The organism is Acinetobacter sp. S40 (genome assembly GCF_016624705.1).
Lineage (GTDB): Bacteria > Pseudomonadota > Gammaproteobacteria > Pseudomonadales > Moraxellaceae > Acinetobacter.
The window spans coordinates 1-57,671 of the sequence record NZ_JACVTU010000006.1 but is presented as its reverse complement, the minus strand read 5'-3'; the positions used below and the strand labels follow the sequence as shown (position 1 = coordinate 57,671).

At 39.8% G+C, this 57,671-nt stretch carries 49 protein-coding genes, 1 tRNA gene and 1 riboswitch (1 of these 51 running past the window's edge); of the genes, 24 read left to right on the top strand and 26 right to left on the bottom strand.

The features are described 5' to 3' along the window. From IAE19_RS09495 to IAE19_RS09485, 3 genes are all read right to left on the bottom strand, one after another. Positions 1 to 1,000 carry the 5' portion of a FecCD family ABC transporter permease gene (locus IAE19_RS09495; protein WP_200460702.1) on the bottom strand. The gene continues 47 nt to the left of window position 1, outside the view, so 1,000 of the gene's 1,047 nt are visible here — the first part of the coding sequence; it begins with the start codon at positions 998 to 1,000; the stop codon falls past the left edge of the window. Continuing rightward, positions 997 to 2,004: an ABC transporter substrate-binding protein gene (locus IAE19_RS09490; protein ID WP_227612230.1), complete on the bottom strand. Its 1,008-nt coding sequence runs from the start codon at positions 2,002 to 2,004 to the stop codon at positions 997 to 999. Before IAE19_RS09490 ends, IAE19_RS09495 begins: the two co-directional genes overlap by 4 nt. Before the next feature lie 70 nt (positions 2,005 to 2,074). Continuing rightward, positions 2,075 to 4,177, bottom strand: a complete 2,103-nt coding sequence (locus IAE19_RS09485) for a TonB-dependent siderophore receptor (protein ID WP_200460701.1) — start codon at positions 4,175 to 4,177, stop codon at positions 2,075 to 2,077. A gap of 75 nt (positions 4,178 to 4,252) precedes the next feature. On the opposite strand from IAE19_RS09485, the gene IAE19_RS09480 reads away from it, so the two are divergent. After that, positions 4,253 to 5,401: a DUF1624 domain-containing protein gene (locus IAE19_RS09480; RefSeq protein WP_200460700.1), complete on the top strand. Its 1,149-nt coding sequence runs from the start codon at positions 4,253 to 4,255 to the stop codon at positions 5,399 to 5,401. A gap of 49 nt (positions 5,402 to 5,450) precedes the next feature. Here the strand turns inward: IAE19_RS09480 and IAE19_RS09475 are convergent, their stop codons facing one another. The 4 genes from IAE19_RS09475 to betI form a co-directional block, all read right to left on the bottom strand. Further along, positions 5,451 to 5,936, bottom strand: coding sequence for a hypothetical protein (locus IAE19_RS09475; protein ID WP_200460699.1), 486 nt, complete (start codon positions 5,934 to 5,936; stop codon positions 5,451 to 5,453). Between the two features lie 692 nt (positions 5,937 to 6,628). Further along, entirely contained in the window at positions 6,629 to 8,284 is a 1,656-nt protein-coding gene (betA, locus tag IAE19_RS09470) for a choline dehydrogenase (protein ID WP_200460698.1), read from the bottom strand. 88 nt (positions 8,285 to 8,372) lie between these two features. Further along, on the bottom strand, positions 8,373 to 9,845 hold the full coding sequence (gene betB / locus IAE19_RS09465; protein WP_200460697.1) for a betaine-aldehyde dehydrogenase: 1,473 nt from the start codon (positions 9,843 to 9,845) through the stop codon (positions 8,373 to 8,375). Beyond that, positions 9,838 to 10,464, bottom strand: coding sequence for a transcriptional regulator BetI (gene betI, locus IAE19_RS09460; RefSeq protein WP_200460696.1), 627 nt, complete (start codon positions 10,462 to 10,464; stop codon positions 9,838 to 9,840). Before betI ends, betB begins: the two co-directional genes overlap by 8 nt. Positions 10,465 to 10,891: 427 nt before the next feature. Here betI and IAE19_RS09455 point away from each other — a divergent pair, with 427 nt between their 5' ends. The 3 genes from IAE19_RS09455 (at position 10,892) to IAE19_RS09445 (ending at position 14,339) form a co-directional block, all read left to right on the top strand. Then, entirely contained in the window at positions 10,892 to 12,952 is a 2,061-nt protein-coding gene (locus IAE19_RS09455) for a choline transporter (RefSeq protein WP_200460695.1), read from the top strand. A 12-nt stretch (positions 12,953 to 12,964) separates the two neighbouring features. Beyond that, positions 12,965 to 13,582, top strand: coding sequence for a MarC family protein (locus IAE19_RS09450; protein WP_200460694.1), 618 nt, complete (start codon positions 12,965 to 12,967; stop codon positions 13,580 to 13,582). Between the two features lie 235 nt (positions 13,583 to 13,817). Continuing rightward, positions 13,818 to 14,339, top strand: a complete 522-nt coding sequence (locus IAE19_RS09445) for an acyl-CoA thioesterase (RefSeq protein ID WP_200460693.1) — start codon at positions 13,818 to 13,820, stop codon at positions 14,337 to 14,339. 101 nt (positions 14,340 to 14,440) lie between these two features. Here IAE19_RS09445 and gltA read toward each other — a convergent pair whose 3' ends face one another. Further along, the gene (gltA, locus tag IAE19_RS09440) at positions 14,441 to 15,715 is read right to left on the bottom strand and encodes a citrate synthase (protein WP_200460692.1); all 1,275 of its coding nucleotides are present in this window, start codon (positions 15,713 to 15,715) and stop codon (positions 14,441 to 14,443) included. A gap of 1,044 nt (positions 15,716 to 16,759) precedes the next feature. Here gltA and sdhC point away from each other — a divergent pair. The 13 genes from sdhC to pgaD all read left to right on the top strand — a co-directional run bounded on the left by sdhC (position 16,760) and on the right by pgaD (position 34,886). Beyond that, the gene (sdhC, locus tag IAE19_RS09435; RefSeq protein ID WP_200460691.1) at positions 16,760 to 17,161 is read left to right on the top strand and encodes a succinate dehydrogenase, cytochrome b556 subunit; all 402 of its coding nucleotides are present in this window, start codon (positions 16,760 to 16,762) and stop codon (positions 17,159 to 17,161) included. Further along, positions 17,161 to 17,526 carry a succinate dehydrogenase, hydrophobic membrane anchor protein gene (gene sdhD, locus IAE19_RS09430; RefSeq protein ID WP_200460690.1) on the top strand — a complete coding sequence of 122 codons (366 nt, stop codon included), beginning with the start codon at positions 17,161 to 17,163 and terminating at the stop codon, positions 17,524 to 17,526. Before sdhC ends, sdhD begins: the two co-directional genes overlap by 1 nt. 12 nt (positions 17,527 to 17,538) lie before the next feature. Beyond that, positions 17,539 to 19,437, top strand: a complete 1,899-nt coding sequence (sdhA, locus tag IAE19_RS09425) for a succinate dehydrogenase flavoprotein subunit (protein ID WP_200460689.1) — start codon at positions 17,539 to 17,541, stop codon at positions 19,435 to 19,437. 14 nt (positions 19,438 to 19,451) lie between these two features. Further along, complete coding sequence (locus tag IAE19_RS09420; RefSeq protein WP_200460688.1) at positions 19,452 to 20,162, top strand: succinate dehydrogenase iron-sulfur subunit; 711 nt, start codon at positions 19,452 to 19,454, stop codon at positions 20,160 to 20,162. Positions 20,163 to 20,873: 711 nt separating this feature from the next. Next, on the top strand, positions 20,874 to 23,714 hold the full coding sequence (locus IAE19_RS09415; RefSeq protein ID WP_200460687.1) for a 2-oxoglutarate dehydrogenase E1 component: 2,841 nt from the start codon (positions 20,874 to 20,876) through the stop codon (positions 23,712 to 23,714). Continuing rightward, a complete protein-coding gene (gene odhB / locus IAE19_RS09410) occupies positions 23,714 to 24,922 on the top strand; it encodes a 2-oxoglutarate dehydrogenase complex dihydrolipoyllysine-residue succinyltransferase (protein ID WP_200460686.1) in 1,209 nt (402 codons plus the stop codon). Before IAE19_RS09415 ends, odhB begins: the two co-directional genes overlap by 1 nt. A 60-nt stretch (positions 24,923 to 24,982) precedes the next feature. Next, the gene (lpdA, locus tag IAE19_RS09405) at positions 24,983 to 26,416 is read left to right on the top strand and encodes a dihydrolipoyl dehydrogenase (RefSeq protein WP_200460685.1); all 1,434 of its coding nucleotides are present in this window, start codon (positions 24,983 to 24,985) and stop codon (positions 26,414 to 26,416) included. 160 nt (positions 26,417 to 26,576) lie between these two features. Next, on the top strand, positions 26,577 to 27,743 hold the full coding sequence (sucC, locus tag IAE19_RS09400; RefSeq protein ID WP_200460684.1) for an ADP-forming succinate--CoA ligase subunit beta: 1,167 nt from the start codon (positions 26,577 to 26,579) through the stop codon (positions 27,741 to 27,743). Between the two features lie 13 nt (positions 27,744 to 27,756). Next, complete coding sequence (sucD, locus tag IAE19_RS09395) at positions 27,757 to 28,647, top strand: succinate--CoA ligase subunit alpha (protein WP_200460683.1); 891 nt, start codon at positions 27,757 to 27,759, stop codon at positions 28,645 to 28,647. A gap of 213 nt (positions 28,648 to 28,860) precedes the next feature. Beyond that, positions 28,861 to 31,314, top strand: a complete 2,454-nt coding sequence (pgaA, locus tag IAE19_RS09390; protein ID WP_200460682.1) for a poly-beta-1,6 N-acetyl-D-glucosamine export porin PgaA — start codon at positions 28,861 to 28,863, stop codon at positions 31,312 to 31,314. Beyond that, positions 31,314 to 33,143 carry a poly-beta-1,6-N-acetyl-D-glucosamine N-deacetylase PgaB gene (gene pgaB, locus IAE19_RS09385; protein ID WP_200460681.1) on the top strand — a complete coding sequence of 610 codons (1,830 nt, stop codon included), beginning with the start codon at positions 31,314 to 31,316 and terminating at the stop codon, positions 33,141 to 33,143. Before pgaA ends, pgaB begins: the two co-directional genes overlap by 1 nt. Further along, positions 33,143 to 34,411: a poly-beta-1,6-N-acetyl-D-glucosamine synthase gene (gene pgaC / locus IAE19_RS09380; protein WP_200460680.1), complete on the top strand. Its 1,269-nt coding sequence runs from the start codon at positions 33,143 to 33,145 to the stop codon at positions 34,409 to 34,411. Before pgaB ends, pgaC begins: the two co-directional genes overlap by 1 nt. Then, positions 34,401 to 34,886 carry a poly-beta-1,6-N-acetyl-D-glucosamine biosynthesis protein PgaD gene (gene pgaD, locus IAE19_RS09375; protein WP_200460679.1) on the top strand — a complete coding sequence of 162 codons (486 nt, stop codon included), beginning with the start codon at positions 34,401 to 34,403 and terminating at the stop codon, positions 34,884 to 34,886. Before pgaC ends, pgaD begins: the two co-directional genes overlap by 11 nt. A gap of 110 nt (positions 34,887 to 34,996) precedes the next feature. Here pgaD and IAE19_RS09370 read toward each other — a convergent pair whose 3' ends face one another. The 3 genes from IAE19_RS09370 to trpS all read right to left on the bottom strand — a co-directional run bounded on the left by IAE19_RS09370 (position 34,997) and on the right by trpS (position 38,942). Next, positions 34,997 to 36,706 (bottom strand): flotillin family protein, encoded by a 1,710-nt coding sequence (locus IAE19_RS09370; RefSeq protein ID WP_200460678.1) that lies wholly within the window; start codon positions 36,704 to 36,706, stop codon positions 34,997 to 34,999. A gap of 11 nt (positions 36,707 to 36,717) precedes the next feature. Next, positions 36,718 to 37,371: a YqiJ family protein gene (locus tag IAE19_RS09365; RefSeq protein WP_200460677.1), complete on the bottom strand. Its 654-nt coding sequence runs from the start codon at positions 37,369 to 37,371 to the stop codon at positions 36,718 to 36,720. 557 nt (positions 37,372 to 37,928) lie between these two features. After that, entirely contained in the window at positions 37,929 to 38,942 is a 1,014-nt protein-coding gene (gene trpS / locus IAE19_RS09360) for a tryptophan--tRNA ligase (protein ID WP_200460676.1), read from the bottom strand. 126 nt (positions 38,943 to 39,068) lie between these two features. Between trpS and IAE19_RS09355 the strand changes: the two genes are divergently transcribed. Further along, on the top strand, positions 39,069 to 39,995 hold the full coding sequence (locus IAE19_RS09355) for a DUF808 domain-containing protein (protein ID WP_200460675.1): 927 nt from the start codon (positions 39,069 to 39,071) through the stop codon (positions 39,993 to 39,995). A 34-nt stretch (positions 39,996 to 40,029) separates the two neighbouring features. Further along, positions 40,030 to 40,926 carry a neutral zinc metallopeptidase gene (locus IAE19_RS09350; RefSeq protein ID WP_200460795.1) on the top strand — a complete coding sequence of 299 codons (897 nt, stop codon included), beginning with the start codon at positions 40,030 to 40,032 and terminating at the stop codon, positions 40,924 to 40,926. 37 nt (positions 40,927 to 40,963) lie between these two features. Here IAE19_RS09350 and IAE19_RS09345 read toward each other — a convergent pair whose 3' ends face one another. The 6 genes from IAE19_RS09345 to rpoD form a co-directional block, all read right to left on the bottom strand. Further along, a complete protein-coding gene (locus IAE19_RS09345) occupies positions 40,964 to 42,349 on the bottom strand; it encodes an APC family permease (RefSeq protein WP_200460674.1) in 1,386 nt (461 codons plus the stop codon). Between the two features lie 277 nt (positions 42,350 to 42,626). Further along, positions 42,627 to 43,811 carry an iron-containing alcohol dehydrogenase gene (locus IAE19_RS09340; protein ID WP_200460673.1) on the bottom strand — a complete coding sequence of 395 codons (1,185 nt, stop codon included), beginning with the start codon at positions 43,809 to 43,811 and terminating at the stop codon, positions 42,627 to 42,629. Position 43,812: 1 nt separating this feature from the next. Beyond that, complete coding sequence (locus tag IAE19_RS09335) at positions 43,813 to 44,346, bottom strand: hypothetical protein (RefSeq protein ID WP_200460672.1); 534 nt, start codon at positions 44,344 to 44,346, stop codon at positions 43,813 to 43,815. A 78-nt stretch (positions 44,347 to 44,424) separates the two neighbouring features. Then, positions 44,425 to 45,075: a lipoyl(octanoyl) transferase LipB gene (lipB, locus tag IAE19_RS09330; RefSeq protein WP_200460671.1), complete on the bottom strand. Its 651-nt coding sequence runs from the start codon at positions 45,073 to 45,075 to the stop codon at positions 44,425 to 44,427. Between the two features lie 337 nt (positions 45,076 to 45,412). Continuing rightward, the gene (locus IAE19_RS09325; RefSeq protein WP_200460670.1) at positions 45,413 to 45,700 is read right to left on the bottom strand and encodes a YbeD family protein; all 288 of its coding nucleotides are present in this window, start codon (positions 45,698 to 45,700) and stop codon (positions 45,413 to 45,415) included. A 105-nt stretch (positions 45,701 to 45,805) separates the two neighbouring features. After that, positions 45,806 to 47,695 carry an RNA polymerase sigma factor RpoD gene (rpoD, locus tag IAE19_RS09320; protein ID WP_200460669.1) on the bottom strand — a complete coding sequence of 630 codons (1,890 nt, stop codon included), beginning with the start codon at positions 47,693 to 47,695 and terminating at the stop codon, positions 45,806 to 45,808. Positions 47,696 to 48,053: 358 nt separating this feature from the next. Here rpoD and IAE19_RS09315 point away from each other — a divergent pair, with 358 nt between their 5' ends. After that, entirely contained in the window at positions 48,054 to 48,260 is a 207-nt protein-coding gene (locus IAE19_RS09315) for a PA3496 family putative envelope integrity protein (RefSeq protein WP_004990657.1), read from the top strand. A 72-nt stretch (positions 48,261 to 48,332) separates the two neighbouring features. Continuing rightward, positions 48,333 to 48,857 (top strand): YecA family protein, encoded by a 525-nt coding sequence (locus IAE19_RS09310; protein ID WP_200460668.1) that lies wholly within the window; start codon positions 48,333 to 48,335, stop codon positions 48,855 to 48,857. 61 nt (positions 48,858 to 48,918) lie between these two features. Here the strand turns inward: IAE19_RS09310 and tmpT are convergent, their stop codons facing one another. Together tmpT and IAE19_RS09300 are read right to left on the bottom strand one after the other, a co-directional pair. Further along, complete coding sequence (gene tmpT / locus IAE19_RS09305; protein ID WP_200460667.1) at positions 48,919 to 49,572, bottom strand: thiopurine S-methyltransferase; 654 nt, start codon at positions 49,570 to 49,572, stop codon at positions 48,919 to 48,921. A gap of 2 nt (positions 49,573 to 49,574) precedes the next feature. Further along, positions 49,575 to 50,186: a DedA family protein gene (locus IAE19_RS09300; RefSeq protein WP_200460666.1), complete on the bottom strand. Its 612-nt coding sequence runs from the start codon at positions 50,184 to 50,186 to the stop codon at positions 49,575 to 49,577. A 175-nt stretch (positions 50,187 to 50,361) separates the two neighbouring features. On the opposite strand from IAE19_RS09300, the gene IAE19_RS09295 reads away from it, so the two are divergent. Further along, the gene (locus IAE19_RS09295) at positions 50,362 to 51,402 is read left to right on the top strand and encodes an LLM class flavin-dependent oxidoreductase (RefSeq protein ID WP_200460665.1); all 1,041 of its coding nucleotides are present in this window, start codon (positions 50,362 to 50,364) and stop codon (positions 51,400 to 51,402) included. Positions 51,403 to 51,439: 37 nt separating this feature from the next. Beyond that, positions 51,440 to 52,006 carry a GNAT family N-acetyltransferase gene (locus IAE19_RS09290; RefSeq protein ID WP_200460664.1) on the top strand — a complete coding sequence of 189 codons (567 nt, stop codon included), beginning with the start codon at positions 51,440 to 51,442 and terminating at the stop codon, positions 52,004 to 52,006. 54 nt (positions 52,007 to 52,060) lie between these two features. On the opposite strand, the gene IAE19_RS09285 is transcribed toward IAE19_RS09290, so the two are convergent. Continuing rightward, positions 52,061 to 52,993 (bottom strand): rhodanese-related sulfurtransferase, encoded by a 933-nt coding sequence (locus IAE19_RS09285; protein ID WP_200460663.1) that lies wholly within the window; start codon positions 52,991 to 52,993, stop codon positions 52,061 to 52,063. A gap of 304 nt (positions 52,994 to 53,297) precedes the next feature. Between IAE19_RS09285 and IAE19_RS09280 the strand changes: the two genes are divergently transcribed. Continuing rightward, the gene (locus tag IAE19_RS09280) at positions 53,298 to 53,783 is read left to right on the top strand and encodes a DUF1289 domain-containing protein (RefSeq protein ID WP_200460662.1); all 486 of its coding nucleotides are present in this window, start codon (positions 53,298 to 53,300) and stop codon (positions 53,781 to 53,783) included. A gap of 26 nt (positions 53,784 to 53,809) precedes the next feature. Here IAE19_RS09280 and ribB read toward each other — a convergent pair whose 3' ends face one another. The 6 genes from ribB to IAE19_RS09250 form a co-directional block, all read right to left on the bottom strand. After that, the gene (ribB, locus tag IAE19_RS09275; RefSeq protein ID WP_200460661.1) at positions 53,810 to 54,469 is read right to left on the bottom strand and encodes a 3,4-dihydroxy-2-butanone-4-phosphate synthase; all 660 of its coding nucleotides are present in this window, start codon (positions 54,467 to 54,469) and stop codon (positions 53,810 to 53,812) included. 96 nt (positions 54,470 to 54,565) lie between these two features. Next, a riboswitch (FMN riboswitch) is annotated at positions 54,566 to 54,708 on the bottom strand. A gap of 123 nt (positions 54,709 to 54,831) precedes the next feature. Next, positions 54,832 to 55,212 carry an aspartate 1-decarboxylase gene (gene panD / locus IAE19_RS09270; protein ID WP_200460660.1) on the bottom strand — a complete coding sequence of 127 codons (381 nt, stop codon included), beginning with the start codon at positions 55,210 to 55,212 and terminating at the stop codon, positions 54,832 to 54,834. Between the two features lie 136 nt (positions 55,213 to 55,348). After that, positions 55,349 to 55,930, bottom strand: coding sequence for an aminoacyl-tRNA hydrolase (gene pth / locus IAE19_RS09265; protein ID WP_200460659.1), 582 nt, complete (start codon positions 55,928 to 55,930; stop codon positions 55,349 to 55,351). Between the two features lie 20 nt (positions 55,931 to 55,950). Beyond that, on the bottom strand, positions 55,951 to 56,247 hold the full coding sequence (rplY, locus tag IAE19_RS09260) for a 50S ribosomal protein L25 (protein ID WP_200460658.1): 297 nt from the start codon (positions 56,245 to 56,247) through the stop codon (positions 55,951 to 55,953). A gap of 98 nt (positions 56,248 to 56,345) precedes the next feature. After that, the gene (locus IAE19_RS09255; RefSeq protein ID WP_004990629.1) at positions 56,346 to 57,299 is read right to left on the bottom strand and encodes a ribose-phosphate pyrophosphokinase; all 954 of its coding nucleotides are present in this window, start codon (positions 57,297 to 57,299) and stop codon (positions 56,346 to 56,348) included. Positions 57,300 to 57,454: 155 nt separating this feature from the next. Beyond that, a tRNA-Gln gene (locus IAE19_RS09250) sits at positions 57,455 to 57,529 on the bottom strand. Between the last annotated feature and the right edge of the window lie 142 nt (positions 57,530 to 57,671).

Sequence of the window (57,671 nt, the reverse complement as noted above, 5' to 3'; positions counted from 1 at the left end):
GTGCACCAAGCAGCATGGTAAAAATTCCAATCGGGATTTCAAAACTTAATAAAACACGTGAAAAATTATCAATCAATAATAAAAAACAACCGCCTAAGACCATATTACAAGGAATGGTTGCGCGATGATCAGGCCCGACCAGCATCCTCACAATATGTGGCATAAATAAACCATATAAACTAATAATACCCGCCGCTGCAACAGAAGCAGAGGTACATAAAGTAACCAGTCCAATAAGCAGGATCTGTTCCCATTTGGGATTAATGCCGACCGCTTGAGCTTCTTCTGTACCGAGTGCTAGCAGATTGAGTCGCCAGCGCATTAAGAATAAGCCTAATAATCCAACAGAGATGGGGAAAATCGCATATTGTACTTTATCCCAATTGGCCTGATGTAGATTGCCCATGGTCCATTGCACGATTGCCTGTAACTTAAATGGATCACTGATATATTGAATGATGGTCAACCCTGACAAAAAAAGCCCTGAAACAATCATGCCAGCCAGAATAATCATGACTAAAGAGGTTTGTTGTTCTTGCTTTTGGTAGGCAAATAAATAAGTTAGAAGTACAGCGGCAATGCCAAAAATAAATGCCAGTAAATTGGGGGAATTTAAGTTAAATGACAAGGCCAATGCAGCGCCAAATGCCGCTCCAGAAGAAATACCGAGTACGTACGAATCCACTAACGGATTACGGAATAAAGCTTGCAAACCATTCCCCGCAGTGGCCAGTGCAGCGCCGACCATAAAGGTTAATAAAATACGGGGTAATCGGACATTCCAGAGAATATTTTGCATAAGTGCGTATTGTTCAGGAGCAATATAGTTGCCGCCGCTCAGACTTTGCCAGAACCATAATAAATAATCCTGATAGCCTAGAATATGACTAGGTCCAATTAACAAGGAACAAAAAAGACAAAGGAGAGGTAAAAAAATAAAACTACTATAACGAATAGCAGGACTAAACTGAGTAATAGATTCAACGCGTATGATATTCATGGAGCGAGAAGTGCCTGTGCAGCTGTTGAACCATACAACATGTTCAACACGTCATATTGGGTTGTTTTCATTGTGTAAGGTTGGGGCTCATCATAAATATGTTGATGTAAATAAAGCGCTGTAAGTACGATTTTAATGGTATGTGGATTATAGATAAAAGCCGGGCTCAAATTAAAAACTTTACGATTTTTTACTGCTTGAAGAAGTTTTAACTCTGGACGTTGATAAATCAGTTGGGGGTCAGTATTCCAAAGCACAATATTATCAGGATTCCATTCAATCAAGGTTTCAGGGTTTACATTTGGTTGATTGGTTTCAGTCCGAACAATATTTTTGGCGCCTGCCAATTCGATAAAATCATTGGTAATGGACTGGGTACCAGAAGTAGAAAAAATACGTCCGCCTGACCATGCATAATAAATACTTTGTTGATGCGATTCTTTTGCGGTATTGCGCTGGATTTCAGTAATTTTTTGATCTGAATAGTGCAGTATCTTGTTTGCACGTGCGGTTGCGTTGGTTAAAACGGCAATTTCGGATAGTTCTTCTTTGACCTGTGCATAAGTCGAAGATTCCATAATATAAACGGCAATACCTAACTTGCGTAGCAGGGCAATGGTTTGTTTTTCTCCTCCACCCATGATGACTAAATCGGGTTGTAACATTAAAAGACTCTCAATATTTGTTGCATTACTACCTTGTGAAGGACTTTGAATCTGCTTGGTTTTTATACGTGAATCTAAAATAGAATATGCGCGATACAGCATGGGTTGCTGATAAATTTCTGCAGGAATACCTACGATTTTATCTCCCTGATTCAACATATATAGACCATCACATCCCGATTCAAATAGACAGACTACGCGTTGAGCAGGATGATTTAATTTAACGGTATATCCAGACGAATCAACAACATTAAAGGCTGTTGTTGATTCATTCGCTTGGGATTTTTCAGGGCTAAGTTGTATTTTTTGTTTGAGATCCTGAGGCCGTTGACAGGCCATCAATGCCATTCCTGAAAGCAGCAGAAGTGCGTATTTGAAAACTTTTGGGAATGAATATGACCACATTAAATCAGAATGTCCATTGTACAGAAAGCGATGCATTTAAAGGATCACCAGGCTGTATCCACATATCATTATAACTTTCAACGTAATAAGTTTTATCCAACAAATTATTTAGGTTGAGTTGATAACGTAACTGTGAATTCGGTTGGTAATAAGCATTTAAATTGACCAAAGTATAATCTGGTAATTCAAATCCCGAACTTTGTGTACCATTACGCGTACCGACATATTGGACATTGCCCCCTATACCTGCTTTGCTTGTTGCTTGTTGTACAACTACATAATCCAGAGCCAGATTACCACTATGACGAGGAATATTATTCAGCGCAGTTCCCTTGGCAATAGTGGTGTCTTTATTAATTTGTGCATCAGTGTACGTATAATTTACTAGCACATGCAGTTGATCGGTGAGTTGGCTTTGCAGATCCACTTCGACGCCTCGACTTAAGGCTTCGCCAGCGGCATATTGATAGTTGGCGTCCGTGGGGTTAGTCGTGAGCACATTGCGTTTTTTCATGTGAAATGCAGCAAGACTGAACAACGTTTTTTGATTGAGCTGGTATTTACTACCGATTTCATAACTTTCTCCTTTTTCAGGCGCAAATACTTGTCCGTTTGCATCTGTACCACTGTTCATGGCAAAAGAGTGTCCATAGTTTGCATAAAAAGAAACCTGGTCGTTCCATTTATAATTGATACCTGCACGAGGGGAAGCCTGATGAAAGATTTTATCGGTAGACGTATTGGCTTTGTAATTCTCTAAAGACTGTTTGACCTGATCGAAACGTGTCCCAACTAAAATGCTCCATTGGTCATTGAAGAACATTTGATCCTGAAGGTTTAATGCAAGATAGTCCTGTTGTTCACGGGTATTGGTTTGCAGCCCCATATTGGGTAAATATACGCCATATTCAGGATGATAGACATTGATTTGATTAATACAATATCTCGTGCCTGAATAATTATAATCACAGCGCAATTGATATTGGTCAGAGGTCAATTGACCCGCTTCGGTGCTAATTAAAATTTCATGACGTGCCCAGTCGGTATTTACTTGTCCTAAAAGCTCAGCCTGTGCCAGCAGATCTTTAGTGAAATAATCACGATAACGACGTTGTCGATTTAGGGTTTCACCATCTGACTCAAATGATTTGGGTTCAGTTGAAAGGCCCTTCATCAAACCTTGTTTATAACTCACAGCACTATTGATTTTCCAGTTATCATTAAATTCATGCGCCAGACGTAGTTGATAAAACTGATCCTTTACTTTCATGTCGCCATCGTCGGGTTCACCTGTAAAGGTTTTCGGATCCATAAGAATCTGACCTTTATAGGCACTGATACCACGATCAAATGTGCCTTTTTGCTGAGTAATTTCACTGTCAAAATCAAGTTGAGTCTGGTCTGAGATTTTCCAGCTTAATTGTGGTGAGAAAAACCAGCGCTCACTGCTCACTTGATCGCGAAAGCTTTGATTATCTTCATGGGCCATCGCCAATCGGTAAGCCAATTGATCATTAATTGGTGCAGTATATTCAAAACTGCCACGATATTGTTGTTCAGTATTGGCGCGTAAGTTGAGCTGTCCTTGTGCCTGCCATTGTGGTTTTTTTGTGGTGATATTAAGCAGGCCGCCCATTTCACCACGACCATATAGTGCAGCAGCGGGACCTTTTAAGAAATCTAGAGATTCAATATTGACCATATCGCGTGGCGCACTTAGGCCTCGATTCAGACTTAATCCATTACGAATACTTGCTGCTCCAAGATTAGGATCTGTTGCAAAACCACGAAAAGAGTAATTATCCCAAAAGCCGCCACCATAATTATTTTGAGCAAATACACCACTGACCAGATGAATCGCATCTTCAATGCGCTGAGAATCTTGTTGTTTTAAAACGTCCTGAGAGAGATAACTGCGGCTAAACGGGATATCCAAACTATCATGTGCAAATTTGGTTGCGGCAGAGGTGATTTTTTCATCCTCTTGATTTTGATCGGCCTGAAGCGTGATGGTGGAAAGAACATTATTTGCAGAATCGGCCCAACTTAGACCAGAAATAAAAGAAAAGCCAATAAATGACGACAGCAAACGATATTTATGCTGCATAAACCCCTCGATAAACAAGACAAAAAACAATTTTTGAAATAATATAACATTTCATAAATTGAAGATATAGAGTGTATGTCGAAAGCAAGAATTATTCCACGTCTCCAGTCTATCGATGCATTGCGCGGTTTGGTCATTATCATCATGTTATTGGATCATGTTCGAGAAACATTTTACTTACACAAACAAGTAAGTGATCCAATGAACGTCGCAGAAACCGAACCTGCACTTTTTTGGAGCAGGGTTTTGGCACATTTATGTGCACCTGTATTTGTTTTACTCACTGGAATGTCTGCTTTTTTATTTCAGTTGAAAACGCAAAGTATTAAACAAACACGTCTTTTTTTATTGAAGCGTGGCTTATTTTTAATCTTACTGGAATTGACCTTGGTTAATTTTGCATGGACAGCGGCCTTTCCTCCAGACGTAATTTATTTACAGGTAATTTGGGCAATTGGCCTGAGTATGGTGGTCTTGTCAATGTGTATTGGGATACCTAAAAAGATTCTACTGAGTATCGGGCTATTTATTATTATGGGGCATAACTTACTCGACAATATCAGTTTTAAGGATATTCCAATACTTGAACACGCTTGGTTAATTTTGCATGAACGCGGTTGGATCGAACTTGAATTATTGCGTGTGAGAACTTCATATCCAGTGTTACCGTGGATTGGCGTTATTTTGATCGGATATTGTTTAGGTCAATTTTTTGAACCAAAATTTAGTTCTCAGCAACGTGATCGTTATTTGCTATGTATTGGCTTTTTTAGCATTTTATTATTTGTGGTGCTAAGGTGGATCAATGTCTATGGTGATCAAACATGGCAACGTTATGATTCAGCCATGCTCAGTGTTATGAGTTTTTTTAATCTCACCAAATATCCACCTTCACTGCTATTTATCTTATGGAATGTTGGAATAGGACTTATTCTTCTCATCGTTTTTGAGCGATTAATTCAGACACGCTTTTTGAAGACCTTGGTCGTATTCGGTTCAGTCCCCATGTTTTTTTACTTGCTTCATTTATATGTTTTAAAACTCTTATATGTTGTGTGCGTCATGTTTTGGGGTACAACCCAAGCGGGTTATTTTGCAGTATCAAGTGTTAGCGAATTATGGTTGATCACGCTGTTGTTGACTCTCGTGCTTTACCCTGTTGTAAAAGCATTTTCAACGTATAAACATGCGAATAAACAAATCACATGGTTAAAATATTTTTAGCAATTCTACATTCTAAGATTCTATGACAGTTTTGTTTGATATCAATCTGTCATAGACCCCGATATGATTGCCAGCTTCCATTTTCAGGAAGTGAATCGTAATAACCTTTAAGCATACTCAATTCATAATATTGGACGTATGCCAACGCAATCAAGGCAATTAATAATGTCATTTTGAGTAAATAAGACTTACTCGGATGTTGAGAAATAGACGGTAGTCCGAACAATGTCAGGCAAATTGATGGAAGGAGAACGATCGCTTTAAGATGAGTCAAAAACATAAGTCCGTAGGTATACACCAGACCCATCACCAAAAGGATCAGACCAAAACCCGCAAGATTTCGACTGCGTTCAGACTCACGCAAGGCGAATATACTTTGTAAGAAAAGTACCAGCACCGCAAAAAAATAAAACGGTGTACCACCGATCATGACATTATAAGTTGCGTTTAAAGCACAATAGATCCCAATCATTGCAATGATTAAGAGGTACAATCCAGAATATAATTTGTGCGAAACGCCGCTTATTTTCGACATAGCCAATTTATTCCTCCATCTACCCAGAGTAGGTGTAATTAGCTTAATCATTTCATGTTCTGCATTCTATTTTATGCATGTAAATTGTGTATAAGGCATGTTCGGTTTTTAGTCATAAATGCTATTGGATGTTTAAACGAGATGACCATCTAAATACTTAATAGACATGATTAGGATGTTTAAGTTTTGACGAGGAGTGTCTTTTTCTTCTAAATAAATGAGTAATGGCGAATGATGAGAAAGAAAATTTTCCACTCGGTTTAAGAAAAAACTGAAATGCGGAAATGAAAAATGGAGTAGATAAAAATATTACGCGCTGAAAAGTGTCAGCGTACAACGACCTAAAATGGAATGTAGCGGCATCTAAAGTTTAGAGGGAGGGATAATTAATCTATTAAATATCAAATAAATTAATTTTTAGATGACCGCTACGTTCCAGTAGATGCGTATTTTAGAAGAGATGAACCTCAATAATCGAATTTTAATTTGAAATGACTTTTTTTTTAAGATAAATACAAATTATATATAAAAAATCCTTATTTTATTCATAATCTTGTGAAACTTGAAAAGTGTTGTTTGTCAATGTGTAGCACATTAAATGGTCAAATTTGAAAAAAAAAGCACTGCTCAGATAAATTTTTACATCGAACATGAATCATATTTATTCATGTTCGATGACCTATCAGAACCTATCAGGCACGATAGAAGGGGGCTTTTGAGCGGGTTAAAGGAGTTTTTCCTCGAATTTGGTCGGCAATTTTTTCTGCCATCATAATGGTAGTTGCGTTCAAATTGCCAGTAATAATGAGCGGCATAATAGAAGCATCTACTACGCGTAAGTCCTGCATACCATGTACACGACCTTGATCATCGACCACTGCCATATCATCTTCGCCCATTTTACAGCTACAGGATGGATGATAGGCCGTTTCAGCATGATTTCGCACAAAATCGTCAAGTTGAGCATCCGTTTTTAACTCTTTTCCAGGACTTATTTCTTCGCCACGATATGGATCGAGTGCTGGTTGATGCATAATTTCGCGAGTAATACGAATGGCTGCACGAAACTCCTGCCAATCCTGTTCGGTAGACATGTAGTTAAATCGAATACTTGGATGTTCGAATGGGTCTTTAGATTTCAGTTTGATACGACCACGTGAAGGAGAGCGCATAGAACCTACATGTGCCTGAAACCCATGTTCTTTTACAGCGTTGCTACCATTGTAGTTGATTGCCACTGGCAAGAAATGGTATTGAATATTTGGCCACTCAAATTCATCTGAAGAGCGGATAAAACCGCCTGCCTCAAACTGATTACTTGCACCAATGCCTTTGCCTAAAAATAACCATTCCGCACCAATTGCTGGCTGGTTATACCATTTCAATGCAGGGTAGAGTGAAACAGGCTGTTTGCATTTATATTGCAAATACATTTCCAAATGATCTTGTAAGTTTTCACCAACCCCCGGCAAATCATGGACGACATGAATATCTAATGCTTTTAAAAAAGTACTTTGGCCGACACCAGAACGTTGTAAAATTTGAGGTGAGGCAATTGCCCCAGCACATAAAAGCACTTCTTTATGAGCAAAAATTTTTTTCAGATCGTTTTTATTTGTACCCTGAATATATTCTACCCCAATGGCCTGTTTGCCATTAAACAGGATTTTGTTAGTCATCGCGTGGGTTACGATAGTTAAATTCGGGCGATCTTTGGCTATATCCAGATAACCTCGTGCGGTACTAGAACGACGCCCATTTTTGGTTACGGTTCTGTCCATCGGCCCAAAGCCTTCCTGCTGATAACCATTTAAATCTTCGGTATGCGGATAACCTGCTTGTACGCCTGCTTCGATCATTGCATGGAACAACACATTATTGCCATTTTTAGGGGTGGCTACACTAACAGGGCCATGGTCACCATGATAATCATTGCCACCAATATCTCGGGTTTCTGCTTTTTTATAATAGGGTAAACAATCGGCATAACTCCAGTTGTCGAGACCTTTTAGTTTGGACCAGCCTTCAAGATCCATAGCATTGCCACGGATATAGCACATACCATTAATCAGTGAAGAACCTCCCAGACCTTTACCCCGACCACATTCCATACGGCGGTTATTCATGTAAGGTTCTGGATCAGTTAAATAAGCCCAATTGTAACGTCGACCCTGCAACGGATAGGCAAGTGCTGCGGGCATTTGAGTACGAAAGTCCAACCGGTAATCTGGCCCACCTGCTTCCAAAAGTAAGACTGAAATATTTGCATCTTCAGTTAAACGCGCAGCCAGTACATTACCCGCTGAACCTGCACCAATAATAATATAATCGTAAGATTGAGTCGTCATTACTATTCCTGAATATTATATGCGTCACGCTGCCTGAGCAGCAGCGACATCAGATGTTTTGAGGAAAATAAAAGAGAATAAAGCTAAGTTAGAAAATGCTTTGATAATCACCCAGTTCAACTTGAACAGATTTGGCCCGGGTGTAATGATTTAGAGTGGAAAGCCCGTTTTCCCGTCCAACACCTGACTGTTTATAGCCGCCAACAGGCATTTCAGCAGGAGATTCCCCCCATGTATTGATCCAGCAGATTCCTGCTTCAAGCTGGTGAATAATGTGATGTGCTTGCGAGATATTTTGTGTGACTACTCCTGCAGCCAAACCAAACGAGGTGTTATTAGCACGTTGAATGGCTTCCTCAACACTTTCATAACTTAAAATGCTCATGACGGGTCCAAAAATTTCTTCTTGTACGATCTTCATGTCATCACTACAGTCGGTAAATACCGTAGGTAAAACATAAGCTCCTTGGGCTAATGAATCTGTCATTGCACGTTTGCCACCAATGAGTAACTTAGCTCCTTGCTGTTGGCCTGATTCGATATACGATAAAACCTTATCCATATGCGAAAAACTGGTCAGCGGGCCAAAATTCGTCTCTGGAGATAATGGATCACCCATACGAATACGTTGGACGCGTTCAAGTACAGCCTTTTCAAAATCTGACTTTAGGGATTGGGGGATAAATACGCGCGTCCCATTAGTGCAAACTTGACCTGAACTAAAAAAGTTTGCCATAACGGCAATATCAGCGGCACGATCAAGATTGGCATCTTCACAAATAATGAGTGGAGATTTCCCGCCAAGTTCCATGGTGACTTCTTTTAGGGTAGAACCTGCGGCGCTAGCCATGACTTTTTTTCCTGTTTGTACACCGCCAGTAAAAGAAATTTTTTCAATAACAGGATGTTCAGTGAGCCATTGTCCGATTTCTCCACCCGCACCTTGCACCACATTAAATACGCCATCAGGCAGACCTGCTTCAGTATAAATTTCAGCAAGTTTAAGTGCCGTCAGCGGTGTTACTTCACTCGGTTTAAAGATCATAGAATTGCCAGCAGCAAGAGCCGGGGCAGATTTCCATAGCGCAATCTGGATGGGGTAGTTCCATGCGCCAATACCTGCGACGACTCCTAATGGTTCGCGGCGGGTATAGAAAAAACTGCTTTCACGTAATGGAACTTGTTCACCTTGAATCGCAGTAGCCAGCCCTGCGTAATATTCAAGGACATCTGCACCTGTCACGATATCGACAGTTGAGGTTTCACTATAGGCTTTGCCTGTGTCGAGGGTTTCTAAATAGGCTAGCTCATCATTGCGTTCACGTAAAATATCAACTGCACGACGCAAGATGCGTGAACGCTGCATAGCTGTTTTTTCTGCCCATATCTTTTGGCCTTCAGCAGCACTTTTGACCGCAGCATCAATATCTACCTGAGAGGCTTGTTGAATCGTGGCAATGACTTCACCTGTTGCAGGGTTGATGCTATCAAATGTTTTGCCACTGGTCGCATCTACATATTGTCCATGAATATACAAACGATGAAGCTGTACGTCATTCATTCTGTCTCTCCTGCCTTATTGGTTTGATCAGTTTTAGCTGTGTATCGACATAGTCATAAGCAATAGAACGTGCCAGCGTACTGTCAAAGTGAGTATCGCCGCTCAAACTGCCTCGTAACCATAAGCCGTCAATCAATGCTGCAAGACCGCGAGCTGCGATGCTGGCTTGTTCTTTTGGCATCAGCTCTAGGAAATGAAATTTCAGGTTCGAATATAACCGTTGATCATTAATCCGCTGCAATCGACCCAGTTCTGGCATGTGCATACTTGCCGACCAAAAATCCAGCCAGATGCGCATTGCTCTTTGATTGACCTGACTAATGTCAAAGTTTGAATCAATAATTGCTTTTATCATGTTCTGCGGATGTGAATCGGTTACTTCTGCTTTGTATTGGTTGGTTTTACGCCGCAATACATTTAACATTTCCAACATACAGGCATTAATTAAACCCTGTTTGTCGCCAAAGTAATGACTCACAATACCCACTGAAAGGTGGGCTTTTTTTGCAATTTGAGCGATTGTGGTATTGGATAATCCCACTTCAAAAATCACATCATAGGCGGCGTTTATAATTTCTTCACGGCGCACATGCTCGGGTTTAACTTGGCGTTTGTTCATGTATGTCCTTAAAAATATAAGGTTTCGCTTCAATAAATCATTTACAGAACATGATAGCATTTTTTTATGATAACGTTTATTGATTGAACGTTCAATCAATAAACATTATCATCACTCCATAAAATTGTTTTAATTGTATGATTGAACAATCATGCGTGAGGTTCTTAATGTGTATCGTCTGTGATCTTCGACGTATGAGGTTTGTGATGGTTTATTAAGAAAAAACCTTTGCATTTTCTATACATGGAATATCTGGATTTATAAGTGTAGATCACGAATGATGAGCCAAATAGAGAGTGATGTCGTGACTTAAAAATCTATTACAAGTTTATATCCTTTTCTGATTTAAGCTTGAATAGATTTCTTTTATTGGCTGTTTTACCGCATTGAGAGTTTTTTTATTTTCTAATATTTACTTGAGGATTGTATGGCAGCAGATAATCCAAGAGCAGTTGATGATCAAACCATTCATCAAAAAGATCGTTTAAATCGTGTGGTCTTTTATGTTTCTGCCCTTATTATTTTAATATTTTCACTCACCACGATTTTATTTAATGACTTTGCCAATCGCGCATTAAATGAAATGCTGGGTTGGGTCAGCGCAACATTTAGCTGGTACTATTTGCTGGCAGCCACTTTTTATATGGTGTTTGTGATTTTTATTGCGTGCTCACGTTATGGCAATATCAAACTTGGCCCAAAACATTCCAAACCCGAGTTTAGCTTATTAAGTTGGTCAGCCATGCTGTTCTCTGCGGGTATTGGTATTGACTTAATGTTTTTCTCGGTGGCTGAACCTTTATCGCATTACATGCATCCGCCAGTGGGAGCAGGGCAGACGTATGAAGCTGCACGACAGGGCATGGTCTGGACGCTATTTCATTATGGCTTAACAGGTTGGTGTATGTATGCCTTGATTGGTATGGCATTGGGCTATTTTAGCTATCGCTATAACTTACCACTCACAATTCGTTCGGCTTTATATCCAATTTTTGGTAAAAAAATTAATGGTCCAATTGGGCATAGTGTGGATACGGCCGCGGTTATTGGGACGATTTTTGGTATCGCAACGACTTGTGGTATCGGTGTGGTACAACTGAATTATGGACTACACGTTTTATTCGATTTACCTGAAAATTTATGGATACAAACAGCACTGATTTTAGTTGCGGTCATTATTACCATTATTTCGGTCACTTCAGGTGTCAATAAAGGTTTAAGAATTCTCTCTGAAATTAATATTTATGTCTCTGTTGGCCTCATGCTGTTTATCTTGTTTTTGGGCAATACCGAATTTTTACTCAATGCCTTAGTACAAAATATCGGTGATTATTTGAGCCGTTTCCCAAGCCTTGCATTGGAAAGTTTTGCATTTAACCAGCCTAAAGCGTGGATGAATAGTTGGACACTGTTTTTCTGGGCATGGTGGGTAGCATGGTCGCCATTTGTGGGATTATTTCTGGCACGTATTTCTCGTGGTCGTACCATTCGAGAATTTGTGTCTGGAACACTCATTATTCCTTTATTATTTACTTTAACTTGGCTTTCTATTTTTGGTAATAGCGCATTACACAATGTGATTTTCGATGGCAATATCGCACTTGCTGAAACAGTTCTAGCCAATCCTGCACATGGTTTTTATGACTTATTGGCTCAATATCCATGGTTTCCCTTTATTGCGGGTGTCGCCACGATTACTGGATTATTGTTTTATGTAACCTCGGCGGATTCTGGTGCATTAGTATTGGGTAATTTTACCACTCAATTTACCAATGTTGATCATGATGCGCCGCGTTGGCTTAGTGTATTTTGGGCGATTGCAATTGGTCTGTTGACTTTGGCGATGTTGATGACCAATGGTATTACTGCGCTACAAAATGCCACTATAATTATGGGTCTGCCTTTTAGTTTTGTGATGTTTCTAGTCATGGCAGGCTTATATAAATCATTACGTTTAGAGGATTATCGGCAAGCTAGCGCTAGTTTGAATGCTGCCCCTGTAGTTGGAAATGTAGACATTTTAAATTGGAAGAAACGCTTATCTCGAGTGATGCACCATCCGGGAACATTTGAAACTAAACGCATGTTGAATGAAATCTGTCGTCCTGCCGTTTTTGCTGTTGCGGAAGAATTGCAAAAACGTGCGGTAAAGGTAGATGTTGCTGAAATTCCACTGGAAGACGATGCAGAGCTGTATCATCTGGATATCACCCTTCATTTAGAAGAAGAGCAAAATTTTATCTATCAAATTTGGCCGGTCCGTTATATTGCACCAAACTTTAGTGAGCGCGGTAAGCGTGGTAAACAATTTTATTATCGTCTGGAAACTTATTTATACGAAGGTTCGCAGGGGAATGATCTTGTAGGTTATACCAAAGAGCAGGTGATTAACGATATTCTGGACCGTTATGAACGGCACATGACTTTTTTACATATTAATCGGATTAGTCCCGGTAATCGTCCACTTTTTCCAGATCCTAAAGCCTAGGAGAGCAGCTGAATGTTAACGCCCTATATTCATTCCTTTGCCTTATTTTTTTCCTTGCTCAATCCTTTTTTGATGAGCATTTATATGATTGGCATGATCCGAAACTCGGAAGCCAAAGTGTTTAATAAAGCTTTAATTCAAGGTTGTCTGATTGCCTTTGTCGTATTCGTGCTATTTGCGTGGGGAGGCGAAACCATCTTTAGTAAATATCTGAATGTGCGTTTTGAAGCTTTTCAAATATTTGGTGGACTGATCTTTTTGGTGATTGGTTATCGCTACGTGTTTCAGGGCGCTGACACTATTGGTGAAATGCGCGGTGCGCCAGAACATTTGGCGGGCACCATCGCTATGCCTTTTATGATTGGACCAGGAACGATTAGTGCAGCTGTTGTCACAGGGATTGGTCTACCGATTGGCGGCGCGGCAGTTATTATTGCCTTCACATTGGCAATTACATGTAGCTTATTAATTTTGATGAAATTTGCACATGATCACTTGCGTTATAAACATGCCAAATATATTGATCGGTATGTTGATATTGTAGGGCGTTTATCTGCCTTATTGATCGGTACTATTGCGGTGGATATGATTATTACAGGTATTGTAGGTGTAATGAATGATATTCATTAAATAGCTGACTAATAAAAAACTGAGTCCTCTATTTTAATCTGGCTCAGTTTTTTAACTAATAAATAGACCACATATATTTTAAGAAATAATATGTTTTACTTTTTCTTTTATTTAGATCAATACATCTTTTAATACTTTTTAAATAATATATTGATTTGCCGATATAGACATTTTTTTCTTGCAAGAAAAGGATCATAATGGAAGCTTATGTTATTGTTTCATAGAGTCAGCAAGAATGTCTCCATTAGATCAAATTACTCAAGCTTCAGATGATCAGTCTGAACTTGCGATGTCAGTACTCATGACCCCTGATATGGCAAATTTTTCAGGAAACGTACATGGTGGAACAATTCTAAAACTGCTTGATCAAGTTGCCTATGCTTGTGCAAGTCGTTATTCAGGAAGTTACGTAGTAACTTTGTCTGTCGATAAAGTCACTTTTAAAGAGCCGATTTATGTCGGTGAGTTAGTCACATTTATGGCAAGTGTCAATCATGTAGGTCGAACTTCAATGGAAATTGGTATTCGAGTTGAGTCACAGGATATCCGTAAGAGAAGTATTCGCCATACCAATAGTTGCTATTTCACTATGGTGGCAGTTGATGAAGAAGGTAAGCCACAACAAGTTCCAGCTTTAAAACTGGAGAGTGACGTGAAGCGTTGCCGTTTTGAAGCGGCAGAACAACGTAAAATACATCGTTTACAACAGAATACTCAACCATCATGCAGTATGTATCGCAGTAATTCGCATAGCTAATTCGCGGTTATATTGATGCAGATGTTTCGATCCTGATTCTATCAGGTATAAAAAAGACCGCACTAGGCGGTCTTTTTTTGTGGCTAACTTTCGTTGGAAAATTAACGCTTGATGTCGCGTTGAGTTTCGCCAGTATAAAGCTGACGAGGACGACCGATTTTGTAAGCAGAACTGTGCATTTCTAACCAGTGGCTGATCCAGCCTACAGTACGTGCAAGTGCAAAGATTACTGTAAACATTGTCGTAGGAATACCAATCGCTTTAAGAATGATACCTGAGTAGAAGTCTACGTTCGGGTACAAATTACGGTCGATGAAGTACTGATCAGAAAGTGCAATGCGTTCAAGTTCCATTGCAAGTGCAAGTTGTGGATCATTAATACCCAATGCAGCAAGTACTTCATCACAAGTTTGTTTCATGACTTTAGCACGTGGATCAAAGTTCTTATAAACACGATGACCGAAGCCCATGAGTTTAACTTCTTTACGTTTCACTTTTTCCATGAATTCAGCAACGTTTTCAACGCTACCAATTTCATCAAGCATCTTCAATACAGCTTCGTTAGCACCACCGTGAGCAGGTCCCCAAAGTGCAGAGATACCTGCAGAGATACATGCATAAGGATTTGCACCAGTTGAACCCGCTAAACGTACAGTGGATGTAGACGCATTTTGTTCGTGGTCAGCATGTAAAGTAAAGATACGATCCATTGCTTTAGCAAGCACTGGATTAACTTTGTAATCTTTATCAGCAGGAGTAGCAAACATCATGTATAGGAAGTTCTCAGCATAACTTAAATCGTTACGTGGATACATAAATGGTTGACCTACAGTGTACTTGTAGCTCCATGCTGCAAGAGTAGGAATTTTAGCAATTAAGCGAACCGCTGTAATTTCGCGATGATTAACATCTTCGATATCAAGCTGATTGTGATAGAACGCAGATAAAGCACCAACAACCCCAACCATTATTGCCATTGGGTGTGCATCACGGCGGAAACCATTATAGAAGCGACTAACTTGATCGTGAACCATCGTATGGGCACGAACTTTTTTGTCAAACTCTTCTTTTTGTTCTTGATTTGGAAGCTCGCCATTGAGAAGAAGGTAGCAAGTTTCTAAATAATCTGTTTGCGTTGCAAGTTGATCAATCGGATAACCACGGTGTAACAAAATACCTTTGTTACCATCGATGAACGTGATCTTTGATTCACAAGAAGCAGTCGCCATAAAACCAGGATCAAAAGTAAAGTGACCTGAGGCCAATACATCTTTAACGTCGATTACATCTGGGCCCAATGTGCCGCTGTAAATTGGTAATTCAATTTCTTTGCCATCAAGCTGTAATACGGCTTTTTTGCCAGTTGCTTCAGACATTCAATAGATCTCCTGTCCTGGTGAATGTTAATCTGACTCGAAGTACTAATCTTTTAATGCGCGAATCAGACGGGGTCAAAAATTGCTATAAGATTAGAGGCTACTGTGATTTTGTCAATCATACTTATGGATGAAAAACGCTTGATCCATAGGGAGATATTCCATGTGCATCACTCAGAAAAAACTGAATAAAATCACAGTCTCGACGGGCTATAATAAGTCAAATTTATGACGAGGTGCAGAAAAAAATCAGTCCTTGGGAGTAAATTGTAAGCAAATTTATTATGTGCTAGTCGCATTTTTAATCTGAAATAAAATGCCAGTTTTTCCTTAAAATGAATGAAATCCGATAACTTAGCATCGTAAATTGAGTGTATTTATTTGCGCAAATATAAAAATTAAAAAAAAGAAAATAAGTAAAAATTGAAGTTTGATTGATTAAAAAATAGCTTGTTGATTTGGTGATTTTGTCTAAAAAGTCATCAGTGTGACGTCTTAAAACCGTTTTTTAACTGCTATTTTAAAGGTGTAATCGCGATGAAGTAACGTCTATCACGTAAGTTATACACATATTAAGTTACTCTTTCTCATACGTTTGTGACGCAAAATGTATAACAACTAGATTTTATATTTTTCAAAGAAATATAGTGAGATTGAATATAAAGTCTGTTGAACTATAGAAAAACTGTAAAAAATCATATGGTGAGATTTTTGCTAAAAAATAATTTTCATCTTTAGTCTAATTAGTTTTTATCTTATTTGAGAAAAGATCAAAAAATAGAATATTGTTGTTAATTTATAAAAAATAAGGACATAGATAAGCTATAGAATGAATTGAATAGAGCAAAAGCTTAATTATATTTGTGAATGATTCTTATTTAATGATTTTTTTAGGAAAAAGCCAAATGTGATCGTTTGTATTTTGATATATGACGATTTATAATTCGGTGTCGTTTATTAAGTTTAGGCATTTGCTTGCCTGACAATGCCAGCTTTCCTTCGAATTAATTCCAACAAACTCCGGCTGGAGTTTTTACCTACAGGATGCCCGCTGTGAAAAGCAACAGACCTGTCAATTTGTCCATGGGTCAGGTGTTAGCGGTAAACTTACGCTCACCCGTGGCTATTGCATCAATCTTACACCGTCTCTCTGGTGTGATCGTATTCTTATTAATTCCCGTTCTTTTATGGATCTTAGATAAATCTTTATCTTCACCAGAAGGATTTGAATACGTTAAAAATGTCGTTTTCGGAAACTTTTTCGTACGTTTCATCGTATGGGTATTTGTAGCGGGTTTGATTTTCCACTTTGTTAATGGAATCAAACATTTACTTGCCGACCTTGGTTTTGCTGAAGAACTACAAAGTGGTCGTACTGCAGCTACAATTTCATTGATCTTGTCTGTGATTGGTATTCTCGCAGCATTCGTATGGATTATGTTCTAATGAAAAGTGCTACAGGTTTAACAGGTTCAGGTTCTCGCGATTGGTTTATCCAGCGTGTTAGCGCGGTCGTGTTAGCGGTCTATACCGTAGTTATTTTGGGCTGGATCCTGCTTCATAGTGGTTTTAACTATGAGCAATGGTCTGGTTTTATGATGACTTTGCCAATGAAGATTTTATCTTTACTTTCAATTTTATCATTGGCTGCACACGCGTGGATTGGGATGTGGCAAGTATTTACTGACTATGTAACTACTCGTCAAATGGGTCCTTCAGCTTCAGGTTTACGTCTGGTACTTACATCAGCTGTGATTATTGCAGTGTTTGTATTTGTGATCTGGGGAATCCAGATTTTCTGGGCGAATTGATAGGAAGACATCATGGGCGCGATAACCCCTAAAGAAGATTATTCAAATATCCAAAACCTTACTTTCGATGCTGTCATCGTAGGTGGTGGTGGTTCTGGTATGCGTGCTGCTTATCAGCTTGCTCAAGCAGGTTTAAAAGTTGCGGTGCTGACCAAAGTATTCCCGACACGTTCGCATACAGTTGCCGCTCAGGGTGGTATTGGTGCGTCGTTGGGGAACATGCAGGAAGATAACTGGCATTTCCACTTTTATGACACAGTAAAAGGTTCTGACTGGTTAGGTGACCAAGACGCGATTGAGTTCATGACGCGTGAGGCACCCAAAGTGGTTTATGAACTTGAACACTTGGGTATGCCATTTGACCGTAATGCCGATGGTACAATTTACCAGCGTCCATTTGGTGGTCACTCTGCTAACTATGGTGATAAGCCAGTTCCACGTGCTTGTGCTGCTGCAGACCGTACAGGGCATGCACTTTTACATACGCTTTATCAAAGCAACGTAAAAATGGGTACTCAATTCTTCGTTGAATGGATCGCTTTGGATTTGATTCGTAATGAAGAAGGTGATGTACTTGGGGTAACTGCTTACGATCAGGAAACTGGTAATATTGCGGTATTCCAGGCTAAAGCCACATTGTTTGCTACAGGTGGTGCAGGTCGTGTATATCGTGCTTCAACCAATGCTTACATCAATACTGGTGATGGTTTGGGTATGGCAGCACGTGCAGGTATTCCTTTACAGGATATGGAATTCTGGCAATTCCACCCAACAGGTGTAGCGGGTGCTGGCGTACTTTTAACTGAAGGTTGTCGTGGTGAAGGTGCAATCCTTCGTAACAAAGACGGCGAACCGTTCATGGAACGCTATGCTCCAACGTTGAAAGACTTGGCGCCACGTGATTTCGTTTCACGTTCTATGGATCAGGAAATCAAAGAAGGTCGTGGTTGTGGCCCTAAAGCAGATTATATCTTGCTAGATATGACTCATTTGGGTGTAGAAACTATCATGAAGCGTTTACCATCTGTATTTGAGATTGGTAAAAAGTTCGCGAACGTTGATATTACTAAAGAGCCAATTCCAGTTGTGCCTACTATTCATTATCAAATGGGTGGTATACCGACGAATATTCACGGTCAGGTTGTGGTTCCAGTTGCAACTGAAAATCTGCATTTGGAAACCAACTACAATAATGACACTAAAGAATATACCTTTGAGACCAACTGTCCAGACTTTGTAAAACCTGTAAAAGGCTTTTACGCAATTGGTGAGTGTTCTTGTGTATCTGTACATGGTGCAAACCGTTTGGGCACAAACTCCTTGCTTGACCTTGTGGTATTTGGTAAAGCAGCGGGTGAACATATTATTGATTATGTCACTAAACATCATGGTGATGATTACGCGCCACTTCCAACAGATGTACTGGAAAATACGCTCAAACGTATCCGTCATTTAGATGATTCAACTTCTGGTGAAAATGCTCAGGAAGTCGCAGATGCAATTCGTGATATCGTTCAGGATCACGCCGCAGTATTCCGTACTCAGGAATTACTCGACGAAGGTGTGAAGCAAATTCTTGCGATTGAACCACGTGTTCGTAATATTTACCTGAAAGACAAATCTAAAGTATTTAACACTGCGCGTGTTGAGGCTTTGGAAGTTGAAAACTTGTATGAAGTAGCGAAAGCAACGCTGATCTCAGCTGCTGCACGTAAAGAGTGTCGTGGTGCGCATACTGTCGTGGATTATGAGTTGCCACCTGATCATCCGAATTACCCATATGGTCGTCGTGATGATGAATGGATGAAGCATACACTTTGGTATTCAGTAGACAACCGTCTTGAATATAAGCCTGTACGTTATATTCCATTGACTGTTGACGCGATTCCACCTGCACCACGTACATTCTAATCAGGAGAATAAAGATGAGTAGAGGTACTCGTACATTCGAAATCTACCGCTATGATCCTGATAAGGATAAAGCGCCGTACATGCAAACCTATAAGCTAGAGCTAACCGACAAGCACCGTATGTTGCTTGACGCTTTGCTTGCGCTAAAAGTGCAGGATGAAACACTTACTTTCCGTCGTTCTTGTCGTGAAGGGATTTGTGGTTCTGATGGTGTAAACATCAATGGTAAAAATGGTTTAGCTTGTTTGTGGAACTTGAACGATTTACCAGAAAAAATCGTGATTCGCCCTCTACCAGGTTTACCTGTGATTAAAGATTTGGTTGTGGATATGAACCAATTCTATGATCAATACGACAAAATTCAGCCGTTCTTGATTAATAATCAACCTGCACCACCAAAAGAGCGTTTACAGTCTCCTGAAGAGCGTGAACACTTGGATGGTTTGTATGAGTGTATTCTTTGTGCATGTTGTTCAACATCATGCCCATCGTTCTGGTGGAACCCTGATAAATTCTTGGGACCATCTGCATTGTTAAATGCTTATCGATTCATTATTGATTCGCGTGATACTGCAACTGCTGACCGTTTGGCGCGTCTTGACGATCCATTTAGTTTGTTTCGTTGTAAAGGTATTATGAACTGTGTATCTGTTTGTCCAAAAGGGTTAAACCCAACCAAGGCAATTGGTCACATCCGTAATATGTTGCTTGATCAAGCAGGTTAATGTGATTTAAAAAAGCGCACATATTCTATGTGCGCTTTTTTATTATTTGAAGTTTTAGGTTTGAGTCTTGACGAAAATGAGTTTGTAGTTTTTTAAACTAAGGGCTGTCTTATCTATTTATTTTGAATGATTTTTTAAAAGACTAGTTAAAAAATCTGGCTTACGTGGCTAAAAAATTAACAGAGTCTCGCGTTTTAAAAAAAAGTGATAGGACTTTGGTCTAAATGCTTGTAATTTTGAGCACAAGGCACCATATATTAGTAGAGAAAATGCTCTATGTATTTCGCCAATTTATAGGAGGTATGTGTCAAAAAAATCAATTGATTGTTGAGAACATGATACGATTTGACACAAATCTTTATATGAAAAAAGAGCATAATATTATCGATGCTCTTGCAGGCACGATCTGAGTATTGTGCTTAATTTTTATATAAAAAGTCATTTTAGAAAAGCTAAATCATGATTTATTTTTTCCAAGATGATTTGCAAAAATTGCTCGGTGTAGCCGAGTATAAACTTGAGTGATGATGCCAAAGAGGGCGTTATGATTCATTGATTACATTGGATTGTATCTAATGTAGTAATAACGTCCCGACTGGACAGATTGCCAATTGGGTGTTTAACGCCATTTTTACAATTTTGGTGTTATCAATCATGGGTGTGCTTAAAAAGCAACCCGTAATGTTTTTGCAATAGGAAATGGGTCCACAAATGCAAGAAGTTGCTGACGCATTGCGTCTTGACACTGAACTTTCCGCTGATAGTGCAGCGTATATTGAAGAGCTTTACGAGCAGTACCTATCCTCCCCAACCTCCGTCGATGAGGACTGGCGCCAGTATTTCGATAAATTCCCTAAAGGTGACCAACCTCATGGTTCAGTGCGTGAGCAGTTCCTTTTACTTGGTCGTAATTCAAGTCGCGTTCAACCCGTAGTTCAAAGTACCGTAAGTACTGAACATGAACGTCGTCAAATTGGTGTTTTACAACTAATTGCTGCATATCGTAACCGTGGCCACCAAAAGGCTAAACTTGATCCGCTTGGTCTTGCAAAACGCGAAGACGTGCCTGACCTTGATCTTGCTGCACATGGTCTCACCAAATCGGATCTTGATACTGTTTTTAATACAGGCAATTTAGCGATTGGTAAAACAGAGGCGACGCTGGGTGAAATGGTTGAAGCCATGGAAGCAGCTTATTGCGGTTCAATTGGTGCAGAATATATGCACATTGTTGATACCAAAGAAAAGCGCTGGATTCAACAACGCCTTGAAGGTGCACGTGGTCATTTTAATTTTAGCAAAGATCAGAAAAAAGGCTTTTTAGAGCGTTTAACTGCCGCTGAAGGTTTAGAAAAATATTTAGGCAATAAATATGTTGGGGCTAAACGTTTTGGTCTGGAAGGTGGTGAATCTTTTATTCCAATGATGAATGAAATCATTCAGCGTGCTGGTTCAGTAAGTTGTAAAGAAGTCGTAATTGGTATGCCACACCGTGGTCGTCTCAATTTACTTGTGAATATTCTGGGCAAAAACCCAGCTGAACTTTTTGGTGAATTTGAAGGCAAAGCCTTGCACAAAAAAGGTTCAGGTGATGTGAAATATCACCAAGGTTTCTCCTCTAACGTGATGACTCCTGGTGGCGAAGTTCATTTGGCTTTGGCATTTAACCCATCGCATCTGGAAATTGTTGGGCCTGTGGTTGAGGGTTCGGTTCGAGCTCGTCAAGTTCGTCGTCGTGATATTGGTGGTGATGATGTGCTTCCAGTGATTGTTCACGGTGATGCTGCATTTGCAGGTCAGGGCGTGAATCAGGAAACGCTTCAGATGTCACAAACCCGTGGTTATACAGTGGGTGGTACGGTTCATATCATCATTAATAATCAGGTGGGTTTTACCACTTCTGATCCGCGTGATGCACGTTCTACAGAATACTGTACTGATGTAGCCAAAATGGTACAGTCTCCAATCTTCCACGTGAACGGTGATGATCCTGAAGCAGTAACTTTTATTGCACAATTGGCGCATGACTTCCGTCATACTTTCCGTAAGGACGTGGTAATTGATTTGTTCTGTTATCGTCGTCGCGGTCATAATGAAGCAGATGAGCCATCTGCGACTCAGCCATTGATGTATCAAGTGATCACAAAAAAAGCGACAACCCGTACCTTGTATGCAGATCAGCTTGTGCAGGAAAAAGTGCTGGATCGCGCTGAAGCAGATCAAATGGTTGAAGATTATCGCTCAGACCTTGAAGCAGGTAAGCATGTTGCCAATGCCTTGGTGCTTGAACCAAACACCAAAATGTTTGTGGACTGGAAGCCTTATTTAGGCCATGACTATACGGATGTGTGGGATACTACATTTGACCTAAATCGTTTAAAAGAATTAGGCGAAGGTATGCGCAAATTGCCAGAAGGCTTTGTGATGCAGCGTCAGGTGTCTAAAGTGATTGATGACCGTCTGAAAATGCAGACTGGTGAGATGCCATTAAACTGGGGTGCTGCTGAAACACTAGCCTATGCAACTCTAATTGATGAAGGTTATCTAGTTCGTATTACAGGTGAAGACGTGGGGCGTGGTACATTCTCACACCGCCATGCAAAGCTGCATAATCAAACTGATGGTTCAACCTATATCCCACTTTGCAATGTCAAAGAAAATCAGCCACGTTTTGCTATTTATGATTCGCTTCTTTCTGAAGAAGCAGTTCTTGCATTTGAATATGGTTATGCAACGACTATTCCGCATGGTTTGATTATTTGGGAAGCTCAATTTGGTGACTTTGCGAACTGTGCGCAAGTCGTGATTGACCAATTTATTGCTTCTGGTGAAACGAAGTGGGAGCGTGTTTGTGGCTTAACGATGTTATTGCCGCATGGATTTGAAGGACAAGGTCCGGAACATTCATCTGCACGTTTAGAGCGTTTCTTGCAATTATGTGCTGAAGAAAATATGCAAGTGCTGACACCAACAACACCAGCTCAGATTTTCCATGCATTACGTCGTCAGGCAGTTCGTCCAATTCGTAAGCCAATGATTGTAATGTCACCAAAATCGTTGCTTCGTCACAAATTGGCAACGTCGACTCTTGATGAGTTAGCAACTGGTACATTCCAAACAGTAATCGATGAAGTGGATCAAATTAATAAATCCGATGTCACACGTATTGTGTTGTGTGGTGGTAAGGTTTATTACGATTTGCTGGAAAAACGTCGTGAACTTGAATTGAAAAATATTGCAATTGTTCGTGTTGAACAGTTGTATCCTTACCCAGAACAACGTTTAGCTGAAATTTTGGCTGCATATCCAAACGCCAAAGAACTGGTTTGGTGTCAGGAAGAGCCGAAAAATCAGGGCGCATGGTTATTCATTGCACCACGTTTATACGATGATGTATTGAAATCTGGTAAACAAATCCGTATTAGCTACGCAGGTCGTGATGCTTCTGCTGCACCTGCTTGTGGCTCACCTTATTTGCATGCAAAACAACAGGCTCAGCTCATTAATGATGCACTTGCAATCCAGGCTGACCAATCAGGAGAGACTAAATAATGGCAACCGAAATCAAAGCACCGGTATTCCCAGAGTCAGTTGCGGATGGGACGATTGCGACCTGGCACAAAAAAGTAGGGGAAGCGGTATCACGTGATGAAGTGATCTGTGATATTGAAACTGACAAAGTTGTCTTGGAAGTTGTTGCTCCTGCTGATGGTCAAATTACAGCAATTATCAAAAATGAAGGCGACACGGTTCTTTCTAATGAAGTGATTGCACAGTTTGCAGAAGGTGCAGTTTCTGGTGCTGCTTCAACTCAAGCAGTTCAAAGCGAAGAGAAAGTAGAACAAGCTGCAGCTAAAACTGAAGCGGGTGCAGCTCCTGTAGTTGAACGTGCTCAACCAGTTGCAGATCAAGCCCCAGCAGTTCGTAAAGCCTTAACTGAATCAGGTGTAAACCCTGCGGATGTACAAGGTACAGGTCGCGGTGGCCGTATTACTAAAGAAGATGTAGCGAACCATCAAACTAAACCTGCGGCGCAACCATTAAGTGTTGCTGTGGGTGAGCGTATCGAAAAACGTGTTCCAATGACACGTCTTCGTAAACGTGTTGCTGAACGTTTACTTTCTGCAACTCAAGAAACAGCGATGTTAACTACGTTCAACGAAGTGAACATGAAGCCTGTGATGGAAATGCGTAAGCAATACAAAGATGCGTTTGAAAAACGTCATGGTGCGCGTCTTGGTTTCATGTCATTCTTCGTGAAAGCGGCAACAGAGGCACTTAAGCGTTATCCTGCGGTCAATGCATCGATCGATGGCGATGATATTGTGTACCATGGTTACTATGATGTGGGTGTTGCAGTATCTTCTGAGCGTGGTCTTGTTGTTCCAGTATTGCGTGATACTGATCGTATGAACTATGCAGAAGTTGAAAATGGTATTGGTGCTTATGCTGCAAAAGCACGTGATGGTAAACTTTCAATTGAAGAAATGACAGGCGGTACTTTCACTATTACTAATGGTGGTACTTTTGGTTCATTACTTTCTACTCCAATTATTAACCCACCACAAACTGCAATCTTGGGTATGCACAAGATCCAAGAACGTCCAATGGCAGTGAATGGTCAGGTTCAAATCTTGCCAATGATGTATCTTGCATTGTCTTATGACCATCGCTTAATCGATGGTAAAGAAGCGGTAGGTTTCTTGGTAACGATCAAAGAATTGTTGGAAGAACCAGCAAAACTTATTCTTGACCTTTAATTTCTTGCGAATCATAAAACTCAGATAGAGCGATCCTCTATCTGAGACTTGGAGATAACAATGTCTCAACAGTTTGATCTTGTTGTAATTGGCGGTGGCCCAGGTGGCTATGAAGCAGCAATTCGTGCTGCGCAACTTGGTTTCAAAGTTGCTTGTATTGAAAAACGTATTCATAAAGGTAAGCCATCTTTAGGTGGTACTTGTTTAAACGTAGGCTGCATTCCTTCTAAAGCTTTACTTGATTCTTCACATCACTATGAAGATACCCTTCATCATTTAGATGATCATGGTATTACAACGGGTGAAGTGAATATTGACATTGCAAAAATGTTGGCTCGTAAAGATAAAGTCGTTGATAACCTAACGGGTGGTGTTGCTCAATTACTTAAAGGTAATGGTATTGAGTGGTTACAAGGTTCGGGTAAATTACTTGCTGGTAAAAAAGTTGAATTCACACCTTTTGAAGGTGAAGCTCAAATTTTAGAACCTAAATATGTGATCCTTGCATCTGGTTCTGTGCCTGTGAATATTCCAGTTGCACCTGTTGATGAAGACTTAATTGTTGACTCAACTGGCGCACTTGAATTTGCCGAAGTACCTAAGCGTTTAGGTGTAATTGGCGCGGGTGTAATCGGTCTTGAACTTGGTTCTGTATGGCGTCGTTTGGGTTCAGAAGTTGTCGTGTTTGAAGCACTTGATAGTTTCTTGCCAATGGCGGACAAAGCCTTATCAAAAGAATTTCAAAAAATTCTAACTAAACAAGGTTTAGACATTCGTATTGGTGCCAAAGTTTCTGGTGCTGAAGTGAATGGACGCGAAGTGACTGTTAAATATTCACAGGGCGGCGAAGACAAAGAACAGACTTTTGATAAATTGATCGTTTGTGTGGGTCGTAAGCCTTATGCCGAAGGTCTATTAGCAGAAGATTCTGGAATTAAACTGACAGATCGTGGATTTGTTGAAGTTAACGATCAATGCTTAACTTCTGTTGATGGCGTTTATGCGATTGGTGACTTGGTTCGCGGTCCAATGCTTGCACATAAAGCAATGGAAGAAGGCGTGATGGCTGTTGAACGTATTCACGGTCACGCAGCTCAAGTGAACTATGACACGATCATTAGTGTGATTTATACACACCCTGAAGCAGCTTGGGTCGGTTTGACTGAAGAAGCAGCGAAGGAAAAAGGTCATGAAGTTAAAACTGGTCAATTCCCATTTGCGGTAAATGGTCGTGCTTTAGCGGCAGGTGAAGCATCAGGTTTCGTGAAGTTTGTTGCTGATGCAAAAACAGATCGTTTACTTGGTATGCATGTCATTGGTCCTAGCGCTTCAGATATCGTCCATCAAGGGATGATTGCGCTTGAGTTTGTATCTTCTGTTGAAGATCTACAGTTAATGACTTTTGGTCATCCAACTTATTCTGAAGTTGTGCACGAGGCCGCTCTCGCTGTCGATGGTCGTGCCATCCACGCGATTCAACGTAAACGTAAGTAATTTTTTTAAAAGAGCGGTTAATCCGCTCTTTTCTCATTATTCATAGTCATCGAATTGATGCTGTGAATAAAAAAAAGAACATAACAACCAATATTACTGTGAAGGATGTTTAATTATTGGTTCGTTATTAATAAGGGCAGAAGTAAAAATAGGTAATTAAATGAACTTACATGAGTATCAAGCCAAAGCGTTGTTGAAAAAATACGGAGTACCAGTCCAAGAAGGGATTCTTGCAACGAACGCTGCGGAAGCAGTTGCAGCATTTGAACAGCTTGGCGGTAAATTTGCCGTAATAAAAGCACAAGTGCATGCTGGTGGTCGTGGTAAAGCAGGCGGCGTAAAAGTCGTTAAATCAAAAGAAGAAGCGGCTGAAGTTGCTAATGAGTTGATTGGTAAGAACCTTGTAACTTATCAAACTGATGCAAATGGTCAGCCTGTTAACAGCGTATTGGTTTGTGAAGATGTTTACCCTGTTGAGCGTGAGTTATATTTGGGTGCGGTTGTAGACCGTTCTACTCGTCGTGTAACGTTCATGTCTTCAACCGAGGGTGGTGTGGAAATCGAGAAAGTTGCCGAAGAAACACCTGAAAAAATTATTAAAACGACGGTTGATCCTCTAGTTGGATTACAACCATTTCAGGCGCGCGAAGTTGCGTTTGCGCTTGGTCTAAAAGACAAACAAGTTAATCAATTTGTGAAGTTAATGACGGGTGCTTATCAGGCATTTGTAGAGAACGATTTTGCATTATTTGAAATCAATCCCCTTTCAATTCGTGAAAATGGTGAAATTTTAGCAGTAGATGCCAAAATTGGGATCGACTCAAATGCCTTGTATCGTTTACCTGAAATCGCTGCGTCTCGTGATAAATCACAAGAAAATGAACGTGAATTAAAAGCGTCAGAATTTGAGCTCAACTATGTTGCACTTGAGGGTAACATTGGTTGTATGGTAAATGGTGCTGGTCTTGCGATGGCAACCATGGACATTATCAAATTATATGGCGGTCAACCTGCAAACTTCCTTGACGTAGGGGGTGGTGCAACCAAAGAACGCGTAATTGAAGCTTTTAAATTGATTCTTGCTGATACTTCTGTACAAGGTGTTTTAATTAACATCTTCGGTGGTATTGTACGTTGTGACATGATTGCTGAAGCAATTATTGCAGCCGTTCAAGAGGTAAATGTAACTGTTCCTGTCGTTGTTCGTTTGGAAGGGAACAACGCTGAACTGGGCGCAAAAATCCTTGATGAATCTGGTTTGAAATTAACTTCTGCTAATGGTTTATCTGATGCGGCAGAAAAAATTGTTGCTGCGGTAAAAGGCTAAGGGAGTATCAATCATGAGCGTATTAATTAATAAAGACACTAAAGTATTGGTACAGGGTTTCACTGGTAAAAATGGTACGTTTCACTCTGCTCAGGCGCTTGAGTATGGGACAAAAGTAGTCGGTGGTGTAACTCCAGGTAAAGGTGGCACAATTCATCTTGATTTACCTGTTTTCAATACCATGAAAGATGCAGTCCGTGAAACTGGTGCAGATGCTTCTGTGATTTATGTACCTGCTCCATTTGTTTTGGACTCTATTATTGAAGCGGTTGATTCTGGTGTTGGTTTAATTGTTGTGATCACTGAAGGTGTTCCAACTTTAGATATGCTAAAAGCAAAACGCTATTTGGAGACTAATGGTAATGGTACACGTTTGGTGGGTCCTAACTGCCCAGGCGTGATCACACCAGGTGAATGTAAAATAGGGATTATGCCAGGTCATATTCATCAGCCAGGTCGTATCGGGATTATCTCACGTTCAGGTACATTGACATATGAAGCGGTTGCACAAACGACTAAGCTTGGTTTAGGTCAGTCTACTTGTATCGGTATTGGTGGTGACCCAATTCCAGGTATGAACCAGATCGATGCACTTAAATTGTTCCAAGATGATCCAGATACAGATGCGATTATCATGATTGGTGAAATTGGTGGTACAGCAGAAGAAGAAGCTGCTGAATATATCCAGTCTAATGTGACTAAGCCTGTTGTTGGTTATATTGCGGGTGTGACTGCACCAAAAGGTAAACGTATGGGCCATGCCGGTGCGATTATTTCTGGTGGTAAAGGTACTGCCGAAGAAAAGTTTGCAGCTTTTGAAAAAGCTGGAATGGCTTATACACGTAGTCCTGCTGAACTTGGTTCGACTATGCTACAAGTGCTGAAAGAGAAAGGTTTGGTTTAAATCTAATTTAAATCTTAATCCGAAAAGCCTCCTAAAATCAGGAGGCTTTTTTATTGTTAAGGATAATTAAAAATTAAAAAGGATAATTTTCTCATTTAACATAAAGAAACATAAAAATAAGCATAAATCTAGTGCATTTGACCGAAAAAATAATAATATGTGATGCAGTTGGCAAAATGCTTTTTTATTTAATAGGGTTTAATAATAAAGTTTATGAGAAAAAAAATAAATCTTCGTTATATCGGAATTCTGAGCTTATGTTCAGTATCAGTCGGATATGCAGCTACTTCAGAGGATCAACAACGTGAAGCCATTATTGCTGAAATTAAACAGGGTCAAATTAATACTGGTATCGCTCAATTAGAGAATTTAAGAGCACGTTATCCAGCTGATCAAAAACTTTTAGCCGATTACATCATTGTTCTTTATCAAAACAATCGCTTTGGACTTAAACAGCTTACTTTGCTTAATAACTTAAATCGTCAATCTTATCCCCAATACGGTGAACTGGTTGTAGTGAAAGCTTTACGTGATTTGAAGCAACTGGATCTTGCTGAACGCTATGCGAGCCAATTTAACCACTATCATCCGTCGAGCGACATGCAGTTGTTATTAGGGATTGTTCAGACTGAATCTAAAAAGAAGCTTCAAGCAATTCAAACTTTCAAAACAATCCAGTTAACGGGCTTAAGCCCAGAGCAATTGGCTCAACTTTCGTATGCCTACCGTGTATTGGATATGCCAGTAGAAGCATTGAATGCAGCAAATTTGGCAATGACTACAACACAGCCTGATGGCCCTATTCAGGAGCAGTATATTTATGCACTAATAATGAATAGCGATTTTCGAACAGCAGAACAGTATATTCAGCAACATCAGCTTGAGCAAAAGATTCCCAATATTGGCTATACCGTAAAAACCCGTGAATTTTCCCAAAAAATTAAAAATGCAATTCAATACTACAAAGTTAAAAATTATCAGGGAGAGGCAACAGAGTCATATCTAATACTGGATCAGGTACTTGTTCAAATGCAAGCTTTTGAGCCTGAATTGCCAACGGATCCTGCATTACGTCATTTATTTTATTATGACTATATTTATGCATTGAGTTTTCGTAATCGATATTCTGATGCGATTCAAACGCTGGTGAAACTGAACCAACCCTATGAGCAGATGCCACCCTATGTTCGTCAAGCTCTTGCCGATGCATTTTTAAAAAACAGACAGCCAAAACAGGCAGAATATTTATATAAAAGCGTATTAAAAGAAAAAAATTATGCGGATTATAGTGTTTATTCGGGTTTGTATTATGCCTTGATTGAACAGGAAAAGTTTGATGAGGCCAATAAACTGGTACAGGAGATGGATCAGCTCTTACCTACTTTTCGGTATAGCGCAGCTAAAGGAGTGGATAAAACTACGCATGAAGATCGTGCCGAATATTTAGCCCTTGTTGGTTTAAATTATGCATATCGTAATGAACATGCCAAAGCTGAACGCTATTTTCAGGATTTGGTGACGAAAGCACCGAATAATATTGGATACCAAAACAATCTTGCTACTGTACAACGTTGGCGAGAAAAACCACAGATTTCATCGGAAACTTTGGCTCATTTTAATGGGATTGAACCAGTTTCAATCAGTACATTAGTCAATCAAATGCAAAATAATCAGGCGCTTGGTCGCGTGGTGGAGTGGCGTGAACAAAATAAACTGCTAAACGTCATTGCCGCCGATGATAGCGGTGTGCAACAAAGCAAAAAGGAGCTGGAAGATCGAAACCATATCTCAATTCAGCATGAAAGTATATTTTCCAAAAGCCGTGCCGATCAACCTGAAGTCTTGCAAAATCTGACAGGTTCATCTGAGCGAGAGCATCAAACTCGCATAAATATGCCCTGGTTTGCCAATGATTATCGGGCATATATCGCGCTTGCACAGCGAAAAGCAGAATTTAAGGGTGAAAATCTAACTGATGAACGTTATGGCATCGGGCTCGAATGGGCTAATAATCGTCGCTCAGTGAATTTGCAACTGTCTCAGCGTTCGCATTCAAATGATGTGGGCATTCAAGTGGATTGGTCACAATGGTTAAATGACCATTGGCAATTTGCGTTGGGATTCAATAGTCAGGCCATTATTCCATTACAGGCATTAAAGCAAGGATATGAGGGCAAAGCCTTCAAAGGACAGTTGTCTTGGCAAGCCAATGAATCTAGAAAAGCAGGGCTGGCATATCAATTTACTGATATCGAGGATGACAATCATCGGCATGAAATTGTTGGGTATTTTACTCAGCAAATTTATCAGGCACCTCATCATATTACCCGACTTACGCTTAGAAATGAGTATGACAAGAATTCAAATATTCAGGTGAGTTATTTCAATCCACGTTATAGCAATAGTGCAGAAATCATTTTGAGCCATGACTGGATGACTTGGCGTAATTATGAACGTCATTTTAGTCAGCATTTCGAAGTAGGTACGGGGGCATTTTCTCAGGCAAATTATTCGACCAAAGCTTTATTTAATATTTTGTATCGACATGATTGGCAACTATCCCGAACGTGGTCGATGAACTACGGAATCGGTTGGTCAAATCATCCTTACGATGAGGAAAATGAACGAAAAACATACGCCCAATTTGGTTTTGAGGGACGATTCTAATGTACAAAAAATTAAAAAGCATGATGATTTTCAGTATATTTTTGAGCCTTTCCACAGCGATGTATGCGCAAGATATAAAAGAAGATGCGCAAGTGCATACTCAGGGACAATTTGTAACCTTAACATTTCATGATGTGCGTGATGACGTTGCAAATAGAGGCGATCGTGATTCCTATGCCATTAGCACTAAAAATCTAGCTCAATTTCTTTCATGGTTGAAACAATCTGACTGGACGGTGATTAGACTCGAAGATATCTGGCAAGCACGTCAGAACAATACCTCGTTGCCTGATAAAGCCGTGTTGCTGACATTTGATGATGGTGCTTTGAGTAGCTACAGCCGTGTTTATCCATTACTCAAACAATATCAGATGCCCGCAGTATTTGCGATTGTTACTAGTTGGATCAATGGTAATTCTCAGGATGCTTATGAGGCTTATGGTCAAGATAATTTGATGAATTGGCAGCAAATGCGAGAGATGCAACACTCAGATTTAGTCGAGTTTGTTTCACATTCAGACAATCTACATAAAGGAGTACTGGCAAATCCGCAGCAAAATATGGAACCGGCAGCGATTACTCGTCAGTTTTTGCCAGCATCAAAAGTCTATGAAAATGATACGTCCTACCATCAGCGTATTTTTGATGATTTAAAGATATCTAAGTCTGTGCTGGATCGACAGTTGGGCATTGATACTAAAGCAATATTTTGGCCGTATGGTGCAGTGACCAAAGAAACAGAACAACTTGCCAAACAAGCAGGCTTACCATTGTCTTTTAGTTTGGGAAATGTTTCTGAGCAGGCAAATGTCGTACAAACCTACCAACGTGCCATAGTCATGGGCAATCCTGTTCCTGAAGAACTGCATGCACAAATGCTGGATTTTTTAAAAGATATTAAACAGCCGTCTAAAACTCGAAAAAGCATCATCTCGATGGATCCTTCTGAGTTAGTCAATCTGGACGGGGCACTGATCAATGAAAAATTGGGACAACTGCTTGATCAATTATCCAATTTAAAAACTAATGCCATCATTTTAAAAGTTGTTACAGATAAAGATCAGGATGGAAAGATAGAAAATGCTTTTTTTCCGACCACGGTGCTGCCGCATCATTCAGACGTACTCAATCGAATTATTTGGCAGGCAAGAACGCGAATTGGGCAGCAGGTCTATGCAGAACTGCCTCTTGATCTGGAACTCAAACAGCATATTCCGCTGGTACGTTTAACTGAGGATTTATTTAAAAATAATAGTTCACTGGATGGAGTTGTTTTAAATGCACAAAACCAAATGGATTGTGCGCTACAAAACCAGCAATGGGATCAAAAATGCCAACAAAATATTCAGCAAATTTTTAAGATTAAAGAGCAAATCAAAAATAAAGCTTATGATCGCGTCAATATTAGTACTAATTTTCGTACTGTACTCAAGGTAAAACCTGAGGTTTCGCAGTTTAATGGCCTTAAACCTTTGTTAGAACAAAGTTTAATGTATAGCGATTTAGTGTATGTCGAAATCGACCCGCTAAGTTCACCGGGGACATTCAGAGCTTTTGAAAAGTCGAGTAAACAGTTAAGTAATGTGCAGAAACAACAATTAATGGTCGGGTTTAATATTTCAGCGAAACAGGTAAAGGATTGGAAAATATATACACAAGCCTACCAACAGCTCAAAATATTGGGCATACAAAAACTTGGTGTTGCAAATTATGAATTGGATCAGGGACGTGAGATTCATAACCATCTTTATGCTGATCTCAGTCTGAATGATTCTGCGCTGAATTATAAAGATCCATATGTTATTGATTTTAAAGCGGAGCAGAAATAATGTTTGAATTGAGTCAGCTTCGCTTCAGTGATGTCATTTTTGGCTTTGCCTTTTTATATCCCTTGTTTATGGCTTGGGCATGGATTGCAGGTGGCTTATGGTTTTATTTTAAGCGTGAGTTTAATCAGCCAGATCATCCTGAGCCGAGTCAGGACGGTTGTAGCATTATTATTCCGTGTTTTAATGAAGAAAAACAAGTCCGCCAGACCATCAGATATGCATTACAAAGTCAGTATCCAAAATTTGAAGTAATTGCTGTCAATGATGGTAGTTCTGATCGTACCGCCGAAATATTAAATGAACTGGAAAAAAAGTATCCTCAATTACGTGTAGTTCATTTGGCTGAAAATCAAGGCAAGGCTCATGCTTTAAGAGCAGGAGCTATGGTGAGTCAGTATGAATATCTCGTTTGTATTGATGGGGATGCATTACTTCATCCTTATACCGTCCTCTGGATGATGCATCATCTTACTATTTTTCCACGTGTTGGTGCGGTAACAGGCAACCCTCGAATCATTAACCGTTCTAGCGTATTGGGCAAAATACAAGTTGGAGAGTTTTCTTCCATTATTGGACTCATCAAACGGGCACAAAGAACATACGGACGTTTGTTTACTGTTTCAGGCGCAATTGTAGGTTTTCGAAAAGTTGCACTAAATCGAATTGGTTATTGGCGTGATGACATGATTACTGAAGATATCGATGTTTCATGGCGCTTGCAATTTGATCACTGGGATTTACATTATGTGCCGCAGGCACTCTGTTATATCTATATGCCTGAAACATTTCAAGGTTTATGGAAACAACGTCTGCGTTGGGCACAAGGTGGTATCGAAGTTATTTTTGCATATATTCCCAAAATATTTAAATGGCATCTGCGCCGTATGTGGCCAATTGCATTTGAAGCTTTGATCAGTGTGGTTTGGGCCTATGTGATGTTTAGTATCTTCATCTTATACTTTTATGGATTATTTTTTAGCTTACCAGGAGAATGGGCGATTCAGTCACTTTGGCCGCAGTGGTATGGGGTAATTTTAGGGATCACGTGTTTAATCCAATTTTTAGTGAGTTTGATGATTGATCGACAATATGATCGCCGACATTTTCGTAATTATTTCTGGGTGATCTGGTATCCACTGTTTTTCTGGATATTGTCGATGTTATCCACGGTGATCGCTTTACCTAAAACTATCTTTAAAACTCAAAAGCGGGCGCGTTGGGTAAGCCCAGACCGAGGCTTCGGGGCAGAGAAAGAATATGAAAAATAATCCTATAAAATCAGATATTCATTCTGAACAGCATTCGCTTGATATTCCAGAATATATTGATCGACCAGAATATGTAAAAAATAAATGGGCTGGCTTTTCACTACAAATTTTGGGCTGGAGTCTCTGGATGTGGCTGATTATGCCGCTCTTTACTATTTTATTATGGTGGTTTGAAGGACAAAATATTTATAAGCAGTTGTTTTTATCATTAAACAATAATGGTCGATACAGTTTATATATGTTAGTCAGCTGTATTATGGTTTTAATCATGATTTTATTCGTTTGGGCTTCGTATAACTGGGTACGTTTTTATAATATTCAACGACGAAATATGCCAGAACCGGCAACAGAAGCCCAAATTGCTGAAAGTTTTAACTTGAATGTACGAGATATTATGACCATGAAAAAGAGTAAAAATATGACGTTACATTTTGATAATCATGGAAATCTGGTTAATTATGAAACGAGTATATAAACATTGCTGTGGTTCATCGTTTAAGATAAATACTATTCAGTCTGGTATATATAAGAATATGATTGAAAATGCGATATTTGAATCGCATTTTCATCTTCAAAACTTAAAGGCTATTGATTAGATTTTGACTTTAGACTTTCAGTTAAGCCATTAATATCACCACCTTGTAACCCTAGCTCATTCATTAAACTATCAATCAAAGGGGCCTGAGAGCGATAGCGTAATGCACTATTGACAACCTGATCAGACAATGAGGTTTGGCTATTTTCCTGCGTTTCAGATGCATGAGAATTGCCTGTAAAACCACTTAAACCGTTTACTTGTAAAATCTTGATGTCATCAATATTTTCCATTGGCTTCACACTTTCACGAATAATTTCAGGCAAATATTTCAGCAAGGCAAGACGAATTTGCATTTCTACTTGCTCAGTTGAAAGGACGTTGGAAGCTTCATTAACCGCACGTGTTCCTTCTGCATCAACCTGATATTGTTTTTCCTGAGCCTGTGCAAGTAACATTTTGGCATCTGACTCACCTTTGGCTTTTAGGCGTAATTTTTCAGCATCTGCTTCAGCTGCAATCCTTACGGCTTCCGCATCATCTACTGCTGCTTGTTTCGATGCTTCGGCTGCAACAGTAATGGCAATTGCGTCTTTCTCCGCTGCTTGTTTAGCTGCCACCAGTTCTACGGCTTTTTCACGTTCTGCGCGCTGAGTCTCACGCACGGTTAAAACTTCTTCTTCGGCTTTTACTGCGGCTGCTCGCGCTTGATCTGCCAGAGCTTTAGCCTCCGATTCAGCACGGGACTTTTCAGCAATCGCAATGGCACGATCCTGCTCAGCCAATTCAATGGTCTTTTTCTGTTCAACCTGAGCTTTTTGAATTAACTGAGATTTTAAAATATTTTCGTTTTCTACATCACGAGCCGAGGCAATACGTTTAATTTCAACTTCACGTTCAGCAGCAATACGCGCTTCTTCTGCTTCGCGTTTTTTTGCAGCTTCTTGAGATGCAATTTCTGCAAGCTGTTCGGCACGGCGAATGGAAATTTCCCGTTCTTGTTGCAGTTTGGCATATTCTTCTTCGCGTAAAATTTGTAAACGTGCTTGCTCAGTTTCAAGATTTTTGGCTTTAATTGCGAGATCTGCGTCCTGTTCAATGTCATTGCGTTTTTTACGACGGTCTTCAATGGTTTCTGTAAGCTTGGTCAAGCCTTCGGCATCAAAGGCATTTTGTGGATTAAAAAACTTAAAACTGGTCTGATCCAGTCCAGTGAGGGAAACTGTTTCAAGTTCCAGACCATTTTTAAATAAATCCTCAGAGACGACCTGTTGTACTTTTTGCACAAAATCAACGCGTTTTTCATGTAGCTCCTCCATTGCCATTTCGGCAGCAACGGCCCGTAAAGAATCGACAAATTTACCTTCGACTAAATCTTTAAGTTCTTGAGGTGACATGGTTTTTTTACCCAGAGTCTGTGCGGCTGTCGCAATCGATTCGGCGGTGGGTTTAACACGCACATAAAATTCAGCCATCACATCCACACGCATACGATCTCGGGTAATTAAAGCCTGATCCGCCGCTCGTTTAACTTCCAGACGTAAAGTATTCATATTGACGGGAATGATTTCATGCAAGACAGGGAGTACAATGGCGCCGCCATTTAAAATCACTTTTTCACCGCCAAAGCCCGTGCGCACAAAAGAAACTTCTTTACTGGAACGACGATAAAGACGGGCAATAATAATGCCAATAATCACAAGGGCAACAAGAATAATGCCAGCAACGACAAAAATCTCAAAAAGAGCAGAATTAAACATATTGTTGTCTCTTAATCATTTGTATGTTGAGAAATGGCTTGAAAACCAAGCTTGTTTTTTTGAGTTAAAATAACGATTTGACCCTGTTGGAAAATTTCGTCTTGTTCAGGTTCGACCAGTACATAATGTGTTTGTCCGAATTGGTCTTTTACTTTGGCTTGAGCAGGCGAGTGTGGGCGGGCAATACCTAAAATGATTTCTGCCTGTTGTCCAATGAGGTCTTCGCTAAAAATTGCCGTTGTTTCATCTTTAGGAATAATTTTGCTCACTAAGGCTGAAGCCCACCGAACAAAAGGCATAGAAAGAAAAAGTACAGCAGGTGCAATCAACCAAACTGAAAAATAATGTTCAGTAAACGAATAGAAAACCCCTTGAATGATAAAACCTGTCAGTGCGTATGTGGTTAAAAATATAATCAGCCAAATCAATAAAGGAATTCTGCCCAAATATAGCCAATCGAAAAATTGCCAAATCATGCCGTGATCAGCTTCTAAATCAAAATCAGTTTGGTAATCGCTTAGCTGTTCTGGTAAAAACTGATCCATAACTTGGGAAGAGCCACCAATTAAAAGCAGAAGTAATTCGAGTATTCCAATTGCAAGACACAATACCAGACTGATACTGAAAATATAATTTGAAGGATGAGTAAACAATTCCCACAACATGAAATGACTCTTTATCTTATTGAATTAAATTATTTTTCTTACTACAGTTGTATGTATAAGTAATCTTAAAAACGATAACATTTATCATTTATAAAGTCTATTGTAAGCCTATCAATTTTATCTAATTTAATTTCTATTTTAATTTAAATACACATTAAATTTAAACTTTAAAAAAGGAAAAATAATTGAATAAATAACAGACAAGATATGAAATATATGATTTACTACTAGAGTAAATTTTAAACAAAAAAAAGCGCAATGATTGGGGTGATCATTACGCAGAACAACGAATCTGTTATACACAGCTTCGGTTAAGGAGAAATGTCATGAAATTGGGGAAATTCATAACTTCATGACTTATATTAATTTCATACTTGAGCGATTTCATTGGTATTCACGTTAAGTAGTGTTAAATCACGTTAATAAAATGATTATTTTGTGAGCTGAATATCATTTTAAAATGATATTAAAAAGATATTGAATGATGGTAACGTATTAAAAAATAAAGGCTCTTTATAATAAGAGCCTTTCAAGTAGACATAATGTACGGATTAAATTTAGAATTTAAACAACCCTAAACCCTCTTTAACTTCATCCAGTGTTTGCTGAGTAATAATACGGCATTTTTCGGTGCCATCCCGTAATACATCCATAATGTAATCAGGATCTTTAGCTAATTCCTCACGACGTTCACGGATTGGGCTGATTAAGTCTTTTAAAATACCTTCAAGGCGTTTTTTGACTGTACCATCACCTAAACCACCACGACGATAATGTGCTTTTAATTCTTCTACTTCTTCTGAATTTGGATCAAAGGCATCCAGATAAGTAAATACAATATTCCCTTCAACCTGACCAGGATCTTCAATGCGTAGATGGTTCGGATCGGTATACATGGCATTGACGGCTTTTTTGATGTCTTTATCAGACGCATTTAAGACAATGGTATTGCCCAATGATTTTGACATCTTGGCCTTACCATCAAAGCCAGGCAAACGTGCCATATTGGAGAGGAGTGCTTTACATTCAGGTAGTAAGTCCTGACCAATTTGACGATTGACACGACGAACAATTTCATTGGTCTGTTCAATCATAGGAATCTGGTCTTCACCGACTGGAACCACAGTTGCTTTAAAGGCAGTTATATCTGCGGCTTGTGCAACTGGATAACATAAGAAGCCTGCAGGAATATCACGTTCAAAACCACGCATCTGAATTTCAGATTTGATAGTGGGGTTACGTTCAAGACGCGCTACGGTTACAAAATTCAAATATAGCATGGTCAATTCATTCAGTGCAGGTAAACAGGACTGAACGCAAATCGTTGTTTTAGTTGGATCGATTCCGACTGCTAGATAATCCAGTGCAACTTCTAGAATATTACGACGTACTTTATCTGGATTATCTGCATTATCTGTTAATGCTTGAGCATCCGCCAATAATAGATGTTGATGATGGCTGTCCTGTAAACCTACACGTGAGCGTAGAGAACCTACAAAATGGCCTAAGTGAAGCTGTCCAGTGGGACGGTCGCCAGTCAAAATAATTGGACGATGATCAAGATTACTCATTCTCTATTCCAAAGTGGTATGAATCTACATATCATTAAACGATTGAATAGGCGACATTGTACGGCATAATTTTTTTTAATGTCAGTCACAATAAAAAAGAAGCTTAAAAAACCTAAGGAAAATTAAATGGCGAGTAGCTTACTTTTATTACTTGATGATATTGCCACAGTACTTGATGATGTTGCAGTCATGAGCAAAATGGCAGCAAAAAAAACTGCGGGCGTACTGGGCGATGATTTAGCATTAAATGCACAGCAGGTCAGTGGCGTTCGCTCAGATCGTGAACTTCCTGTGGTATGGGGCGTTGCTAAGGGCTCATTTATTAATAAATTAATATTAGTACCTTTGGCATTATTGATTAGTGTGGTTGCGCCGTGGCTAATTAATCCCTTACTCATGATTGGTGGTTTGTTTTTGTGTTATGAAGGCGTAGAAAAAGTACTACATTCATTGCATCACAAAAAAGCCAGTACCCCTGAAGAGGCCGCCGAAAAACTGGTCAAAGACGAAACCGATTTGGTAACTTATGAAAAGGAAAAAATTAAAGGGGCAGTCCGTACGGACTTTATTTTATCTGCTGAAATTGTGGTGATTTCGCTGGGTACTGTGGCAACTGCAGCATTTATGACGAAAGTGACTGTGCTTAGTATTATTGCCGTAATTATGACGGTTGGAGTCTATGGTTTCGTGGCGATGATTGTCAAAATTGATGATCTGGGACTTTATTTGACTCAGAAATCATCAAATATCAAACAGGGAGTCGGTCGGGCTTTACTGGCATTTGCTCCAAAGTTAATGAAAACTCTTACCATCGTCGGGACGATTGCAATGTTCCTTGTTGGAGGCGGTATTATTGCGCATACCATTCCATTGTTACATCACTTTACTGAAGATACCACAGACCATCTGGAGCTGATTCCAAATGTTGGTAATATTATTGGCGCGATAACACCCACTTTGATTAATCTGGGAATTGGGATTATTGCTGGTGCAATTGTATTAATGGTTGTAAGCTTAATACAAAAGCTGTGGCCAAAAAAATCAACTTCATAGAATTATTACGATAATAAAAGATAAGAGGTGAATGATGCGCTGGAAAGGTCGTCGAGTCAGTACCAATGTAGAAGATCGTCGTGGAGGCGGTGCTGCTAAAGCAGGTGGTATTAGTATTCTGGGTTTAATTGTGGCATTTGTGGCTTGGAAGTTTTTTGGTGTAGATCCGCAAATGGCATATCAGGCGACCCAGACTGTGACTCAATCGCAGCAAAGTGGGCAGGCACCTGAACAACTTACTCCCGAGCAGCAGGAAGCCTCAGAATTTGTTGGTACAGTGCTAGCAGATACTGAAGATACTTGGGCTCCAATTTTTAAACAATTAGGTGGAAATTATACCCCGCCAAAATTAGTTATGTTCTCCGGTGCCATTCGCTCGGGGTGCGGCACTGCCCAGTCTGCAATGGGACCTTTTTATTGTCCGGCAGATCAGAAAGTGTATATTGACACGGCTTTCTTTAAAGATATGCGTCAGCAAATGGGAATTTCGGGTGAGCAAAATCAGACTGAACTTTCACGTCAGGATCAGGCCGGAGATTTTGCACAGGCGTATGTCATTGCACATGAAGTAGGTCATCATGTGCAAAATCTGCTAGGAATTTCGTCACAGGTTCAGCAAGCTCAGGCACAGGGAAGTCGTACTCAGGCCAATCAGCTTTCAGTCAGGCTGGAATTACAAGCGGATTGTTTTGCGGGGATTTGGGCGAAACATAATGAACAGAGAACTCAATTTTTAGAACAGGGTGATATTGAAGAAGCAATGGATGCTGCCCAAAAAATTGGTGATGATTATTTGCAAAAACAAGCAACAGGTCAGGTGGTTCCTGATAGTTTTACTCATGGTACCAGCCAGCAGCGTATGCACTGGTTTCAGGTGGGGCTAAAAACAGGTGACTTAAATCAATGTAATACTTTTGAATCCAATATTTAAAAATAAAGGGCTTGAAAAAGCCCTTTATTTTTATCCTTTATTCATGTTCATTATGCTGAGGCGGTGGATAACGGAATCCACGAGTTTTATAAGCCAGATAACCAACACCAATCGCTGCCCAGATTAAACCGATTTTCAGTGCAAGCTGATCGATTTCAAGCCACATCATAAATACACTGGCAAACCCTAATACAGGAATGACGATATAATTAAAAATGTCCTTGATAGTTTTAGTACGACCATCACGCAGAGCGTATCTTGAAATCACCGAAAAATTGACAAAACTAAATGCAGTTAAAGCACCAAAACTAATCAGATTGGCAATATGTTCAAAATCAAGAAAACCTGCAGTGAGCGCAACGACACCAACAATCACAATATTATAAGTGGGGGTATATAGTTTAGGACTGATATGCCCAAAAATTTTCTTGTTAATTACCCCATCGCGTCCCATCACATACATCAGTCGTGAAACACCAGCATGTGCTGAAATCCCAGATGCCATAACCGTTACAATAGCAAAATATAAAATGACGGTTTGGAACGTGATTCCCCCAATTGCCAATAAAATCTCAGGTTGGGTTTCATCAATTTTTTTGAAATATTGAGCTGGATCGCTTGGGAAATAGATTTGCATAAAATAGGTGCTAATAATAAAAATGACACCCGCAATTAATGCTGTCAGGAAAATCGCTTTTGGTAATACTTTTTCAGTGTCCTTGGTTTCTTCCGCCAAAGATGACAATGCATCAAAGCCTGTAAATGAGAAACATAGAATTGTTGCACCTGTAATCAGTGCACCAACAGATGTCATTTCATTCCAGAAAGGTGCAATACTCCAAAGCTGATATTGCGATTGATCCAGACTACCATCGGCATTCATACCTTGGGTCAGTAATAAGTAGACTTTATAGGTAAAATAGAAAATGACACCAATCTGCAAGAACACAATGGTACTGTTAAAACGTGCAACAAAACGCGCACCAAACAGATTGACCACAGTCATTAAAATCGTTAAGCCAATGACCCAGATCCAGTTATTTACCCCAGGAAAAAGAGCACGTAAATAAATATCTGCCAAAATAATATTGACTAAAGGGGAGAGCAAATAATCCAGCCATGACGACCAGCCCACCATGAATCCGACATTAGGATGAATGGACTTTTGTGCATAAGTATAGGCAGAACCCGCTGACGGATAGCGCTTAATCATATGCCCATAACTAATGGATGTGAGTAGAATTGCAATCAGGGCAAAGATATAGGATGTGGGTACATGGCCATGACTATCTTGAGATACTAGACCAAAAGTATCAAAAACCGTCATTGGCTGAATATATGCCAAACCAATAATAATGATGTGCCACAGCACAAGATTTTTTTGCAGTTTTGCCGCAGGTTGAGTCCCAGTGTGAGTTGTCAACGGCGTATCCTCATAATCGTTGATCAAGGATCAGTCATGTCTGTTAAGGATCGTTTGAGACGAACGATCCCCCCTATGTTAAAAAGTAAAGTGCGCCAATCTATCCTAAAATGGTGCCTTTTGTCAGTAACTTTGTGGAATTTTTAGCAAATTTTTTGCCAGTTTACTCAACTATATGATGAATGAAAATTCACCTAAAAATAAAAAGCCTGAATTGATTGAAAATTCAGGCTTTTTATTAAATTTTAATGTTTTGAATTCTGTAAAGAAGCTTCAATTACCATGCTTTTTGCAAAATTGCTCTGAGATCCTGAAAATTAGCTTCTTTAGGGTTATAGATAATTGAACCATCATTCAACGCTTTCTCTGCAATTTCGTCTAACTGTGCTTCCGTAACTTTACCAGTTTCACGTAAATTCCGCGGTAATTTGGTTAAGCTAAACAAACGATCACGCATCGCTAAAATAGTTGCAATGGCTTTTTCGGCGCGTAGATTGGCAGGCGTCTGAGCATAAATATCCGCTCCAGCCAGCGATAATAAGAGTTCACCTATTTTATCGCCATTCACTTCCTTGTTGTATTCAAGTACATATGGCAAAAATAAGTTCATGCATAACCCATGAGGCAGATGAGCAACTGCACCTAAGGCATGACCAAGAGAATGAACTAAACCAACCATTGAGTTAGAAAAAGCAATTCCTGCCATCGTAGATGCTTGAGCTAACTCTAAACGTCCTTGAGCATCGGAAGGGTTTTCAATGACATTAAACAGGTTTTCACTAATTTTCTTAATGCCTGCACTTGCGTAAGCATCACTTAAAGGATTTGCTGCAAGACAAGTATAAGCCTCAACACAATGGGTAAGAGCATCCATACCAGTCATAGCTGTTAGATGTGCTGGCAACGTTAATGTCATGCGTGGATCAAGAATAGCCGCATGAGGCATTAAATAATAAGACGCAAATGCAAGTTTTACATTCTTTTGGGTATCTGAAACTACGGCAACCATTGTTACTTCTGAGCCTGTACCAGATGTGGTTGGAATCACAAAAAATGGCTTGAGGGCTTTCGGTAAATTATGTGCACCCGAATATTTGAGCAGATCATTGCCACCTTCAGAAACCAAAATATTAGTTGCTTTTGAAGTATCGATAACTGAACCACCACCAACCGCAATAATCGCATCGCAATTATGATCGCGATACAATTGTGCTGCATTGCGAACAGTTTCGAGACTGGAATCTGGTGGTACATCATCAAAAATATAGCCAATTTCCGCATCTGTTGAGGCAAAAGCAGTTTCGATGGGTTCAAGTAATTTATTGGCTCTTACCCCTTTGTCGGTGATGATCATGGGGCGTTTTGAACCTAATGTCGCAAGCTCAAATGGAATGTGTTCTAAAGCCGCACTACCCGCGATTACTTTAACTGGACAAAAAAATTCGTAATAAGGTTTAGCCATTTTATACACTCCGTTTTAAGTATGACTGTGCGACTTTCAAATAAATATTAGCAGCTTCACTGAGTTTATCCTTGAGGCTCAGTTCGACTGGATATTGTTTTACGGCTAATGATGCGACCATTTTAGGTAAAATCAATGACTCCATTTTGTTGAGGCAACGAACTAATCGAATGGCACTCGATACATCCCCATCGGCAATCATACGGTCATTGGCAAAAGCCTGCGCCGTACTTTCCTGAAATGAAAACACCATAAAAGCATGAGTTAAATGCTTAAAAGTAACGGTTAAATCTGGTTTCCCTTGTTCAAGGGTAATTAATTGCAGTTTTTTATCTGCAGTAACTTCAGCGACAAATGCAGGCCCATTAGGGAATACATTCATGGATAAAACGAAGCCTGCTGGAAATTTAGCAACTTCATTTTGTATTTCTTCATCGACCTGACTTGCCATGACGAGGCCACGTCCAATCACATCCATCATGAGTTTAACGTAGCCCAGTTGCAATGCGGGTTTTACGGTTTTACTTGAAATCACACGTTATCCCTTTTAACATTCTAATTTTAAGTTTTAGAGTAATTACTCTAAATAGTTTTTTGAAAAAAATAAAGTAAATTATGTCAAGGTGACTTGTACGTCACTAAAGTAATCGGTGTTTTTAAAATATTCAACTACATCTGCACAAAGCTGTTCAAACTTTGGATAGTCCTGAAGAAGGTCGCACAAACGAACCATTTCAAGACCTGCATAACCACATGGGTTAATGGTTTGGAAACCTGTTAAATCACAATCAATATTTAAAGCCAATCCGTGATAGCTGCGTCCACGTCGGATTTTAAAGCCCAAAGATCCAATTTTACGCTCTTCTACATACACCCCAGGTGCATCGGGTTTGGCATAGGCTTTAATTCCATACTTATTTAATAGGTCGATCATTAATTGCTCAGCAAAAGATACTAATGCACGTACGTTCCATTTCAGACGATTTAAATCAAACATAAAATAAATTACCATTTGACCTGGGCCATGCCAAGTCACTTGCCCTCCACGATCAGATTGCACTACAGGAATGTCAGTTGGGATTAAAATATGTTCTGGTTTTCCTGCCTGTCCCTGAGTAAGTACGTCAGCATGTTGTAAAATCCAGAGTTGATCGGCTGAGTTTTCATCCCGATGCTCAGTCAGATCTTTCATTTCCTGAAAGCGCGTAGCATAAGGGGTTAAGCTTTGATATTGATGGATAATAAGAGTGGGTTTATTGCTCATCAGGTATCTCGAGTTCCAGATATTGCAAGATTTTATTGCCGTTATTTTCGTAGCCATAATTAGGCAGGGAGTCTAAAAAATTTGTCCAGTTTTTTAGACGATAGAGTGTCTGACTATTTTTTGCATAATATATACCTTTATTGATTTTATCTATCATACTGCTATAACACGTCTTTGTATTAAATTTTGCTAAGAAATAGTCGCCGAAAATCTCATTGTAAAAAATAGTCAGAAAAATGAAAAATCATCGACTTAATAATGGCTTGAATATCGTAATAATGTCAGGTTTGTATCAAAATAAAAAATCCAAAATACTTTCGCATTTTGGATTTATCTATTATAGCGCCGTTTTGATGAGCGAGCAGGCCGCAAGATCAGCATACAGGGCATGTACTTGTTCTAATTCATCAAAACGTAATTGTGCGGTTAATGAATGATATTTTCCAGTACGAGATGGCTGTACTTTGAGAGAGTCACCATCAAATTCTGGAAAATGTTTTTGCAAGATATCAACCACTGCAACACGAAGTTCATCGCCAGCATCACCAATTAGTTTGATTGGATAATCCATTGGGAATACCCAAAGATGCTCTTGTAATTCGCGAGAAGGAGTACGGTCTAACATAACATTCTCCATATGAAATGCCTGCGAAAATGCAGGCATCTGATGTATTTGAATAGTAAATGGGGACAGTCATTTAAATTTCAAGTGACTGTTCATTTAATCAAATTAGTCATTTTCAAGGAATGAACGTAAGTGTTCAGAACGTGAAGGATGACGTAATTTACGTAGAGCTTTTGCTTCAATCTGACGGATACGCTCACGAGTAACGTCAAATTGTTTACCTACTTCTTCCAAAGTATGGTCGGTTGGCATATCAATACCGAAACGCATTTTTAAGACTTTCGCTTCACGTTCCGTCAGATTTTCCAACACTTCACGAGTCGCTTCTTTTAAGCCTTCTGAAGTTGCGGCATCTACTGGAGATGTGATGTTTGAGTCTTCGATAAAATCACCCAAATGTGAATCTTCATCATCACCGATTGGGGTTTCCATCGAAATTGGTTCTTTGGCAATTTTTAAAACCTTACGAACTTTGACTTCGTCCATTTCTAGACGTTCACCTAATTCTTCAGGGGTTGGTTCACGACCCATTTCCTGTAATAACTGACGTGACACACGATTGATTTTGTTAATTGTTTCAATCATATGTACAGGAATACGAATAGTACGTGCCTGATCTGCAATCGAACGAGTGATAGCCTGACGAATCCACCATGTTGCATAAGTCGAGAACTTATAACCACGACGGTATTCAAATTTATCCACTGCTTTCATTAGACCGATGTTACCTTCCTGAATCAAATCAAGGAATTGTAATCCACGGTTGGTATATTTTTTGGCAATCGAAATGACTAGACGCAAGTTAGCTTCTACCATTTCTTTTTTGGCACGGCGAGCTTTGGCCTCACCCACTGCCATACGTTTAGAAATATCTTTGATCTCACGAACGTGCAGATCAAGGTCTTTTTCAATGTCGGCAATTTTCTGTTGAAAGGCCAGAACATCTGGACGAACTTTTTCTAAATAAGTACGAGTTTCAGCAGGTGTTTTAGCAATTTGCTCATCTAACCAAGCAGGATTGGATTCCTGACCTGGGAAGCTAGTACGGAACTGGTTACGATCCATACGACCACGACGCACGGCATAACGCATAATTTCACGTTCATTGGCACGGATTTGTTCATGCGTACCGCGAATCATTTCTGAAATAATATCAAACAGACGCGGAGTAAACTTGAACATCATGAAAACAGTCGCAAGTGATTCAAGAGCATTTTTAGCCTGTTCACTGCTACGACCGTGCTGTTCAATCACCGCTTTGGTATTTTTCCAAGCTGCGTCTAATTCTTCGAAACGAACTTTGGCTACTTCAGGATCTGGACCAGATTCACCTTCAGAATCATCATCACTCTCAGACTCTTCTTCTTCGTCGTCATCATCAAGTTTTACATCTTTGGTCGTTTTAGTTGAAGAGTCTTCGTCTTTATCATCCAGCTCAGCTTCTTCTTCAAGCACTTCTGGAATATCTTCATCAGTTTCGGGGTCAAGATAGCCGGAAAGAATATCTGCAAGGCGACGCTCACCTGTTAGAAAGTCATTATATTCTTGGAGTACAACTTCAACGGCATTTGGCCAATAAGCGATTGAGTGCAATACATCGCGGATACCTTCCTCGATACGTTTTGCAATGCTGATTTCACCTTCACGGGTCAGAAGTTCAACTGTTCCCATCTCACGCATGTACATACGCACAGGGTCAGTAGTACGACCAGGTTCACTCTCAACGGATGCCAATACTGCCGCTGCTTCTTCTTCTGCAACTTCATCTGCTGCTTCAGTTGAATCACCAAACATCGTATCATCAGATTCAGGGGCACGTTCATGTACCGGAATACCGACGTCCTGAAGCATCTGAATGATGTCTTCAATCTGTTCACTTTCAGTGATTGAGTCCGGGAGATGATCGTTGACCTCAGCGTAGGTTAGATAACCTTGTTCTTTGCCTCGGCTAATCAGAGCCGCTACCTGAGAAGTAGGGGAATGCATATCGCTCATCTTTGCTTACTCTTCGTTGAATCTGTGGCAGTAAAAAACCGTGCATGATAGCACAATTTGCTGTAAAAGTTTTCGATTTGATCGGTTATATCTGAATTAAAAAATATGTTTGATTTCACAGCTATTTTTTGAATATTGGGTTTGAATTATTTTTTTCAAGTTACGCCATCCTAAATTTTTCATCAAGAATTATCGGTAGAAGTTAGCAAGAGTTTTATAAATATACAAATTTTTTGATGAAAAAAGATACAAATAATCCTCTAAAAGCAAAAAAAATAAAAAAAACTTGACATGCCTGATTAGGCAAGATAAATAGCGCCTAGACCTATTCACATTTTTTCACTACGAGGTAGTTTTAGTGTCTTCTACAGATTTTGAATTAGATGATAGCTACGGTGATGATGATGATGTTAGTTTTGATGAAGCATCAGGCAAAATCAGTGCAAAAGAATCATTAGAAAAGCGTCGTTTAATTGATGATCTTTTGGCGCAGCGCCGTTTAGAGCGGGAGTTGAAAGACTTTGATTATGACTTCGATGACGATGATCTGGATGATGAAGACTAACAGAATCAAACGCCGCATACAGACCTTAAAATGTTATGATATGCGCTATTTATTGATAACACTGGATAAACAATGAGTACCTTAGATTTAGATCAATTAAGTGATTATCTTGATGGTGACCAAAACGAACATGGTTTGGACTTTGCGGCAACTCATGGTTTCCTGTGTGCAATTGCAGTTGGTCCGCAGTTTGATCGTTGGTTAGATGAGTTATTTGATAGCAATCAGAAGAAAGTTCCTACTGCCATCATTGAACAAATCAAACTGTGGTTAGATTCGATCCGCCAAAATTTAGCCAATGAAGAGGGGATTGAGTTTCCTTTTGAAATTGAAGAAGCCGATGTAGATTCAAGTTTGGGTGACTGGAGTGTTGGTTTTGTTGATGCTATGTTTCTAAATGAGGATGCATGGTTTGCACCAGAATATGAAGAACAATTGGTGGATTTAACTTTACCGATTATGGTGTTTAGCGGTATCGATGAAGAAGATCCACAAATGGAATCTTTCCGCCGCAATGGTCAGCTGATGGACGAGTTGGCAGAAGAAATTCCTGATAATCTCAATGAATTGTATTTAATGTATCATACTCCAACATAAGGTTTGATCACGCAGTCGAATCCATTAAAACACCTCTTATATAAGAGGTGTTTTTTTATACTCAGGATCTTGCGGTAAGTAACCACACCTTACTTCGTGGATTCTTTCCTTTATTACCTTCAGGATCGACAAACTGTTCCTTTAAAAGTCGAACTTGATAAAAAGGGCTATACAGTTGTTGCACTTCTTTTGCTTCCACTGAAAAAGGAGGCCCTTCAAAACTGTTTTGATCATATTCATAACTAATGAGAAATTGAGGCGCGGTTTGACTGATCTGAATAAGATGTTTGGTATATTGGCGTCGCATGTCTTTGGGTAGGGCAATGAGTGCAGCACGATCATAAATGGCATCTACTTGCCCAAGTTGTTCTTTCGCCAGATCAAAAAAATCACCCACATAAATGTCAATCTGTGGATGGGAATAATGAATTAAATCATTTTGTTCTGAAATTTTAAAATCGAAATTAAAATCTTGTGTGAGCTGTTCGATTAATGCCACCACTGCAATTTGGCTTAGTTCAATGGCAACTACACGAAAGCCTTGTTGTATAAGCCAACGAATATCTAACGTTTTGCCACTTAAAGGAACAAAAACGCGCTGCTTAGTTTTTAAATGAAGCTCAGACCAATGTGCCACAAGCAGAGGGCTTGGAGTGAGTTGATGAAAACCAATCCGATTTTCTTGCCAGCGCTGATGCCAGAATTCGTGTTGCATAATTACCTCGGGTTATTGGTTTTATAGAATTTACGATAGATCCACCAGCCGACAAATAATAAAGTAATCGTCAAAATGATATAGCCTACACGATGCATAATCGCAAACATAAGTTCCTGATTTTCACCAAAATAAAAACCGACGCAGGCAAGAAATGTCGTCCAGATGATAGTTCCAAAACTGCTATACAGCATAAATTTACCAAATGGCATTCGACTCATACCAGCAGGAATACTAATTAATGAACGAACTGCGGGTATCATGCGGCCAAAAAATACAATGCGATGTCCGTAATGCTCAAACCAATTCAACGCTTTCTCGAGATCTTTTGATTTAATAAAGAGGTATTTCCCGTAACGATCAACCCATTTGAATAAGGCCGCATGTGAGATTTTTCGACCAATTGCATAAAGTAATGCAGCTGCAAGAATCGACCCTAAACTCCCTGCCATAATCACCCCAATGATTTGAAGTTGACCACGTGAAGCAGTATAGCCCGCACTAGGCATAATCACTTCTGAGGGAATGGGGGGGAAAATATTATCCATAAACATCAGGAAGGCAATGCCGAAATAGCCCAGACTTTCAATTATCTGGATGATCCAGTTGTTCATATACTTTCATTGGTAAATAATCTGATTTTAAAGATTAAGTCTCTGTTTTTAAATCTTTATTGTGTAAATAAGCGTATTCATTTTTTCTATACATTTCCCTACATAATCCTGCATGTAACTCAAGCATTGATCGCTTAGGATGGAAACATACTGATGACAATAAAAGGATAAAACCATGCAACTTGGCATTACCATGTTTGGTGACTCTCGTTTTAATTTGCTGACCAATGAAATTCAATCACCTGAAATTCGTATGAAAGAAATCATTGAAGAAATTAAACTCATGGATGAGGTTGGACTTGACTATTTTGGTATCGGTGAACATCACCGTGCAGACTATGTGGTTGCAGCACCTGAGATCATTTTGGCAGCAGCAGCCACACAAACTAAACGTATTATTTTGGGAAGTTCAGTTTCAGTCATCAGTTCTGCAGATCCTGTAAAATTATTTCAGGATTTCGCCATGATTGATTTATTGTCAGATGGACGCGCAGAAATCATGGCTGGACGTGGTTCGTTTATCGAATCATTTCCCTTATTTGGTTATGATTTGAATCAATATGATGAGGTTTTTGGGGAAAAGCTGGATTTATTATTAAAAATTAATACAAATAATCCAGTGAGCTGGAAAGGAAAATTTCGTCCTGAACTTAAGGATCAGGATATTTATCCACGCCCCAAGCATGGAGAGTTACCCGTTTGGATCGCTGTGGGGGGAACACCACAGTCAGTCGAACGTGCAGCCCGTTTAGGTTTACCGGTCATGTTTGCAATTATTGGTGGCAATTATACAAATTTCAAAGCGTTATTTGATTATTATCAACAGGCTTATCAGGCCTATGGTCACGATATGCAGAACTTTGAAGTTGGCGTACATATGCATGCCTTTTTTGTGGAAGATCAAAACCAACTCATGCAGCTTCATTATCCAACTTATGCTGCCCAAATGAATCGCATTGGTGCAACTCGCGGTTGGCCAAATTATAAGCCTGAACAATATGAGCAGGGACGCAGTCAAGCAGGCCATCTGATCGTCGGGGATGCACCGTATGCCACTGATAAGATTATCGAGGTGATTGAAACCTTTGGTCTGACACGGTTTGCTGCACATTTGGATACAGGTGCAATGGAACATAAACATATGATGAAAGCTATTGAGATCTATGGAACTAAAATTGCACCCGAAGTCAGAAAAGCCGTGAATAAAGCTGATTAAAAAGTTGAAATTCTTAATATATGAATGAGGCAGGGATATGATACAGATCAAAATCAGGAAGGTGACTCAACAAGATAAAGATTGGATCGTTGAGTTATATCAACACAACTCAAAACAGTATCTGACGGACACTGACGGTAAGCTAGAGGCGGGTTTTGTACAGGATAATCCACATTTTGATCAACTTGTGCACCACTGGATTGAGTTATCGGCGATTGATGTTGCTGAACTGGATGGGCAGGCCGCTGGTTTTTTAGTAATACAACGTGAAATTGAGTCCAAAAGTCCTGAAATTTTGTCATACATTCAGGAATATGCTCATATTTTAATTTTACAAGAAAGGCCGTTGGCAGATTTACGCTATGCTGCTTATGCGCCTATTTTAGTGGATGATCAGTTTCGGGGGAAAGGGATTGCCAAGATTTTACATGATCAATCACTCGCAGAGCTAAAAGTTGCAGGATTCGATGCCATTGTTGCTTTTATCGATGTAGATAATCCTGTTTCACTTAAAATCCATGATGCATTGGGTATGCAGATTCTCGATAAAGTCGTATTGGCTTCTGGTCAATTTTTTATTTTGGGGCAAATGACAGGCGAGTAGATCAAAAAGCCGAAATACAAAATTTCGGCTTAAGGTTATTTATGTATGGAAAACTTAAAGACGCTTACGTTTTGCTGCGGCAATTTGTGACTGACGCATACGAAAACCTTCTTTTTGTTTCTCAGAAGTTTTATCGATACAGTACACGCAAGACACGCCGTGTTCATAGTTTGGCAGAGTAACTTCTTCTGGGGTTAATGGCCAACCGCAGGCATGACATTTGATATTCTGGCCTTCTTCCACGCCATGCGTGACAGCAGTACGACCATCAAAGACAAAACATTCACCTTCCCATAAGCTCTCATCGGCTGGAGTTTCTTCCAGATATTTTAAAATACCGCCTTTTAAATGATACACCTCATTGAAGCCTTCTTGTAGAAGTAAGGAGGTTGATTTTTCGCAGCGAATACCGCCAGTACAAAACATGGCAATTTTTTTATCTTTATACTGTTCTAGATTTTCTTTAACGTATTCTGGAAATTCACGGAAAGTTTCAGTTTTCGGATCTATCGCGCCCTTAAATGTCCCCGCTTTATATTCATAATCATTACGAGTATCAATCAGGATCACATCATCACGGCGAATCAAATCATTCCATTCTTTAGGGTCAAGATAGTGGCCGACCAAATCACGGGGTTTAACTTCAACACCTAAGGTTACGATTTCTTGTTTCAATTTAATTTTCATTTTGCGAAATGGTTTTTCTGAGCTATGCGATTCTTTATATTCCATCGCATTAAAACCTTCATTCAACAAAAATTGATAAATGGTATCAATCGCTTGGCGATCACCTGCAACTGTACCATTAATTCCTTCACTGGCAACAATTAGAGTTCCACACAGATTGATGGCTTTGACTAGCTCTAGAAGACGTTGCTGTAAATCTGCAGCATCATTGACTTCTTTAAATTGATATAGCGCGGCAACAACCCAATCAGTGGTCGCTTGCTGTTCTACAGGTGCAAGCTGTTCTACAGTAGCGTTCATGGAAGACTCCAAAAGTATGAATGAAAAATTCTGGCGCGTATTTTAGCGCGAAATATAGGATTAGGCGAGAAAGTAATACATTTTATAGGGCTTTTAAAAGTTTAGAGGAATAACGGAAAAAATGATCTCTTTACAGAGAGATAAAAATTGTCAGGTAATATGTACTGGATAATTGTCGTATTTCTATTCAAAATACCAAGTATTGTGATTAAAATTTTATTGCATACAAGATATAGTATGTGAATGCTGTAAAATAGCAATTTAGTCTGATAAGCGTTTAAGATATTAAATAGAGAGATATGTTTTGAGTAACGATCGTCGCATTTCTACGATAACCCCTTGTGCAGGACGTTGTTCAACCACGTTCGGGGATAACGTATGTCGTGGCTGTCGCCGTTTTAATCATGAAATTATACGCTGGAATACTTTTACGCCTGAACAGCAACTCAGTATATGGAGGCGATTAGATTCGCAATTGGATCAAATTTTAATTCCTATGTTGCCTCATGCAAATGCGATTATTGTGATGCAATTTCTTGAATTAAAGCGAGTGCGCTTATTGGCACATGCTACAACAGGCCGGAAGTTATATCATGCACTGAAATTATGTGAAAAAAATAAACATCTGGTGCATGAGAGTGGGCTTTCAATAAATAGTGATCAGGTTAAGCCCGTGTGGCAAGAGTTTGAAAGACGGATCTTGTCTTTAGCACAAGCTAGTTATGATTTTGCTTGGTTACGTGCAGATGGAATGCGTACGCATTTATTGCAAATACTCGAAGAATCCTAAAAAGCCCCATGTCGGGGCTTTCGATTTTAAAGATGATGCGTCATGCGATATTGAACCAACTCTTCAATAGTAACCACGGTAAGATGATGAGTCTGTGCATAAGCCAACACCTGAATACCTGCAGCCATAGTTCCATCTGGATTAGTTAATTCACAAAGCACCCCTGATGGTTTTAATCCTGCAAGACGTGCAAGATCTATGGTCGCTTCAGTATGACCGCGACGGGTTAAAACACCGCCCTTACGCGCACGTAACGGAAATACATGACCAGGACGATTCAGATCACTGGCAACGGCACCATCTTTAATGGCAGTGTGGATCGTGGTGACACGATCCTGTGCAGATACTCCCGTGGTTACTCCTTGGGCCGCTTCAATAGTGACGGTAAATGCTGTATGAAACTGGCTAGAGTTATTTTGTACCATGGGTGGTAATTGTAGGTGGTCAGCCAGATCTTCAGTTAAGCAAAAGCAGACAATGCCTGAACCATCACGGATCATGCGTGCCATAGTTTCTATATTTAAAGTTTCAGCAGCAACAATCAGATCGGCTTCATTTTCGCGATCAAAATCATCCATGACTAACACAGGCTTGCCTTGGCGAATATCTTCTAATGCTTGCTGGATCCGTTGTTCAGCAGGGGAAAGGGCTGAAAAGAAAATTTCAGGTTGAATTAAACTAGACATATGAAATGCTCTCGTAAAGTAAAGTACGGTTAAACATTTCAGGACTGATGCAGAAATAGGGTCGTGACAATAGAACAGAAATGCTCTACTGAGAAACGTCGTCTTCTTTCATCCGGACTATACCGTCGGCTTTGGATTTGCACCAAATCTGCGATTGATGATAAACCATCAATTGCTCGCGGGCTTACTCGTAGAGAGTTTACCGCCGGTGGGGAATTGCACCCCGCCCTGAAGCGATGTCCAATGATTATAGTCTTTTTCAAGTAAAAGACGATATCTTTTTTAGAACAATAGCTTCAAAGCTTATTTAAAATAAACATTAAAAAAGCCCGCTAATGCGAGCTTTCCCAATATCTTAAATTTTAAGCCACTTGAACTGGAATACAATTTGCAGTGTGATTCACAGTATTATCTGGATTAGCATAGACCAAACGTGGTTTATGGGCATTTGCTTCTGCTTCGGTAAAATCACCAAATGTTGCAATAATCACAAGATCACCGACATCAGCTTGATGCGCCGCACCACCATTTACTGAGATAATACCAGAACGTTCTTCACCGCGAATGGCATAGGTTGTGAAACGTTTGCCATTGGTTACGTTCCAGACATGGATTTCTTCATATTCGCGAATCCCAGCTAAATCCATTAATACGCCGTCAATTGCACAAGAACCCTCATAATGAAGTTCGGCATGCGTAACCACTGCACGGTGAATTTTGCATTTTAATAAACGAGATAGCATGGCTAGCGTCTCCTGAGTTGACCTAAGCGTATGATCTTACGATTGAAACCTTATCTGACTTTTTGAGTCGGCATTTGAATGCGCATTTTGCTCTTAAAAAAAGCGAATGGCAAGCTCGATTGTTCAACAATTCAAGTTAATTGGGCTTGTAGGCATTGATTTGATTCATTGCCTGTGAAATTTGACCATCGACCAATAATTTCACTTTGGATAATGCATGATGAATCGCGTCATCCATCAGTTGTTGTTCATCTTTTGGCGCTTTACCGAGTACATGTCCAGAAACACGTTCCTTTGAGCCAGGATGACCAATACCAATTCGTAAACGATGAAAGTTTGAACCAATATGGGGAACAATGTCACGTAAACCATTGTGTCCACCATGTCCACCACCACTCTTGAGACGAATAACGCCTGGATCCATGTCCAATTCGTCATGAGCAATTAAAATGGATTCTGGGGAAATTTGATAAAATTTGGCAAAGGGAACGACACTTTGACCAGACCGATTCATGAAGGTGGTGGGAATCAGCAGACGAACATCGTGTCCTTCTATTGTACCACGTCCCGTATAACCGTTAAATTTGGGATCTTTTTTGAGAGTGATGCCATATTGATCTGCAAGCTGCTCAACAAACCAGAAACCTGCATTATGGCGGGTTTGAGCATATTCCGTACCGGGATTGCCCAAACCAACAATTAGCGAAATATTTGACACTAATTTACGCTCAATACAACTTACGCGCGTTTAAAGTCTGCGTGCATCGGTGTATTTTTAGCTGGGTGACGTTGTAACGCTTGGATTTTAACGTTTTCAACTTTGTCACCAATTTTGATTTCTACAACTTCTTCAAAGAATGAATTGCTTTCTAAAGCTTTTACAACTTCACGAAGTTCTAAAGTAACTGCTACAGGCTCAGCATTACCACCATAGATAATCGCTGGAATTAAAAATTCGCGACGAAGGCGGCGGCTCGCACCTTTCCCTTGTTGGTCTTCAGCACGCGCTTGAGCGTTTAATACGAAGTTTGCCATGAGATAAATCCTAGTAAGGTTTAAATAAACTAAACTTGCGACCAGTTTAGTGATAGAAAACCCCAGCCAAAGCCAGGGTTTAGAAAAAAGCTGCGCTATTATAGATAACTATCAAACATTGCGCTAATAGATTCTTCATTATTAATACGACGAATTGTTTCAGCGACCATGCCTGCAACTGAGACTTGACGAATCTTGCCTAAGTTTTGCGCTTCTACAGAAAGAGGAATTGTGTCAGTCACAACCAATTCATCTATTACAGAATTTGTTAGGTTTTCAATGGCTTTACCTGAAAGTACAGGGTGAGTTGCATAGGCAATCACACGGCGTGCACCAAACTGTTTTAAGGCATCGGCCGCTTTACAAAGGGTACCAGCAGTATCCACCATATCATCGACAATGACACAGTCACGATCTTTCACATCACCAATCAAATGCATCACTTGAGATTCATTGGCTTTTTGACGACGCTTATCAATAATAGCAAGGTCAATATCACCCATTTGTTTGGCAACGGCACGAGCACGAACTACACCACCTACGTCTGGCGAAACCACCATCAGATTATGGTGTTGTTGTTGACGTAAATCAGCCAACAATGCAGGTGTACCATAGATGTTATCGACAGGAATATCAAAGAAACCCTGAATCTGGTCAGCATGTAGATCAATCATTACAACCCGATCAATACCAACTGTGGTCAGCATATCTGCAACAACTTTTGCAGTAATTGGTACACGAGTTGAACGTGGACGACGGTCCTGACGTGCATAACCAAAATATGGAATCACAGCCGTAATACGTCCCGCACTCGCGCGACGTAAGGCATCTGCCATAACCAGAATTTCCATCAGGTTATCATTGGTTGGTGCGCAAGTAGGCTGAACAATGAAAACGTCTTTGCCTCGTACATTTTCAGTAATTTCGACAGTGATTTCACCATCAGAAAATTTACCTACAGCAGCAGCTCCCAGAGGAATGTGCAAATGGCTAACGACTTTTTGGGCAAATTGTGGATGTGCAGTTCCACTAAAAACGACAAGATTGGGCATGAAGCACCTGAGCGAGGATTACGTGAAGCAACGCTTCACCCGAGCGCAAGGGAAAAAACGGTGATTTTCCAAAAGGGTTAAGCAATGCTTTGCCCGAGCGCAAAAGAAAAATATTTAATTTTTCTAACGGGTAGTTTAAAAAATAATCTGTTATATGGCAGGGGCGGCTGGATTCGAACCAACGGATGCCGAGATCAAAACCCGGTGCCTTACCACTTGGCGACGCCCCTAATGCGGCAGAACTTTAATGGTTTTACCCGTTTGTGTCAAGAAAATTCAACAAAAAACAAAGTAAATGCCTGTCTGACTATAATGATATAAATGGCAGGGGCGGCTGGATTCGAACCAACGGATGCCGAGATCAAAACCCGG

Coding starts and splice junctions, on each gene's coding strand:
- IAE19_RS09490 (WP_227612230.1), bottom strand. CDS start 2,004: ATGGCCTGTCAACGGCCTCAGGATCTCAAACAAAAAATACAACTTAGC.
- IAE19_RS09485 (WP_200460701.1), bottom strand. CDS start 4,177: ATGCAGCATAAATATCGTTTGCTGTCGTCATTTATTGGCTTTTCTTTT.
- IAE19_RS09480 (WP_200460700.1), top strand. CDS start 4,253: ATGTCGAAAGCAAGAATTATTCCACGTCTCCAGTCTATCGATGCATTG.
- IAE19_RS09475 (WP_200460699.1), bottom strand. CDS start 5,936: ATGTCGAAAATAAGCGGCGTTTCGCACAAATTATATTCTGGATTGTAC.
- betA (WP_200460698.1), bottom strand. CDS start 8,284: ATGACGACTCAATCTTACGATTATATTATTATTGGTGCAGGTTCAGCG.
- betB (WP_200460697.1), bottom strand. CDS start 9,845: ATGAATGACGTACAGCTTCATCGTTTGTATATTCATGGACAATATGTA.
- betI (WP_200460696.1), bottom strand. CDS start 10,464: ATGAACAAACGCCAAGTTAAACCCGAGCATGTGCGCCGTGAAGAAATT.
- IAE19_RS09455 (WP_200460695.1), top strand. CDS start 10,892: ATGGCAGCAGATAATCCAAGAGCAGTTGATGATCAAACCATTCATCAA.
- IAE19_RS09450 (WP_200460694.1), top strand. CDS start 12,965: ATGTTAACGCCCTATATTCATTCCTTTGCCTTATTTTTTTCCTTGCTC.
- IAE19_RS09445 (WP_200460693.1), top strand. CDS start 13,818: ATGTCTCCATTAGATCAAATTACTCAAGCTTCAGATGATCAGTCTGAA.
- gltA (WP_200460692.1), bottom strand. CDS start 15,715: ATGTCTGAAGCAACTGGCAAAAAAGCCGTATTACAGCTTGATGGCAAA.
- sdhC (WP_200460691.1), top strand. CDS start 16,760: ATGCCCGCTGTGAAAAGCAACAGACCTGTCAATTTGTCCATGGGTCAG.
- sdhD (WP_200460690.1), top strand. CDS start 17,161: ATGAAAAGTGCTACAGGTTTAACAGGTTCAGGTTCTCGCGATTGGTTT.
- sdhA (WP_200460689.1), top strand. CDS start 17,539: ATGGGCGCGATAACCCCTAAAGAAGATTATTCAAATATCCAAAACCTT.
- IAE19_RS09420 (WP_200460688.1), top strand. CDS start 19,452: ATGAGTAGAGGTACTCGTACATTCGAAATCTACCGCTATGATCCTGAT.
- IAE19_RS09415 (WP_200460687.1), top strand. CDS start 20,874: ATGCAAGAAGTTGCTGACGCATTGCGTCTTGACACTGAACTTTCCGCT.
- odhB (WP_200460686.1), top strand. CDS start 23,714: ATGGCAACCGAAATCAAAGCACCGGTATTCCCAGAGTCAGTTGCGGAT.
- lpdA (WP_200460685.1), top strand. CDS start 24,983: ATGTCTCAACAGTTTGATCTTGTTGTAATTGGCGGTGGCCCAGGTGGC.
- sucC (WP_200460684.1), top strand. CDS start 26,577: ATGAACTTACATGAGTATCAAGCCAAAGCGTTGTTGAAAAAATACGGA.
- sucD (WP_200460683.1), top strand. CDS start 27,757: ATGAGCGTATTAATTAATAAAGACACTAAAGTATTGGTACAGGGTTTC.
- pgaA (WP_200460682.1), top strand. CDS start 28,861: ATGAGAAAAAAAATAAATCTTCGTTATATCGGAATTCTGAGCTTATGT.
- pgaB (WP_200460681.1), top strand. CDS start 31,314: ATGTACAAAAAATTAAAAAGCATGATGATTTTCAGTATATTTTTGAGC.
- pgaC (WP_200460680.1), top strand. CDS start 33,143: ATGTTTGAATTGAGTCAGCTTCGCTTCAGTGATGTCATTTTTGGCTTT.
- pgaD (WP_200460679.1), top strand. CDS start 34,401: ATGAAAAATAATCCTATAAAATCAGATATTCATTCTGAACAGCATTCG.
- IAE19_RS09370 (WP_200460678.1), bottom strand. CDS start 36,706: ATGTTTAATTCTGCTCTTTTTGAGATTTTTGTCGTTGCTGGCATTATT.
- IAE19_RS09365 (WP_200460677.1), bottom strand. CDS start 37,371: ATGTTGTGGGAATTGTTTACTCATCCTTCAAATTATATTTTCAGTATC.
- trpS (WP_200460676.1), bottom strand. CDS start 38,942: ATGAGTAATCTTGATCATCGTCCAATTATTTTGACTGGCGACCGTCCC.
- IAE19_RS09355 (WP_200460675.1), top strand. CDS start 39,069: ATGGCGAGTAGCTTACTTTTATTACTTGATGATATTGCCACAGTACTT.
- IAE19_RS09350 (WP_200460795.1), top strand. CDS start 40,030: ATGCGCTGGAAAGGTCGTCGAGTCAGTACCAATGTAGAAGATCGTCGT.
- IAE19_RS09340 (WP_200460673.1), bottom strand. CDS start 43,811: ATGGCTAAACCTTATTACGAATTTTTTTGTCCAGTTAAAGTAATCGCG.
- lipB (WP_200460671.1), bottom strand. CDS start 45,075: ATGAGCAATAAACCCACTCTTATTATCCATCAATATCAAAGCTTAACC.
- IAE19_RS09325 (WP_200460670.1), bottom strand. CDS start 45,700: ATGTTAGACCGTACTCCTTCTCGCGAATTACAAGAGCATCTTTGGGTA.
- rpoD (WP_200460669.1), bottom strand. CDS start 47,695: ATGAGCGATATGCATTCCCCTACTTCTCAGGTAGCGGCTCTGATTAGC.
- IAE19_RS09310 (WP_200460668.1), top strand. CDS start 48,333: ATGAGTACCTTAGATTTAGATCAATTAAGTGATTATCTTGATGGTGAC.
- tmpT (WP_200460667.1), bottom strand. CDS start 49,572: ATGCAACACGAATTCTGGCATCAGCGCTGGCAAGAAAATCGGATTGGT.
- IAE19_RS09300 (WP_200460666.1), bottom strand. CDS start 50,186: ATGAACAACTGGATCATCCAGATAATTGAAAGTCTGGGCTATTTCGGC.
- IAE19_RS09295 (WP_200460665.1), top strand. CDS start 50,362: ATGCAACTTGGCATTACCATGTTTGGTGACTCTCGTTTTAATTTGCTG.
- IAE19_RS09290 (WP_200460664.1), top strand. CDS start 51,440: ATGATACAGATCAAAATCAGGAAGGTGACTCAACAAGATAAAGATTGG.
- IAE19_RS09285 (WP_200460663.1), bottom strand. CDS start 52,993: ATGAACGCTACTGTAGAACAGCTTGCACCTGTAGAACAGCAAGCGACC.
- ribB (WP_200460661.1), bottom strand. CDS start 54,469: ATGTCTAGTTTAATTCAACCTGAAATTTTCTTTTCAGCCCTTTCCCCT.
- panD (WP_200460660.1), bottom strand. CDS start 55,212: ATGCTATCTCGTTTATTAAAATGCAAAATTCACCGTGCAGTGGTTACG.
- rplY (WP_200460658.1), bottom strand. CDS start 56,247: ATGGCAAACTTCGTATTAAACGCTCAAGCGCGTGCTGAAGACCAACAA.
- IAE19_RS09255 (WP_004990629.1), bottom strand. CDS start 57,299: ATGCCCAATCTTGTCGTTTTTAGTGGAACTGCACATCCACAATTTGCC.